This is a genomic window from Rahnella sp. P4_A8, assembly GCF_056402435.1.
Window position 1 is genome coordinate 1 of the sequence record NZ_JBFUHK010000026.1, and the last position, 56,207, is coordinate 56,207.

Consider the following 56,207-nt stretch of genomic DNA (forward strand, 5'->3'; position numbering starts at 1 on the left):
ACCCTGTCATAAGACAGCGTTATGGAGGTATTTATTGCCGCTTCTGCCGTTTCCCGTGCATTACCTCATCGCTTTCATCATATAAACACTCAGCGGATCCGGGGACAACGCATAGTCGCCAAACGCTTCTGTCCGGCAATAACCCAGTTTTTCATACAGCGTGATGGCTTTTTCCTGAAACACACCCGTTTCCAGAAACAGGTCTTTGTACCCCAACGCTTTCAGTTTCTTTTCCATTGCGGCAATCAGTAATGAGGCAATGCCCTGACCGCGATACAGCGGGCTCACGTAAACACGTTTCATTTCCGCGAGGCCGTGTTTTGTGATAAACAGACAGGCGCAACCGGCCCAGTCATCATCAACCCTCGCCATAAAACACGTGATCTCACCTTCATCAAGTTCAGTGATGTTAATTCCCTGAAACGATTCCGGCGGGTAGAGCGGATATTGATAGGCATCCAGCTCAGCAATCAGTCGTGTCAGATGCGGATGAGTCGCATCGGTTTCAAAAATCTGGGCACTCACAGCGCAGGCTCTCAATGTAACAAAGTGGATTTATATTTTTAACTTAAATCACCCCGAAAACAAGGGACTGGCAGGCAGAAGTGTGGCGGAAAACCGCCTTTGCGTAAGAAGAGTGTAAAATTTAATTATGTTCCTGATACGTCTGTCAGAGTTATCCGATTTTAAGTGCCTCCGCTTCATTTTATACATGTTCTTTATTTCTTTTATGTAACATTCATCCCGAGTGATTAATGTATGCGATGAAATAACCTGGAGTGATTAATGATTTGCGTGTTATCGCGCTGGGGGAAAGGAAGTATATTATAAGAGGTTGATTGAAAGGATAAAATTATGGCTGTCTATCCTGTTGGCGTTTTTGTCACGCTTACTTTTACACCAGGTTTATTTGAAATTGTCGCTGTTCTGGATGAGGTTAAACCAGTGCAATATCAGGTCATTAACGTTGAAACGGGCAATGTGATCAGGGTGAATGAACACTTTATCCGCGGCATCGTGAAGCCTTAGTGATTTGTATTAAATGACGATGAACTCAGGAGGCCGGGCAATACTGTTTGCCCGGCCTTTCGTTTTTAGTCCGGCATCAGGTTGTTAAAATCCTCTTCATACAGGCTGCGGCATTCTTCCATAAACTCCGGGTATCCCAGTTCTGAGGTCTGAACTTCACGGCCAAGTCGCTTTTCCAAATCTTCGTGAAACCACTCAAATTCGCCATGCAGGATGCCGGTAAATCCGGTCAGTATGATGCATTGCTGTGGCGTCAGTTTTTTCACAGGGGTTCCTCATGATTTTCGGGGGGCAAAAGACGGTTACGCCAGCTCTTGCGCAATATAAATGTTGAAAGAGAGAAGTGCTTCACGCCGGTATCCGGCAGGACGCGGCAATATATTCTATCCTCTAATTAATTCCACTGGAAAACAAGGAGTCACATATGGATCAGGATCTGTTTGAACAGGCACCGCTGCCGCTGCTTACCCGGTTTGAGATCGGTGACAGGGTCAAGTTGCTGACGTTTCCGGTAGGCGTACATCCGGCCAGCTATCAGCTTGATGTGGCGATCACCAGAATTCATGATGGTGAATTTGAAGGTGAAATTGTGCGCATTGCGCCACTTGGCCGTCTGGGGCATCACGAGGCGCATTTTACGGTGGGCGGGCATGTTGAATTTTTCGCCCGCAACATTCAGGGGATGGCGGCCTGAAAGTCAGGTGGCTCCTGAAAACAAAACCCCGCGTTAATGGCGGGGTTTATGGCTTTCAAAAAACAATTTTTACATCAGGGGTTTCACGTGCTTGGTGAGCGCCTGGGTGGTTAATTCGTCGGCTTTAATTTTCGAACAATTTCCACAATAGCCCACAAGATACCAGTTCCCGTCTGCGCCTTTTTCCGGATTAACTTTGTAGCGTTCGTTACGTTTACCGTAAAACTCGCGTTCCGCGTTCTGTGCTGCGTCTTCCCAAAAGCACAACGAAAACTGATGTTGTTTATCAACATGCCGTTGTCCGTTGCGGCTTCCGCCAACCAGTAAATAATGATATTCAGACATGCATCCTCCTTTTCCCAATACGGGCAATTATCCTGACAACAAGTGTAAAACTCGTTTCACCTGGAAAAGCTCATCCGAAAGACTGCAAAAACTTCAAAGGGCGTGCTGAAGACAACCCGTCGCACAATTCTTATTCCTCTAAAATTATAGAGCACGATCTTACTTGGGTATGGAAAAGCGGGAAAAATGTGACCATTATCACTTTTTATTTTTTAACGAGTGTGATGCGCCTCTTACAACAAATTCATCTGTTGTGCGTTGTTCGGTGTGTCTGAGATTTTTTTGTTAGATTTTCGTTCTTTAGCGACCGGAGCAGGGCGCTGCATTTCCTGATGAAGCCAGTGCAAAATCACCGTCACGGCATAGTGCTGCTGTGCGGGTGTCATAGCCGTATGTGCGGGGATGTGATGCCACTTTTCCAGACAGCCGCGACAGCAGGTGGCCGTTGCGTGCTGGGCAATGAATACCGGGTGACCGCGCATCGGCGTCTGTTTTCCATCCTGCTCTGGCTCTGTCGGGGCAAGGCGCTTAGCAATGAAATCCGCCGCGTGCTGGCTGACCGTCTCCGGCCCTTTATCCTGGCAATACCGGTACTCTTTGGCACCGAGATGGAAACGCTGACGGAAAGGTGAAGCGGCCAGGCGCTTAAAAACATGATCGATGGAAAACATAATCTGGATGTCCGGGTCAATTCTAGGCGCAGAAATAGCGGCGTTAATCACATCATCAGTCGCCATCAGCGGCTGCCAGACCATGTTAGTCTGGCCTGACTATTCCACTCCCGCAGGAACCTGCAATGGCAGAAAAACATGTTATAGATTTGGTCATGTCGGTCAACAAGCAAGCTGAAGAAACTGCCATGCAACAGATAATGCTGCGAAACTTTATCATTGTGATGTGTCGCAGTATGACCGACGAACAAAAGAATCAGGTGAGATGGCAGATGCGCCAGATCCACCAGGTGTCGGATGCTGAACACCGCAACGGCGATACCGACATGCTGGAAAAAACACGGCGGGATGTTGAAATTATGCTGGAGCTGATCAATTAGGTTTCATCTGATGCCCGTTTCATTTCTCATGCGCTATCGTTAACACAATGATAACCAAAGGGAGAGTAAGATGGGATTCTGGAGAGTATTGATCACAATTCTTGTGCCGCCATTGGGCGTATTGATTGGCAACGGTTTCGGCGGTGCGTTTCTGCTGAACATTATCCTGACACTTTGCGGTTACCTGCCGGGTCTAATCCACGGATTTTGGGTGCAGACTCGCAAATAACACTTTGTCTTGCAATAACACTGGCTTGCAATAACACAGTCTTGCCGTTATCTGATCCCGGTCAGCAGGCCGGGTTCAGGATATTAAGAGGACATTCAGTGCAGGCAAACTCAAAACAGAGAGAAGAGAAGGACGACCGGCAGACTCATCGGCCAGGTAAATCCGATAATGCCGGAAGTTAACAGTCTTATTTTTATCGTATCGCGGCTCACCAGCAAAGTGAACAGCACCGCAATGCCCAATCCGCCCCAGTAAATTGTTTTAATCACTTCCCACCAAACGTGCACAACTCACTCCTGCCCATGAATAAAATAACGGCGTGTATGATATTCCGTTAACATCTGGTAATCAAATATTGTGTGATGTTACTCAAGGTTTTGTATTGTGTCTGTTTGGCGCGAGTTGTTATATGTTGTCGATTGTGAGCAGCGCAGGGGTAGAAAGGGGGCGTAAATGACCACGGATGGCGGTAGGGGCGAATCCAAAACGTTTCCGGAAACGCTCGGCAAAACGCGAGCCGCTTTCATAACCTACCTGATGTGCAATATGTGAAATGGCCAGATCGGTGCATTGCAACAACCGCAGTGCGTGGGTCATGCGTACATCGATCATCAGATTTCGCAGCACACAATTTTCGCCCGCAAGACGTCTGCGCAACATCACTTCATTCATCATCAGCTTTTCTGCCACTTCGGCGGCGGTAAATGATTTATGCAGATTATTGACTAATAATTCACGTACGTTATCTGTCACGCTTTCACTGTGCTGTACGGAATACCGCACACCCAGTTGCGACAGCCAGAGTAACTGTTCGAGCATGCGGTGGCGGGTTATCGGTGCGGGCAGACCATGGTGCCAGAGAATGGCTGAGTGAGTGTCGGTAAAACTTTGTTTGAACGCACCGGGGATGTGCGGAATGACTTGCAGGGTATTAACAGCAAGAAGTGGCGGGCTGAAGCCGGTTGCGTGCAGGCCTGCATCACTGAGTAACTGATGATCCCATGCCATGATGGCGCAGCTGAAAGGGCCATTTCCGGATAAATGGTGAGTCATGCTCAACGTTTGTCCACTGTTAAGCACCAGCATTTCGCCAGCCTGCAGTGTGACTTGCTGTGCCTGATCCGTAATTGAGAGGCTTCCGTTCTGAATGAGAACCAATTGTGGCTTATCAATATAAACATCATGAATAAAAAGTTCACTATGCTGAATAAGCAGAGAAATGGTTCCTATCCCTGGAGTCACTTTTATTTTACGAACCATGATGATGATGCCCGAAAATGACGACGGCAACCTGTAGTGTGCTGCCTGATAAATAATTCCCGCTTTGCTAATACAAACAGGCTGCCGGTTAATATGTGTAAGTTATGGGAGCAGACAGAGAGAACTAGCCCTGGCAGCCAGGCGCTCTCTGCCTCTGAAACCTTATTTTTGCACAAGAAATATTGGAAAGAAAACAAACAAATATTTAATAATTATTGGCGATCGCCGAAGGCAATCGAACGGAGGTCAATTTTTCCGTAAGTCGTATTCACTTGTTGTTGTCGGGACGACTGACCAATCAGCTCGGTGAGTTTATTCATCCGGGCTTGTAACAATGTTTTAATCGTATTTTCGTTATCAAGAATAATGCGCAAATAGCGGCGGACATCATTCTGAATCATTACCGATGTCTGTTCTGACATCGGTAACCGGGTCGTGGCTTCGACTGCTTTGACGTAACTGACTTCGAGCTCAACCAGCTCATCCCATTTCTCTTCTCTCGCCAGCCGCAACATCTGCTCGCTTAAAGACAGGATCAGTTGATATTCATTAACCAGATACTGATGTTGATCCATTATATTGGTCCTGCGACGGGTGGTAGTTTGGGCCGATTTGCCGCCAGGCATCGGCGATATTTTCAAGCAAGGTCAGCACCTCAGCGATGGCCTCTTGATCGTTGTGTAAATTTGCATGCAATAAACGACGGACCATATAGGAATAAAGCGCTTCGAGGTTATCCACTAATTCAGGATCGCCTTTTTCACGACTTAATCCGGCTTTCAGTCCGCTGTCGATAATGTTAATTGCCATAGACAGTGATTTGCCTTTTTCGGCAATGCTGCCCTGCTGGATAAAAATACGAGCACGGATCAGGGCGCTGCGCGCCCCGTCGAATAACATCGTCACCAGCTGATACGGAGTGGCGCTCATGACGCCACTTTCAAGGCCTACCTGTGCGTAGGCCTGAGTTCCTTTTGCATTATACATATTCAGTTTCCTTACTAGCTTGAACTTGATGAGGACATAGCTTCGAACTGCTGCGTCAGATAATCCGCTGTGCTGTTGAGCTTCTGGATCGAGACATCAAGTGCCGTGAATTGCGTTTTATAACGGGCGATGGTGTCGTTAATGCTGGTGTTCACCTTGTTGTACTGCTCGGTGAGGCTTTTCAGCGTGGTGTTCACAGCCGTCTGGGCATTAGCAATCGTACCGGTGCTGGTGTTCAGGAACCCGCTGTTCAGGTTGCTGATGTTGGTCATCACGCCGGTGGTTTTGCCGTCACCTACCATCATGGTCTGCACAGCATTCGGGTTACTGGTTAACGCGGCACTCAGCTTGGTGCTGTCAACTTCCAGCTTACCGGTGTCCGGGTCAGTGGTAATACCGATACTCTGCAATGAACTTACTGAACCAGAACCCGAGACGCCGGTGATCGCTGACTTCAGACGTGTCTGGATGGTACGCAGTGCGCTGTCACCCAGTAATGCGCCGTTGGTACTGTCAGCCGTATCGGTGTTCGTCGCGGTGGCTGTGAACTTGGTCAGGCTGGAGAACGTATCCTGCAACTTGTTATACGCATCAACAAAAGTCTGGATAGCAGTTGTTGCTGTGGAGGTATCTTTCGCCACTGTCAGCGTTGCTGCGGTTGTGGTCGTGCCGGTCAGATTTAACGTAATCCCGTCCTGCGCATCACTGATGGTGTTGCTTTGACGTTCCAGATCGATGCCATTAAAGGTCAGCTTGGCATTGCCTGCTGTGGCATTTTCGGTCATCGCACCGGTGCCGGTGGATGAGTTATATCCGATAATATTATTCAGCTGGTCATCACCGGTGACGCTGACGGTCATTTCTGAATTGGTACCGGTATTGTTCGCGCTCAGTACCAGCTTGTAGCTGCTGTCATCCACTTTGACGATACTGGCCGTGACACCGCCACCGGCTTTATTGATCGCATCACGAACACCGGTCAGTGAAGTCTGATCATCGGTCAGTTTGATGCTCAGTGGTTTACTGCCGTCGCCCTGGCTGATGGTCAGGGTACGGGTATTATCAGTGGTCGTGGCGCCCAGTGCGGTTTTATTGCTCGACTGCGTGGCAGAAACCAAAGACTGCGCAGAGGCCAGCTGTGTCACGGAAACGGAATATTTACCCGCCGCGGCGCCGGTGCCGGTTGTCACACTGAACGCAGACGTGTTGCTCGACGAAGCCGTGGTCGCCCCGTAAGTATTGGTCGATGACAATGCGGTCGCAGCGTCAGAAAAAGTTTGTAATGCGCTTTGGAGCGTGCCATAGGCCGTCAGTTTGGCGCTATAGCTGGTTTGTGCCGCGGTGATCGGGGTTAAACGTTTTTTTTCTGCAGTCGTCAGGTTATCCAGCAGGTCTGAAAGTTGTAAACCTGAACCGATACCTAATGAAGAGATAGTGCCTGAAGTGGCCATAATTATCCTTTACAGTTTGATTGCCCTGAGTACGTGAATTTACAGTCGCCTTCGCTTCGTTCACCGGTTTTCCTGACGGATGTCAGGTAACGGGTTCACTCCCTCGCCGCTTACTGCAACTCCAATGACTTTAGGTATAAAAGAGTCTTTAAGCCCTATCGGCACGACGGAGAAAAAGTTTAATAGATCACAACAAAAAGTAATGGCGTGAATAGGCGGTATAAGGAAGGGTAATTCTCAAAGTAAGAAAACCGGATTTTTTGAGAAATAATTCTAAAGGTTACCGCAGTACCGCCGATACAAGTTTGGACGGTGATGAACGCCGTGGGCAATAAGCCCGAACCCTTAACCAGATTTGAAGGAATACACTCATGGCTCAAGTTATCAATACCAACACGCTGTCTCTGATGACTCAGAACAACCTGAACAAATCCCAGTCCGCTCTGAGCACCGCTATCGAGCGTCTGTCCTCCGGTCTGCGTATCAACAGCGCAAAAGACGATGCTGCTGGTCAGGCGATTGCTAACCGCTTCACTTCTAACATCAACGGTCTGACTCAGGCTTCACGTAACGCCAACGACGGTATCTCTGTTGCGCAGACCACTGAAGGTTCACTGAGCGAAATCAACAACAACTTACAACGTATTCGTGAGCTGTCTGTTCAGGCTGCTAACGGCACCAACTCCGATTCCGACCTGACCTCAATCCAGGACGAAATCACTTCCCGTCTGTCTGAAATCGACCGTGTATCTGGTCAGACTCAGTTCAACGGCGTGAACGTACTGGCCTCTAACCAGACGATGAAAATCCAGGTTGGCGCTAACGATGGTCAGACTATCGACATCGACCTGCAGAAAATCGACTCTACCACTCTGGGTCTGAACGGTTTCTCAGTAGCAAGCAACGCACTGAAAACCAGCGATGCAATCACTCAGGTTGGCGCAAGCGGCTCCCTGAAAAACGTTGACCTGTCTGCAGCGGCAACTTCTCTGGGCCTGGACGCAAGCAAACTGTCTCTGAAAAACGTTCAGACAGCAGCTGGCGCAGCGACTGCAACTTACGTTGTTTCTGATGGTACCAGCAACTACGCTGCATCTGTAGATGACGCAACTGGCGCTGTAACACTGAACACCACTGACGTTTCTTACACTGACACTGACAACGGTGTTACTGCAGGTACTCAGACTGGCAAACTGGTTAAAGTTGGCGCAGACGCCACTGGCGCAGCGGTAGGTTACGTTACCGTTCAGGGTAAAGACTACAAAACTGCAGCTGGCGCTATCGTTGACGGCGGCGCTACCGGTACTGCGAACGTTGCAAGCACCATCGGCGACATCGCCAGTGCTGCTAACACCAACGCTTACACTGGCGTTGCGACTTCTGACCCACTGAAAGCAATCGACGCTGCTATCGCTAAAGTTGACACCTTCCGTTCTTCACTGGGTGCGGTTCAGAACCGTTTCGATTCTGCCATCACCAACCTGGACAACACCACGACTAACCTGTCTTCTGCACAGAGCCGTATTCAGGATGCTGACTACGCAACAGAAGTTTCAGCAATGTCTAAAGCACAGATCCTGCAGCAGGCTGGTACTTCAGTATTGTCTAAAGCTAACCAGGTTCCTCAGTCTGTACTGTCCCTGCTGCAATAATTGTCTTAGTCGACAAATTACGCAGTTCGGTTACAAACAGAACAAACCCCGCTCCGGCGGGGTTTTTTTTAACTAAAATTTACCATTCTTAAGGATTAATGCGGGGCATTCGCTGGTATAATTTAAGATAATCTTTATGTTGTGATTGTTTTTTAGTCAATCGTTTACGGTGTTACCGGCGGACGTCTGCAAACAGAATCTGCGAGACATAATCAAAATAACCGCGTTTTTCAGGCCTTATTCAGCCGATTGATTAGCGATTATCACTGGCACAATGATACTGACCCTAAATTTGCCAGGTTACGACAGTGAGCGATCTGTATACCGCCGACGGCGTGATAGACAAAAATTCTTTGTGGCAGCGCTATGTTCCGCTTGTGCGCCATGAAGCCCTGCGTTTGCAGGTGCGGCTTCCCGCCAGCGTAGAGCTTGATGATCTACTGCAAGCGGGCGGGATCGGCCTGTTAAATGCGGTTGAGCGTTTTGATGCGATGCAGGGGACGGCGTTTACGACGTATGCCGTTCAGCGTATTCGCGGCGCCATGCTCGATGAGTTGCGTAGCCGCGACTGGGTGCCGCGTAGTGTCAGACGTAATGCGCGTGAAGTGTCCCAGGCGATGCATAGCGCAGAACAGAAATTAGGGCGACCGCCGAGTGAAGGAGAGGTGGCGCAGGTGCTGGATATTCCCATTGAGGAATACCGGCAGATATTAATGGATACGAACAGTAGCCAGTTGTTTTCTTATGACGAATGGCGCGAAGAGCACGGCGATACTGCCGAGGCATTGATGGAAGGGCACGAAGAGGCCAACCCGTTACATCATCTGTTGGAGGGTAATTTACGCCACCGGGTGATGGAAGCTATCGATGCGTTACCTGAACGGGAGAAGTTGGTACTTACGCTTTACTACCAGGAAGAGTTGAATTTAAAAGAGATCGGGGCGGTGCTGGACGTCGGGGAATCCCGTGTAAGCCAGCTCCACAGTCAGGCGATTAAGCGTTTGCGAACACGCCTGGCCAACGACCACTGATCCGCTTTTTCCTGGCCGGTTATACATTTTATATCCCTTATCAGGAATAAATTTATGCCAGCGGGAATCAAAACAAGGCCTTTAAGCCGTTATCTTAAAGATTTTAAACACAGTCAGACTCATTGCTCACAGTGTGCAAAAGAACTCGACAGGATGGCACTGGTGTTTCGCGGGCAAATCATCAATAAAGAGGCCATCGCCAAGATGGACCAGCCTATTGATGATGACGTGTGGCACAACCTGTCGCAGGAACTGACCGCACTGTGTCGTTTTTGCAGTGAGATAAGCTGTAACAGCCATTCGTCCTATTTTGACATTATGGCGTTTAAGCAATATCTGTTTGAGCAGACTGAGATGAATCACAGCACGGTGCGCGAGTATGTTGTCCGCCTCCGCCGTCTGGATGAAATCCTCTCTGCAAACAACTATCCTCTGGATAAACTTTCAGGGGACAGTATCCACCAGCGGATCATCAATGATTTGCCGGTGGCGGGTCATGACAACTACCGTATTGCCCTGCGCAAATACGACCAGTATCTGGCCTGGCAGAAATCCGCGTAATCGGATCTCAGACAGACTGACACGCAATGCACAAACAGGCTCCTCCGGGAGCCTGTTTTTTTGTCTTGAATCTGTCCGCAGTTTCTATAAATTCTTTATATACTTACTCAATAACCTGTCTCTAAACTCAAACCAACTTCGACTATAACGACTTCGTGCGGCACCGTGCTGTGCGTCAGGGGAACATCGTGCCTGCTAAAATTTCTTTGCTTAAAACCCGGCTGGAAGCCTTCGATCGGATCGATTTACTGGGCAGCGCCACGCCGCTGGAAAAACTGCATCGTCTTTCCGAATACGCCGGACGTGACATTTACATTAAACGCGATGACATCACGCCGCTGGCGATGGGCGGTAACAAGCTGCGCAAACTGGAATATCTGGCCGCCGCAGCGCTGGCAGAAGGTGCGGATACGCTGGTGACCGCTGGTGCCATTCAGTCAAATCATGTACGCCAGACCGCCGCCGTGGCCGCCAAACTGGGCCTGAAATGCGTTGCGTTGCTGGAAAACCCGATCGGCACCACCGAAGTCAATTATCTGAGCAACGGCAACCGTCTGCTGCTGGATCTGTTCAATGTGGAAGTGGTGATGTGCGATGCGCTTGATGACCCGATGGCGCAGCTTGCAGAACAAGCCGAACGTCTGGAAGCACAAGGTTTTCGTCCCTACGTCGTGCCGGTTGGCGGTTCCAATGCGCTTGGTGCACTCGGCTACGTGCAGTGCGCGCTGGAAATCGCCGAGCAGTCTTCGGCCAGTTTTGTGGATTTCAGTGCCGTGGTGGTGGCATCGGGCAGCGCCGGTACGCACGCTGGTCTGGCCGTCGCTTTGCAACATTTAATGCCAGACACGCAGTTGATTGGTGTGACAGTGTCGCGCAGTGCCGATGCCCAGCGTCCCAAAGTTGAAGCCATTGCCCGGGAAGTGACAACACAATTACAACTGGGTGAGAAAACGCCGTCAATTACCTTGTGGGACGAATATTTTGCGCCACGCTACGGTGAGCCGAATGAAGCCGGAACCGCCGCCGTGAAATTGCTGGCAGAGCAGGAAGCCATGCTGCTGGATCCGGTGTATACCGGCAAAGCGATGGCCGGATTGCTCGACGGTATAGCGCGTGGTTTGTTCCCGGATGAAGGCCCGATCCTGTTCATTCACACCGGCGGTGCACCGGCACTGTTTGCGTATCATCCGCAGGTTTAATACTCTAAAATCCGCTTATGCTTTTTTGAGCTAAGATTATAGAATTATATTCCTGATAACTGACGCAGCGGGTGCTACTGTGCGCAAATTCGTAGGGGATATAGCGTTCTATAACTAACTATAACTGAGGTGAATATGGGTTTTTCTACACTGCGTCGTCGTTTACTTCTGGGTGCTGTTGCGGTCACGCTGACAGCAGGCATGGTCAGCAATACTTTTGCTGACGAAGGGTTACTGAAGAAAGTCAAAGATCGCGGCACCTTGATTGTCGGGCTGGAAGGGACTTACCCTCCGTTCAGTTTCCAGGGTGAAGACGGCAAACTGACCGGCTTTGAAGTCGAGTTCGCCGATGCACTGGCGCAGCACATGGGCGTTAAAGCGAAACTGCAACCGACCAAATGGGACGGCATGCTGGCTTCGCTGGAATCCAAACGTATTGATGTGGTGATCAATCAGGTGACCATTTCGCCTGAGCGTGAGAAAAAATATGACTTCTCTACGCCATACACCGTTTCCGGTATTCAGGCGCTGACTAAAAAAGGTCAGGAAGGCACCATCACTAAACCTGAAGATCTGAAAGGCAAAAAAGTCGGCGTGGGTCTGGGCAGTAACTACGAGCAATGGTTGCGCGAGAATGTGCAGGGCGTGGACATCCGTACTTATGATGATGACCCGACTAAATATCAGGATCTGCGCGTAGGCCGTATCAACGCCATTCTGGTTGACCGTCTGGCAGCACTGGATCTGGTGAAGAAAACCGGTGATACCTTAGCCGTTGCAGGTGCACCGTTCTCCCGTCTGGAATCTGGCGTGGCCATTCGCAAAGACAACCCGGAACTGCTGGCTGCTATCAACAAAGCGATTGCTGAAATGCAGAAAGATGGCTCGCTCGCCAAAATCTCTGAAAAGTGGTTTGGTGCTGACGTCACAAAATAATACCCGTAAAACCGGAGCGTCAGACTGGCGCTCCGGCTCATTACGAACTGATCCATAAGGTTCTTATCGGATGCAAGAAAGTATTCAACTGGTGCTGGATTCAGCACCATTTTTATTGAAAGGAACACTGTTTACGCTCCAGCTCAGTCTGGGCGGAATGGTGTTCGGTCTTATCCTGGGCTTCGTGCTGGCGCTGATGCGCCTTTCGCATTTCTGGCCGCTGTCATGGTTATCGCGTTTTTACGTCTCCGTTTTCCGTGGCACGCCGCTGATCGCCCAATTGTTTATGATCTACTACGGTCTGCCACAGTTTGGCATCGAGCTGGATCCTATCCCGGCAGCCATGATTGGCCTGTCGCTCAATACCGCGGCCTACACCTCCGAAACCCTGCGTGCGGCGATTTCGTCCATCGAAAAAGGGCAGTGGGAAGCGGCGGCCAGTATTGGTATGAATCCGTGGCAGACCATGCGCCGCGTGATTTTGCCGCAGGCCGCCCGCACCGCGCTGCCGCCGCTCGGTAACAGCTTTATCGGCCTGGTAAAAGATACCTCGCTGGCCGCGACCATCCAGGTGCCGGAACTGTTCCGTCAGGCACAGCTTGTGACATCGCGCACGCTGGAAGTGTTCACCATGTATCTGGCCGCATCGGTTATCTACTGGGTGCTGGCGACTGTTTTATCCTTCCTGCAAAACCGTCTGGAAGACCGCGTTAACCGTCAGGATCAGGAGCCTTCATGAGTACCATTGACGTAAAGCAACTGACAAAAAAATTCCACGGACAAACGGTGTTGCACGGTATCGATTTACAGGTCAACGCCGGCGAAGTGGTAGCGATCATCGGGCCAAGCGGTTCGGGTAAAACCACCTTGCTGCGCAGCATTAACCTGCTGGAAGAGCCGGACGGCGGTACCATAAAAGTCGGCAATATCGAAATTGATGCCAGCAAACCGCTCAGTAAACAGAAGAATAACGTTCGTGAGCTGCGCAAGCAGGTGGGGTTTGTTTTCCAGAACTTCAACCTGTTCCCGCACCGTTCAGTACTGGAAAATATCATCGAAGGACCGGTGATTGTGAAGGGCGAGTCAAAAGAAAAAGCCATCGCCACAGCACGTCAGCTTCTGGAAAAAGTCGGGTTAAGCGGCAAAGAAAATGCCTATCCGCGACGTCTCTCCGGTGGCCAGCAGCAACGCGTTGCCATCGCCCGCGCACTGGCGATGAGCCCGGAAGTGATTTTGTTTGATGAACCGACCTCCGCGCTCGATCCGGAACTGGTGGGTGAAGTGCTCAACACTATCCGCGCACTGGCACTTGAGCACCGCACCATGGTGATTGTGACCCACGAAATGAGTTTCGCCCGTGACGTGGCAGACCGCGCTATTTTTATGGATCAGGGGAAAATCGTGGAGCAGGGGCCAGCGAAAGAGCTGTTTTCGAATCCGCAACATGCCAGGACGAAACAGTTCCTGGAGAAGTTCCTGGCCCACTGAGATCAAAACCGTGGGCGTCGGCCCACACCGACTTGGGGGGCGGCTTATCTCCGCCGTCCCCCAAGACCCCCCCGGCTCTTTCACTGCGCGCTTCGCTGGAGGCTATGTTTCAGCGAGCGAGGTGACAGCCGCAAAATCCCGCCGCTGCGCGGTGCCCTGCACTCGGGTTACAACCCGCGCAAAAAGACTCGCGGTTTTTCACCTCTCGTTACGGCAGGATTTTGGAACCGGCCTCCGGCTTTTAGTTCGCAACCTCACTCATTTTGATATCAAAACCGATTGGTTTTGAATTTAAGATCGTGCGGGCGATTCAGAAATCTTGCTGAACGGAGCGGCCTGGAGACCCGAGGCTCCGGGACCGAGAGAAGGCACCGCGTAGCGGCAAGATTTCCAGCCTGTCGCAGTGTTTCCTGAAACATAGCTTGCGTGCGGATCACTTGTTTGAAAAAGCGAGGGGAGTTCAGAGGGGAAAAGCTTTTCCCCTCTGGTCGGTTTCGGCGCGAAAGGCCACATGATAACCGTTATTGAGAAACCGAAATTTTCTCGATTCAGCCCTTAATGTAACGGGAAATTTTTTCAGGCTTTTTAAAAGCCGCCCACTTGCAGCGGCTCTCCTGCAACCCCTGCTTTATCCGATCGTCATCAGACTCGCATTGCCCCCGGCGGCTGCCGTATTCACACTCAGTGAACGTTCATGCAACAGGCGTTCCAGCAGAATATTATCCTCGCCGCGTGCAAAGCCCTGTACCGATATAATGGCGCCCGGACGCTGCGCAATGGTCTGACAAAGTTCGCGCAACTGATCCGCATCACCGTGATAAATCACTGCATCAAATACCTGCGCATCGTTCTGCCAGTCTTTGGCGAAATCGACTCGCGCCTGCACTGCTTTTGGCAGGATGTTGAACAAATCACGTTGCAATGGCGCTTCCGGCCAGAGAATGCGGCAACCTGTCGCTGTGACAGCCGCAAGCTGGATCAGTGCATCTTCCTGATTATCCGCCAGTGCCAGAACGCGCTCACGCGGTAACAGTGCGTAAGTGTTACGCTCGCCGGTTGGTCCCGGCAGTGTGCGCAAGGTGCCGCCCTGACTGGTTTGGGCGAAACGTTCGCAAACTGCGACAAACTCCTCACGGTGTTTCTGCTCCGTTGCCCATTGTTGCAGCGCCCGGTGCGGTGCCAGCAAGGCTTCGCGCACGGAGGTATCGAGCGGCAGTTCGCGATCCTGACGTAACAGGGTTTGCTGGACGGCGTCTTGCGGACGGCTGCTCAGCAGACGATAAAGATACAGCGGGCCACCGGCTTTCGGACCGGTGCCGGACAAGCCTTCGCCGCCAAAAGGTTGCACACCCACGACAGCACCCACCATATTGCGGTTCACGTACATATTGCCGACGTGTGCCTGCTGCGTAACGCGATGAATGGTTTCGTCGATGCGGGTATGAATACCCAGCGTCAGGCCATAACCGGCGGCATTAATCTGACCGATCAGCTTATCCAGATCCTGGCGGGCATAACGCACCACGTGCAGCACCGGCCCGAAGATTTCTTTCTTCATCTCATCGAAGCTTTCCAGCTCGATCAGCGTCGGTTTAACAAAGGTACCGCGGCTCCATTCCTGCTGGTCAGCCGTAAATTCCTGCGCAGCCTGATACACGGTGCGGCCTTTGGTGCGCATCGCATCGATGTGTTTTTCGATACCGGCTTTGGCTTCGGCGTCGATCACCGGCCCGATGTCGGTAGACAAGCGCTCCGGATTGCCCATCCGGCATTCCGCCATCGCACCGCGCAGCATTTGCAGCGTGTGGTCGGCGACGTCGTCCTGAATACACAACACGCGCAGGGCGGAGCAGCGCTGACCGGCGCTGTCGAAAGCCGACGCGACCACATCCGTCACTACCTGTTCGGTCAGGGCGGAGGAATCGACAATCATGGCGTTCAGCCCGCCGGTTTCGGCGATAAGCGGCGTCGGACGGCCCTGCAGATCCAGACGACCGGCGATGTTGCGTTGCAGAATACCCGCGACATCCGTCGAACCGGTAAACAGCACGCCGCGTACACGTTCGTCATTGACCAGTTGCGAACCGACCGTTTCACCCCGGCCCGGCAGCAACTGCAATACGCCTGCCGGAACTCCGGCTTCATGCAAAATGCTGACGGCCAGCGCAGCGACCAGTGGCGTTTGTTCAGCGGGTTTTGCCAGCACGCTGTTCCCGGCGGCCAGCGCGGCAGCAATCTGACCGGTAAAGATCGCCAGCGGGAAGTTCCACGGGCTGATACAGACCACCGGCCCCAGCGGACGGTGCGTGTCATTGGCGAAATCTTCGCGGATCTGACCGGCGTAGTAATGCAGGAAATCCACGGCTTCACGTACTTCGGCAATGGCGTTATTAAAGGTTTTTCCCGCCTCGCGCACCAGCACGCCAAGCAGGTTTTGCAACTGCGCTTCCATCAGTTCTGCAGCGCGTTGCAGGATGGCGGCACGTTCTTCGGGAGGTGTCGCAAACCAGATTGACCCGGCAGCGGTTGAGGCATCCAGCGCGCGGCTGATTTCAGCTTCTGTCGCTTCGCGAACATACCCGACAATATCGGTATTTTCAGACGGGTTGATCACCGGCAGGAATTCGCCGTCGTCCGTTTGCGCATCAATTATCGGCTGCGCTTTGACCGGGTGGCTGGCGCTTTGCAGCAGGGCGCTGGAAAGGGAGGCCAGACGGTGCTCGCTGGACATATCCAGACCGGCAGAATTCACACGTTTGTCGCCATAAAGATTGCGCGGCAGGGCGATTCGCGGATGGGGTAATCCGACCTGACCTTCGCTGGCGGCCAGCGCTTCGACCGCCAGAACCGGATCGGCAACCAGTTCATCGATCGGTAACGTGGCATCGGCAATACGGTTAACAAAGGAGGTATTCGCGCCGTTTTCCAGCAGACGACGTACCAGGTACGCCAACAGTGTTTCGTGTGTACCGACCGGGGCATAAATGCGGCACGGGCGGTTCAGTTTGCCGTCAGAAATTTTCCCCACCACCTGCTCGTACAGCGGTTCACCCATACCGTGCAGGCACTGGAATTCGTACTGACCGGGATAATAGTTATTACCGGCCAGTTGATAAATCGCCGCCACGGTGTGGGCGTTATGCGTCGCGAACTGCGGATAAATCAGGTTCGGCACGGCCAGCAGTTTACGGGCGCAGGCCAGATAGGAGACATCGGTGTAAACCTTGCGGGTATAAACCGGATAATCTTCCAGACCGTCCATTTGTGCGCGCTTAATTTCGCTGTCCCAGTACGCACCTTTCACCAGACGGACCATCAGACGGCGGCGGCTGCGCTGTGCCAGACTGGTCAGGTAATCAATCACCATCGGGCAGCGTTTCTGATACGCCTGAATCACGAAGCCGATGCCGTTCCAGCCCGCCAGTTCGGGTTCGAAGCAGAGTTTTTCCAGCAAATCAAGAGAGATTTCCAGGCGGTCAGCTTCTTCGGCATCGATGTTGATACCGATGTCGTAACTGCGTGCCAGCAAGGTCAGTGAAAGCAGGCGCGGATACAACTCTTCCATTACACGTTCATATTGCGCACGGCTGTAACGCGGATGCAGGGCGGAAAGCTTGATGGAAATGCCGGGGCCTTCATAAATGCCGCGACCATTGGAGGCTTTGCCGATGGCATTGATCGCCTGCTGATAGGACTGCAAATAGGCCTGCGCGTCTTTCGCGGTGAGCGCGGCTTCACCCAGCATGTCGTAGGAATAGCGGAAGCCTTTTTCTTCATGTTTGCGGGCATTGGCCAGCGCTTCGGCGATGGTTTCGCCGGTCACGAATTGCTCTCCCATCAGGCGCATTGCCATGTCCACACCTTTGCGGATTAGCGGTTCGCCGCTTTTGCCGATAATGCGGTTCAGCGATTTTGACAGGCTGGCTTCATTATGCGTCGCCACCAGCTTGCCGGTGAACAGCAAACCCCAGGTCGCGGCGTTAACGAACAGCGACGGGCTGCGGCCCAGATGCGAATGCCAGTTACCGTTGCTGATTTTGTCGCGGATTAACGCATCGCGGGTTGGTTTGTCGGGAATACGCAGCAGCGCTTCCGCCAGACACATCAGCGCCACGCCTTCCTGAGAAGACAGAGAGAACTCCTGCAGCAGGCTTTGCACCATACCGGCGCGGCCGTTTGCACTCTTTTGGTTCCTGAGTCTGGTGGCAATGTCAGCAGCCAGTTTCAGCGCAGCATCATTGAGCGGGGCAGGCAAACGCGCCTGTTCAAGCAGCATCGACACGGCTTCAGGTTCAGGGCGGCGATAGGCGGCAGTGATGGCAGAACGGCTGACTGACTGTGGCAGGATCTGCTCGGCGAAATCAAGGAACGGCTGATGGGCTTCCTGAACCAGTTGCACAGCGACATCTTCCATACCTTCAGGCGCAGCGCCATTCAGCGCCGGAATTTCCGGCAGCGTATCGCCATTTTCCAGTCGTTCCAGATAGGAAAATATCGCTTGTTTGATCAGCCAGTGCGGCGTGCGGTCAATTTTGTGAGCCGCTTCTTTAAGCCTGTCGCGTGTACCTTCATCCAGCTTCACGCCCATCGTCGTCATACCCATGCGCAAACACTCCATATAAAAAATTTCAGGTGAATTCGTTATTTTATGCTGAGCAATATCTTCTATGTTGCAACCTTGTGCAACCCTGTTAATGCATGAAGTATGCCTGTTGTGATTTGTCTGGCATTTTTAACAATAAAATAACGGCATGGATCTTGCCTGCATTCACCTGAGGAGAATGTCAAAGGTTGCATCAGGTGCAACTTTTGTCAGTGCAAAGTACAACCGGTATTGCGGATAACTGTGATGGAGGGTGAATTTTGTGTATTTGAAATGTTAAAAATATTGAAAAGTGGATCAGGCTAAACCAGTATCCGGCCCGACAGTAATTTTGAACAAAAACCACACAGAGTCAGTGACTACGTAAAAAATATGGAGAGTCTTGCTGCAACCTTACAGGGTTTCAGCCATCATCTCGCCCCGGCAGGTTTTTAGCGGCACTTCTGGTGGAGTGCTTCAGGACAGACAGCTGCCGGACAACATCGCAAAAAATAAGAAGTGGAGAATGGAATGACAATGAACACACCGATGCTGGTGACGTTTTGTGTTTATATTTTCGGGATGATTTTTATTGGGCTCATCGCGTATCTACGAACCAAAAACTTTGATGATTATATTCTGGGCGGACGCAGTTTAGGCAGCGTGGTGACGGCGCTTTCAGCCGGTGCTTCTGACATGAGCGGCTGGCTGTYAATGGGATTACCGGGGGCGATTTTTATTTCCGGGATTTCGGAAAGCTGGATCGCCATTGGCCTGACCATCGGCGCGTACCTGAACTGGAAACTGGTGGCAGGACGGCTGCGTGTGCACACTGAAGCCAACAATAATGCGCTGACACTGCCGGATTACTTTACCCATCGTTTTGAAGATTCCAGCAAGCTGCTGCGCATTATCTCCGCGATTGTGATTTTGGTGTTCTTCACCATTTATTGTGCCTCCGGCATCGTGGCCGGTGCGCGTCTGTTTGAAAGCACCTTCGGCATGACGTACCAGACTGCACTTTGGGCTGGTGCAGCGGCGACCATCATTTATACCTTTATCGGCGGTTTTCTGGCAGTCAGCTGGACTGATACCGTGCAGGCCAGCCTGATGATTTTCGCGCTGATCCTGACACCGGTTATCGTCATCCTCGCAGTGGGCGGTATTGATACCTCGATGATGGTAATCAATGCCAAAAACCCTGAATACACCGATATGTTCAAGGGCATGAATCTGGTGGCGATTTTGTCATTGCTGGGCTGGGGGCTGGGCTATTTTGGTCAGCCGCATATTCTGGCGCGCTTCATGGCGGCTGATTCTCACCGAACTATCCGCAGCGCGCGCCGTATCAGCATGACATGGATGATTTTGTGTCTGGCGGGCACCATCGCCGTAGGATTCTTCGGGATTGCGTACTTCAGCAATAATCCGGGCGAAGCGGGCAACGTGACGCAAAACGGTGAGCGCGTGTTCATCGAGCTGACGAAAATTCTGTTTAATCCCTGGATTGCCGGTATTTTGCTGTCCGCTATTCTGGCGGCGGTGATGAGTACCCTGAGCTGTCAGTTGCTGGTGTGTTCAAGCGCCATTACCGAAGATTTGTATAAAGCTTTCCTGCGCAAAGGCGCAAGCCAGCGCGAACTGGTGTGGGTAGGGCGTGCGATGGTGCTGGTTGTGGCGCTGGTCGCGATTGCGCTGGCCGCCAATCCGGAAAACCGTGTTCTCGGTTTAGTCAGTTATGCATGGGCCGGTTTTGGCGCAGCATTCGGACCGGTGATCCTGATTTCCGTGATGTGGAAACGTATGACGCGTAACGGTGCACTGGCAGGCATGATCGTCGGTGCCGTGACAGTGATCCTGTGGAAACAATACGGCTGGGCCGAACTGTATGAAATCATTCCCGGCTTTATTTTCGCGTCACTGGCTATCTGGATTGTCAGCCTGGCGGGGCGTAAACCTTCCGCCGCCGTGGAACAGCGCTTCACTGTTGCGGAAGCGGAATATAATACTATTTAACGGTTTTTTACTTTTATGACACTCAGACCGGGGGCATTCAGCCCCCGGTTTTCAGCATTTTCCGCCAGATAAACCCCCTGACCTGATTTTTCCTGTCTATTTACCGATCACGCTTCAAAAAAAGGATCGGTTACCTCTTGTATTTCTTTTGGCAAGAATGATAATCACTATCGTTTCTTTTTACTTTTCTTTACAGAGACCTTACACATTCTGTTGTTCGTCAGAATTCAGGGCTCGGGAGCTCGTCATGTTCGTTCCGTTTCTCATTATGTTTCGCGAAGGGCTGGAAGCTGCACTGATCGTCAGCCTGATTGCCAGCTATCTCAAACGGACGCAACGCGGGCAGTGGCTCGGTGTGGTCTGGATTGGCGTTTTCATCGCTGCCGCACTCTGTCTGGCGCTCGGTCTTTTCATCAATGCCACGACCGGTGAGTTTCCACAAAAACAGCAGGAGCTGTTTGAAGGTATCGTCGCCGTCGTTGCGGTGTGCATCCTGACTTATATGGTGTTCTGGATGCGCAAAGTGTCGCGTTCTATCAAAGTGCATCTGGAAGGGGCGATTGATCATGCGCTGAATTCCGGCCGCGGTCAGGGCTGGGCACTGGTCGCGATGGTGTTTTTTGCGGTAGCGCGTGAAGGTCTGGAATCGGTGTTTTTCCTGCTGGCGGCCTTCCAGCAGGACGTCGGCATCGAAGCGCCGATCGGCGCAGTGCTCGGGCTTGGCGCGGCCATCGTGTTGGGTTTCCTGATTTATTACGGCGGGGTGAAGCTGCATCTGGCGAAGTTCTTCAAATGGACCAGCCTGTTCATTCTGTTTGTCGCCGCCGGGCTGGCTGCGGGGGCTATTCGCGCTTTCCACGAAGCCGGATTGTGGAACCGTATGCAGGATATTGCTTTTGATCTGAGCGGCACATTATCCACGCACTCTTTATTCGGCACGTTGCTGGAAGGGATGTTTGGCTATCAGGAAGCCCCGACGGTCAGTGAGGTCGCGGTGTACTTCCTGTATCTGATCCCTGCGCTGTTCCTGTTCTTTATGCCACAAGGTAAATCGCCTGTGGCCGCGCCGGCCTCTGCCGGGCAAAAAACACGACGTTGATCCTTAAACCTTTCCATCATCTTGCCTTTGTCACGGAGTTGTACATGACACATTTTCGCCGTAAAGCTTTACAGATTGCACTGTTATCCCTGCCGGCTTTTGCGCTGAGCGCCAACGTGCTGGCTGCTGATGTTCGTCAGGTCAAAATTGCTGTTAACGACAAACAATGTGAACCGATGGCGCTGACCGTGCCCGCCGGTAAAACCCAGTTTGTTATCCATAACAACAGTCAGAAAAACCTGGAATGGGAAATTTTGAAAGGCGTGATGGTGGTGGAAGAACGTGAAAACGTGGCACCGGGTTTCACGCAAAAAATGACGGCTAACCTTGAACCGGGCGAATACGACATGACCTGTGGCTTGCTGAGCAATCCGAAAGGCAAACTGACTGTCACCGCCGAGGGGACAGCCGCTTCCGGTAAGCCTGACGCCATGGCGCTGGTTGGCCCGATTGCGGAATACAAAGTCTATGTGACGCAGCAGGTCGCTGAACTGGTGGCGCATACCAAAGCCTTTACCGACGCAGTGAAGAAGGGTGATCTGGCGAAAGCACAATCCCTTTACGCGTCAACCCGTGTTTACTATGAGCGCATCGAACCGATTGCCGAACTGTTCTCTGATCTGGACGGCAGCATCGACGCCCGTGAAGATGATTTCGAGAAAAAAGCCGAAGATCCTAACTTCACCGGTTTCCACCGTCTGGAGAAAATTCTCTTCGCGGACAAAACCACCAAAGGCACCGAACCCTTTGCTGACAAGCTTTATACCGATACCGTTGATTTGCAAAAACGTATCGCAGACCTGACTTTCCCGCCTAGCAAAGTGGTCGGCGGCGCGGCGGGCCTGATTGAAGAAGTGGCCGCCAGTAAAATCAGCGGCGAAGAAGACCGTTACAGCCGCACTGACCTGTGGGATTTCCGTGCCAACCTTGATGGCGCACAAAAAATCGTCAATCTGCTGCGTCCGTTACTGGTCAAAGCCGATAAACCGTTGCTGGATAAAATCGACGCTAACTTCAAAACCGTCGATGCGCTGCTGGATAAATACAAAACCAAAGACGGTTACGAGAATTATGAAAAACTGTCTGATGCAGACCGTAACGCAATGAAAGGGCCGATCACCACGCTGGCAGAAGACTTGTCCAAACTGCGCGGTGTGCTTGGTTTAGATTAAACTCCTTAGCACCCTCCCCTGCGAAGGGGAGGGTGGGGTGGGGTATTAAAGAAAAATCCAGCAGCCGAAGTATGCATAACCCCCTGTTTTATCATTAAAACCCCCTCCCAACCTCCCCCTTCGCAGGGGGAGGAGCGTTATAACGAGGCATAGCAATGAGTCACAAAAACGATAATCAGAACGACGTTTCTTCTTCCCGCCGTAGTTTACTGAAAGGTGTGGGATTGTTAGGCGGGGCATTTGCCCTGGGCGGCGCTGCCACGGCGCAGGCTGAGAAAACACCCGGCGCAAAAAAAAAGTACACGCCAGGCACGGTTTCCCCGGACGAACGCTGGGGCAGGCAACCTTATTACGGCGAGCATCAGGCAGGGATTTTAACGCCACAACAGGCGTCGATGATGCTGGTTTCCTTTGACGTGCTGGCCACCAACAAAGCCGATCTGGAGCGTCTTTTCCGTCTCCTTGATTCACGGTTTGCCTTCCTGACCAAGGGTGGCACCGCACCTTCAATGGATCCGAAATTCCCGCCGATGGATTCCGGCGTGATGGGGGCAGAAATCTACCCGGATAACCTGACCATGACGCTGTCGGTGGGGGATTCCCTGTTCGATGAACGCTTTGGATTAGCGCCGCATAAGCCGCTGAAATTGCAGCGCATGACGCGTTTCCCGAATGATTCACTGGATGCCACACTCTGTCACGGTGACCTGTCACTGCAAATCTGTGCCAACAACAACGATACGGTGGTGCATGCGTTGCGTGACATCATCAAGTACACACCGGATTTACTCAGTGTGCGCTGGCGTCGTGACGGCTTTATTTCGTCCCACGCAGCGCGCAGTCAGGGCAAAGAAACGCCGATTAACCTGCTGGGCTTTAAAGACGGCACGGCGAATCCTGACTCGAAAGACACACCACTGATGGATAAAACCGTCTGGGTCACCGCCGGTCAGGGCGAACCGGCGTGGACGCTTGGCGGCAGTTATCAGGCCACACGTCTGATCCCGTTCAAGGTGGAATCCTGGGACCGCACGCCGTTGCAGGAGCAGCAGTCTATTTTCGGGCGTAACAAAGCCACCGGCGCACCTTTGGGGATGGAAAAAGAGCACGATGTGCCGGATTACGAAAAAGACCCGGAAGGTAAGACCATCCGCCTTGATTCGCATATCCGTCTGGCGAATCCGCGTACCAAAGCCACCGATGAAAACCTGATGCTGCGCCGTGGCTACAGCTATTCGCTTGGCGTGACCCATTCCGGGCAACTGGAAATGGGGCTGATTTTTGTCTGTTATCAGCATGACCTGGAAAAAGGTTTCCTGACCGTGCAGAAACGCCTGAACGGCGAAGCGCTTGAAGAGTATATCCGTCCGAATGGCGGCGGCTTTTTCTTCACGCTGCCGGGGAATAAAGATGAAAGCCACTATCTCGGTCAATCGTTAATCGAAGCGTAATTTAATGCCTCCCCCTGCGAAGGGGGAGAAGCTCAATCCAGAAATCCTTTTTACGCTTCGTTACGCAATTCACCGCCTGTTAATACTCCGCTGTATCCCAAAAAATCTCAGCAATGTCATGATGATAAATCGTCAAACTGATTTATTACGATGCCTGCTCCGAGACTGTTATGACCATCAACCATGCCCGCAGAAAATTACTGATCTTTGGCATCGGACTTTCCCTGACGGCACCACGCCTGTATGCCGCCCAAAAAGCCGTGCGCATTACCATGACATCAGACGCCAGTCAGATTTACCTGACGTTACCGGCAGCGGATAAATACAGCCGGGTGTTTATGCTCAGTGCGCCGGAAAGAGTGGTGATTGATATGCCGATGGCGTCATTTCCACCGGAACTGGAGCATGCGCTGACGGTGGTCAGGCAGAAATTTTCGTGGATAAAAGAGGGGAGGATTGCTCACTTCAGCCCGCAAGTGGCGCGCATTGTGTTGCAGGTAAACGGTAAACCGAAGATTACGCGCAGCACGGAAAACGGTGTGCTGAACGTGACGATATCCGGAGAAAGCCCTGACGCCGAGATTTTGCCCGTCACCACCGCTGCACCTCGGGCAGAGAAACCGCTGCTGGTGATGATTGATCCGGGGCATGGCGGAAAGGATCCGGGCGCGATCGGCAACGAAGGCACCTATGAAAAACACGTGGTGCTGCACATCGCCAAACGACTGCAAACCTTGCTTGATCAACAGCACGGTATTCAGGCGGTGCTGACGCGCCAGGATGACGTATTTATTCCGCTGTATCACCGCGTCAGCCTGGCGCATCAGCATGAGGCAGATCTGTTTATCTCAATTCATGCCGACGGTTTTACCAACGATCAGGTCTCCGGTGCGTCGGTTTTCGCGCTGTCTGAACACGGCGCGGGCAGTGCGATGGCGCGCTATTTGTCGCAAAGCGAAAACAGCGCAGATGTGTTGTATGACGACGATTTTAAAACCGACGATCAATACCTTAAAGAAACGCTGTTTGATCTCGACCAGCACGAAACCATTCATCGCAGCCTGAATTTTGGCCATCATCTGACGGCAACTATTAGTAAAGTGCATCACATGCACAGTCCGCATCCTGAACAGGCGGGATTTGCGGTACTGAAATCCCCGCGAATTCCTTCCGCGCTGGTGGAGACATCCTTCATCACCAATAAACAGGAAGAAAAATTACTGGGTGAGCCGGTGTTTCAGGAGAAAATGGCGCATGCGCTGGCGGAAGGCATTAACAGTTACTTCATCAATGAAAAGAAAAATAATCTGCTGGGCTGAGAGAAATTCAGCACGATTAAAGAGGATCTGAAAAAGATCCTCATGATCCTATTGACGTCAGCCACAAACTTTTTTACATTTTGGTAACGCAAATGTTTCAGCTGTCATTATACTGACATTTATAAGCGGTAGTTTTCACGAGGTGTACGGCAGGTGCCGTTAATAACACTGCGGGGAGCGCGAATGGTAAAGTCCATGTTTGGGCTGTTGATCGAAAATAACACACTTCTCTCATTCACTCGTTGTTGTCGCTTAAATGCAAACGAGGGCCAGGCTTCCGACTCTCTAATATTTCAACCTTTACTTTCAGCTTTTTCCTGCCGCTTGCTGCAAAAAATATCATCCACTCAACCTCAACCCTGTTCTTTAACTGACCCCGTAAATGTTTACCAAAATGATGTGAATATCACTGGCTTTTATTCTGGAATTTTCATTGTATGGGTCAGCGGTTTGTCATTATTGACACTTTTGACAATGCCTCCTCGTGAACAGAAAACAACCAAAAGACTTTCCGTTAATCCCTTTGGTTTCTTTTCCTCTTCACGTTATTCATTGGCTCCACTTGGTCTAAAAGGAGACCAAAACCTCATTTGTTAGTGAAACATAACCGTGCGGGCAATTATGCCTTAGCGTTAAGTGAATCAAACTGTAAGGTGCCACTATGGGAAGACAGAAAGCAGTGATCAAAGCTCGTCGTGAAGCAAAACGTGTTATTCGTAGTGATTCACGTAGTCACCGCCAGCGCGAGGAAGAATCTGTGACGTCATTAGTACAGATGGGCGGTTTGGAATCGATCGGCATGGCTCGCGACTCCCGCGATACGTCCGTCATCGAAGCGCGTACTGAAGCTCAAGGTCATTACTTATCAGCCATAGAGAATAAGCAGTTAATTTTTGCCACCGGTGAAGCCGGTTGCGGCAAAACATTTATCAGCGCTGCGAAAGCGGCAGAGGCATTAATTCACAAAGAAATCGACAGGATTATTGTGACGCGCCCGGTATTGCAAGCCGATGAAGATCTCGGTTTCCTGCCCGGTGATATTTCTGAGAAGTTCGCGCCTTATTTCCGTCCGGTCTACGACATTCTATTACGTCGTCTGGGTTCATCATTCCTGCAATATTGTTTGCGACCGGAAATAGGGAAGGTTGAAATTGCGCCATTCGCTTATATGCGCGGGCGTACTTTCGAAAATGCGGTGGTTATTCTGGACGAAGCGCAGAATGTCACGGCCAGCCAGATGAAAATGTTCCTGACCCGTCTCGGTGAAAATGTGACGGTGATTGTTAACGGTGATATTACCCAGTGCGATTTACCACGCGGCGTAGTATCGGGGCTCAGCGATGCAATGTCTCGCTTCGAAGAAGACGAGATGATTGGCATCATTGAATTTGGCAAAGAGGACTGCGTGCGTTCAGAGCTGTGTAAACGCACTCTCCACGCCTACTCTTAATTCTCCCATCCCTCCCATGAAAAAGGCCGCTCAGTTGAGCGGCCTTTCTTTTGTCATTCTTCATTCAATCAAAATCATTTGGGTTGTATCAGGGCGGCAACCCGAAGGATGAAGATTTAAAGCATAATTAGCATCATGTAGGCGCAGAAGAGGGCCAGATGCGCAGTACCGTTTAATACATTGGTACGGCCGGTGGAGAATGAAATCTGGCACAAGATCAGCACCGCCAGCATCACCACAATATTCGCCGGATCCAGGCCGAAAATCAGATCCTGACCTGTCAGGGTGGCGATGACGGTCACCGCCGGTACGGTCAGTGAAATCGTCGCCAGCACGGAGCCGAAGAACAAATTCATGGCGCGCTGTACCTGATTTTTCAGTACCGCTTTCAGTGCGCCCAGACCTTCCGGTGAAAGGATCAGTAACGCGACCAGGAAGCCGGTGAACTGCGCAGGAGCATTCAGTTCGGTCAGCAGGCTTTCCAGCGGATTGGCGTTGAACTTGGTCACTGCGATAACCAGCACCAGATGGACAATCAGCCAGAGCGTATGCGTCAGGTTACTTTTCGAAGACGGTTTTCCGTGTCCGTCTTCTTCGCCTTCATCTTCATGCTCGTAAATAAACAGGCTCTGGTGGGTTTTGGTCTGGATAAGCAAAAATACGCCGTACATGGCGGCTGAAATCATCGCGACAAACAACGCCTGTAGCGTCGAGAAATTGCCCGCCGGCAACGCGGCAGGCAGCACCAGCACAATCACCGCCAGCGGGAATATCGCCATCAGGTACTGTTTGATACCACCGAGATTCACATATTGTGTCGCAAATTTGCGCCCGCCCAACAGCAGGGCAACGCCAACCAGACCGGCGGTAACAATCATGATGATCGAGAACAACGTGTCACGCATCAGCGCGGGCGCGGCGTCGCCGGTCGCCATCAGGGCCGAAATCAGGCTGACTTCGAGGATGACCACTGAAAGGCTGAGGATCAACGACCCGTAAGGTTCGCCAAGACGATGTGCCAGTACGTCGGCATGACGCACCACGCTGAAGGCGCTGGCGAGGATACCGACCAGCGCGATTAAATTGATACCGACAACCGAGGCAAAGTTACTGCTGTTGCCCCAGAGGATGAGAACGATAAGTGCAGCGATGGGAAAAACCAGGGAGTATTCCTGATGGCGGGTTTTGATTTTTGGATGTTCCTGTGAAGACACCATGATGATTATTCTCCTTATAAACGCTCACGTAATAACAACCGCCTGTCTGTCAGTTGTCAGAAAAATGCCTGGCAGCATAAAGGTCTAACCTGTTAAGTATAGTAGATAAATTAATCTATTAACAGGGTAAAGTCATTGTTAATGCATAAAAAATGACATACCAATTGTTTATCAGGGAATAATCTGAATTAACCAGCAATAAACACCCTAATAATTTGTTTTGTTAAAATATTAAGTCATTTAAAAACAATGTATTATATTGCTATTGTAGTAATATGGCGATTATGCGTCAGTTTATGTAAATCATCAGGATACCCACACAATCTCATGGAGGAAATGTGCAGTCAGCGGCCCGATAACGAGAATAATCTGGCAGCGTCCTTTGAGGGTAGCAGCTAGACTTTATCCTGTGCGCAGACGCCGCACATAAAAAATATCAATGCGATGAACGCTATGAAAAAGGAGACGACTATGCCTTATCAGAACCGCTCAGCGTTGCCTGAATCCGTGCGCAATGTGCTTCCTGCCCATGCGCAGGATATCTATAAGGAAGCGTTTAACAGCGCCTGGGATGAGTATAAAAAACCTAAAGACCGGCAGGGCGATGACTCGCGTGAGGAAACGGCGCATAAAGTTGCCTGGGCCGCTGTGAAACATGGGTATAAAAAAGGAGATGACGATAAGTGGCATCCTAAGAAATCCTGATATGAATGGCAGGTGAGGGCGATCCCGCGCCTGCCAGAAGGTCTGCCCGGCCTCCGGGTTCCCGCTGTTTTTGTTTTATTCCCCCCCTAAATATCAACATTCATGCAATGTTCATAAAATAATCACTTTATTTTCGTTTTGTGATCGCTCTCAACCTTGATTGCAACGAAAGAAACGAATAAGGTTTCATTCAGCAGGGGTATACGAAACTTCCTAATAAATTTGCCCTGCGGCCTGAAGCTCAGGCGAAACTGTCCGATAGCGTTATTAAATGAAACTCACGATAACGGAGAACACAGCGTTAACAGCATGGCATGTTCAAAAGTAAGTCGTACCGAAGGGGGAATGAATGTTAACTCGAGATTTCCTGCGTAACGCAGATTGCAAAACAGCATTCGGCAGCATTGATGAGTCGATGCTACTGACCCCTGAACAGCGCGCAGCCTCTCTGAGCTGCACGCTGGCGCGTCGCCCCGACAACAGCCCGGTCTGGATTTTTGGTTACGGTTCACTGATGTGGAACCCGGTTTTTGACTCGGAAGAGGCGCGACCCGCCACATTGCACGGTTATCATCGTGCCTTCTGTTTACGCCTCACCTCCGGGCGTGGCACCCATGCGCAACCTGGCCGCATGCTGGCGCTGCGGGATGGCGGAAAAACCACCGGTCTGGCGTTCCGTCTGCCGGAAGACACACTTCTCGATGAACTCGAATTGCTGTGGAAGCGTGAAATGCTGACCGGCTGTTATCGTCCGACCTGGTGCGAACTGAATCTCGACGATGGCCGCAAGGTGACGGCGCTGGTGTTCATTATGGATCCCTCGCACCCGCAATATGAGGCCGATACCGATTATCAGGTTATCGCGCCACTGATTGCGCAGGCCAGCGGCCCGCTCGGAACCAATGCACAATATCTGTTTGCCCTGGAAAAAGAGCTGAACAACTACGGCATGCGTGATGACTGCATGAGTGAGCTGGTCAAACAGGTACGGATGCTGTTGTCCGTTTCTCCCGGTTTTGATGTGCCGGGGCTGAGCTAAGCCTCGCATCTCCGGGCTGTGCGTGTCCTTCCGTACAGCCCGCTTCCCTTAACACCCCCCGGTTTACGTGCTATTCATTCCCACATCCCTTCAGCGGGTATTTCCCTGTGGTTTGTACAGTAACAATCCCCCGCCAGACCGCATTCCGACGCTTTAATAACCAATCAGATAACGTTATGCAAAATTCGCATAACGATAGTATTTATCAGACTTTCTGGTAGGTTGAAGAAACTTTACACTCAACAAAACTTTAGCAATTTCGCTACCTTGGAGAGTCTGACCTGATGAAAGCTTTATTACCGTCCGTCCTGTTTACGGCTATTGCGGCTACTTTCTCTGCGCAGGCTGCCACGCCGCCGGATACTTTGGTTATCGCGCAATCCATTGATGACACCTCCAGTTTTGATCCGGCGCAGGGCTTCGAACTGACCACGGTTCAGGCTTTCAATAATATTTATCAGCGTCTGGTGCAGTCTGACCCGAACAACCCGATCGATTTAAAACCGACGCTGGCGGCCTCCTGGGAAACAGGTAAAGATAACCGCAGCCTGACCTTCACGCTGTCACCGAAAGCCACCTTTGCCAGCGGCAATCCGCTGACAGCCGATGATGTGATTTTCTCGTTATCGCGTGTGGTGAAGCTGAATCTCGAACCTTCGTTCATTCTGACGCAACTGGGCTGGACCGATAAAAACGTCGATACCTTCCTGACTAAAATCGATGACCAGCACGTAAAAGTCAGCTGGACCGCCGATGTCAGCCCGTCATTCGTGTTGAGCCTGCTGTCGGCGCCGGTATCTTCTATCGTTGACAGCAAACTGGTGAAAGCTAACGCCACTGCTGACGACCTGGGTCATCAGTGGCTGAGCAACCATTCTGCCGGTTCCGGCCCGTATCAGATCCGCAACTACATTCCGCATGAAGTGGTGATTCTGTCTGCGAATCCGACTTCGCCGGAAGGCGCGCCGAAGCTGAAAACCATTCTGATCAAAAACGTACCGGATCCTGCCGCACGCCGCTTGCTGATCGAGCAGGGGGATGCCGATATGGCGCGTAATCTCGGTTCTGACCAGATGGCCGCACTCGCCGGCAAAAAAGGCGTTAAGCCTCTGGCGATCCCGTATGCCTCGCTGTACTTCATGCAGTTCAACGCCAAAGCTTCTCCGGCGTTGGGTAATCCTGCGTTCTGGGAAGCGGCCCGTTACCTGTTCGATTACAACCACATTGCGCACGATCTGATGAAAGATCAGTTCCAGGTGCATCAGGCCTTCCTGCCGGAAGGTTATCTGGGCGCGCTGAATGACACGCCATACACCTATGATCCGGCGAAAGCCAAAGCGATTCTGGCAAAAGCCGGGCTGACCAACGTCAGCTTCACGCTGTCTACCGCCAATCAGCCGCCGTACCTGGACATCGCCCAGGCGTTGCAGGCCAGCTTCGCGCAGGGCGGCGTAACGGTGAAACTGGATCCGGGTTTAAGCTCGCAGATCTCCACCAAAGTGAAATCACACAATTACGATGCGTATATGTCTTCGTGGGGACCGGATTACTTTGACCCGAACACTAACGCTTCGGCGTTTGCTTTCAACCCGGAAGATGGCAGCAAAACGCTGGCATGGCGGGCGAACTGGTCCATTCCGGCGCTCAATAAACTGACGCTGGCCGCGATTGCGGAACCGGATCAGGCCAAACGCGTGGCGGATTACCGTCAGTTGCAACTGGAAGTACAGAAAAACTCACCGTTCGTGATTGGCCTGCAAGCGAAAAGCCTGATTGCCGTACGCGACAACATCAAAGGTTACGTGCAGGGCATCAACCCTGACATGGTCTTCTACAGCAAGGTCACTAAGTAATGACAGACAGTTCAACACCCGCCGGATTCGTCCGGCAGGGTTGGCGCTGGTCAGGCCGTTTGCTGACTGGCGTGATTTCGCTGGCGCTGACGTTACTCGGCCTGCTGGCGTTTACTTTTACGCTTTCCCATCTTGCTCCGATTGACCCGACACTTCAGGTGGCGGGTGATCACGCCAGTGAAGCCACCTATGCGCAGGTGCGTCGTGATTTAGGTCTCGATCAGTCGGTGCCGGTGCAGTTCACCCGTTATCTGGAAAGACTGGCGCACGGCGATATGGGTATCTCCCGCATCACCGCGCAGCCGGTCGCCAGCGATTTGATGCGCACCTTCCCGGCAACGGTCGAACTGGCGACCTGTGCGATCCTGCTTGGCGGCACACTCGGCATTCTGCTGGCGCTGCTGGCGGTGTGGAAACCGGGAAGCTGGCTGGATAACGTTGCGAGAATGGTGTCGCTGCTCGGTTATTCTGTACCGATTTTCTGGCTGAGCCTGCTCGGCCTTTTGCTGTTTTACGCGGTACTGCACTGGGCGGGCGGGCCGGGACGGCTTGATGACCTGTATATGTACACTATGACGCCGCGCACCGGTTTTGTGCTGATTGATACCTGGCTTTCCGGCGACCGTGAAATGTTCTACAACGCCATCAGCCACTTATGGTTGCCGGTAACGGTGCTGGCGATGTTGTCGATGGCGGGCATTACGCGCCTTCTGCGTGCGTCGATGCTCGGCGAAATGAACAAAGAATATGTGATTCTGGCGCGCTCGAAAGGCGCGGGCAGGGTACGTGTATTGCTGTGTCACGTTTTCCCGAATGTGCTCGGCACGCTGATCACCGTGCTGACGCTTTCCTACGCCAGTTTGCTGGAAGGGGCGGTTCTGACGGAAACGGTATTTGCCTGGCCGGGCGTTGGACGTTATCTGACCACCGCGCTGTTCGCCGCGGATACTCCGGCAATTCTTGGCGCTACGCTGCTGATCGGCACCTGCTTTGTGCTGCTTAATGCGCTGGCTGACGCCCTTACTTATCTGCTCGATCCGCGGACCCGGTAGTTTCTATGACTCAAATGATCCCTGAACAACCCACGCAGGTTGAGGCGGAAGCCGAAACATCCGTCTGGAAACCGGCCCGGCGCATCACCACGTTTTCTGTGGGGCTGGTGCTGGTCGCTATTCTGGTACTGACCGCGCTGCTCGCACCGTGGCTGGCGCCGTTTGACCCGAACATTCAACACATCGAGCTGCGTCTGCTGCCGCCATCGGAAACCCACTGGCTGGGCACCGACGGTTTTGGCCGTGATTTGCTCTCGCGTGTGGTATATGGCGCGCGCCCGACGCTGTTGCTGGTGTCACTGATCCTGGTACTGACCATTCCGGTTGGCCTGCTGATCGGTATCAGCGCCGGTTACATTGGCGGCTGGTATGAACGCATTGTGATGCGACTGACCGATATTGTGATGTCCTTGCCCAGTCTGGTCATGGCGCTGGCGCTGGTGGCGATCCTGGGCCCCGGTCTGATGAACGGTGCACTGGCTCTGGCTTTCACCAGCTGGCCGCCGTTTGCGCGACAGGCGAGGGCCGAGACACTGGCACTTCGCCGCAGCGATTATCTGGCGGCGGCACGCATGCAGGGCATCGGCGGGTTGCGACTGATGTTCGGCCACATTTTGCCGCTGTGCCTGCCCAGCGCCGTGGTGCGTGCGGCGCTCAGCCTCGGCGGCATCATTCTGGCCTCTGCCGGTCTGGGCTTTCTCGGCATGGGCATTCAGCCACCGACGGCTGAATGGGGCTCGATGGTTGCCGAAGGCAGCAAAGTCATTTTCGATCAGTGGTGGGTCGCCGCTGCACCGGGCGGAGCGATTCTTTTCGCCAGCCTGGCTTTCAATCTGCTGGGCGATGGCCTGCGTGACAAAATGGATCCACGACATGGCAACTGACTTTTTACATAAAGACAAATCAAATAGCGACAAGCTGGTCGCGAAAGATATGACCATTTACCTGCCGGGTGAACGTCCGCTGGAACTGGTGAAATCCCTGTCATTCAGCGTCGGACAGGAACGTGTGGCGCTGGTCGGCGAGTCCGGATCCGGCAAATCCCTGACTGCCCGCGCGCTGATGGGGTTGCTGCCACATCCGTGCAAGCTGCGCGCGTCACAGCTGACGCTGGGTGATAACGATCTGACCACACTCAAAGAACGTGAGTGGAGCACGCTTCGCGGTAACCGCGTATCGATGGTCATGCAGGATCCGAAACATGCGCTGAATCCGACGCAGAAAATCGGCAAACAGGTGGAAGAACCGCTGCGTTTGCACACCCGTCTTGGCCGCAAGGAGCGTCAGGAAAAGGTCACCGAGATGCTGAATGCGGTCGGTCTGCCGAATCCGGCTTTTCTGCAACAGCAGTATCCGCATCAACTTTCCGGCGGGATGGGGCAGCGCGTGATGCTGGCGATTGCACTGATCAACGACCCGCAATGGCTGATTGCCGACGAACCCACTTCCGCGCTGGATTTCGACATGCGTGAGCAGGTTCTGGGGCTGATTGAGCGTTTAGTCGAACAGCGAAATATGGGGCTGATCCTCATCAGTCACGACCTGCAACAGGTCGCCCGCTATTGTGAACGTGTGCTGGTGATGTACAAAGGCGAACTGCTCGATGAGCTTGCAGCCGATCAACTGGCGAACGCTACACATCCTTATACGCATACACTCTGGTCATGCCGTCCGAGCAAATTTACCCACGGTGAACGCCTGCCGGTGCTGGATCGCGCGCTGCTGGCCTCTTTAAAACAGGAACCGCGCCATGAGTGAGATTATTGCTGAACTGCATCAGCTGAGCGTGTCGCATCGTCAGGGTTACGAAACCCGCACGGTGGTACATAACGTCAACCTGACTATCAACAAAGGCGAATGCTTCGGGCTGGTCGGGCCGTCCGGTTGCGGTAAATCCTCGCTGCTGTGGGTGCTGGCGGGCCTGAACGGACACTGGGACGGCAGCCTGACGTTGCTTGATCATCAGGTGAAACCCGGTAAACCTTTTACCGGTAGCCTGCGCCGCGACGTGCAGATGGTTTTTCAGGACCCTTATGCCTCGCTGCACCCGAAACACAAGCTGCTGCGCACGCTGGCAGAGCCGCTGAAAATCCTCAAAGAACAGGATATTGAACAGAAAATTGCCGAAGGTTTTCGCCAGGTCGGGCTGGATCCGGCGCTGATGAACCGTTATCCGCATCAGCTTTCCGGTGGCCAGCGTCAGCGCGTGGCAATTGTCCGCGCACTCCTGCTTAAACCGAAACTGCTGCTGCTTGATGAACCGACGTCTGCCCTCGATATGTCTGTACAGGCGGAAATTCTCAATTTACTCAACGACCTGAAAGCCAGCAGCGACCTGACCATGATTCTGGTCAGCCACGATGCGGATGTGATTGACCATATGTGTGATCGTGCGGTGCATATGGCCAAGGGTTACGTCTTGACGTAGTCCTTCCCCTTCGCGGGGGAGGGAGCTGGAAAATGCTTAATCTAATTTATTAAATAACAAAGCTTTATTTCATTGTTCGGGCCTTGCCGTTGCACCTCTACACTCGGAAAAACTGTCTTTTCACCTGTGGAGATCGACCTCAATGAAAGTACGTGTTCCTTCCCTGTTATTTCTGCTCATGATGGCGGCAACCCGTGTGGATGCGGCGACACCTGCGGATACGCTGGTGGTAGCCGGTTCGCTCGAAGGTATTATCAGCCTGGATCCGGCGGAGAGTTTTGAAACCGTCAGTTCCGGCAATCTGGTTAACCTGTATCAGCAGCTGGTGGTTTCAAACCGTCAGCATCCCGATCAACTCGACCCGGACGCCGCCGCCAGCTGGCAGCCAGGGCCTGACGCGCACAGCCTGATTTTCACCCTTAAGCCGGGGCAGAAGTTTGCCAGCGGCAATCCGCTGACCGCTGACGACGTGATTTATTCCTTTAGTCGCGTGGTCAAACTCAATAAAAGCCCGTCGTTTATTCTCGGCGAACTGGGCTGGACACCAGAAAATGTCGACGGCAATCTGAAAAAACTGTCGGACGATAAAGTGCAGCTGAGCTGGCCTGCGGATATCGGCAGTGGTCTGGTGCTGAGCATTTTATCCGCGCCGGTGGCAGGCATTGTTGACAGCAAGCTGTTGAAAGAACATGTCGATCAGAACGATTTCGGCAACAGCTGGCTGCGTTCACGTTCAGCAGGCAGCGGTGCCTTTGAAGTGCGTAACTATGTGCCTCACGAAGCGCTAATCTTCAAACGTAACCCGAATGCCAAACCGCTGGCGAAGCTGGAAAACGTACTCTTTAAAAATGTCGGTGATCCTTCTACCCGCCGTCTGCTGGTACTTAATGGTGATGCTGACGTGGCATACGATTTAGGCGCGGATCAGTTCAGCTCGCTGCAAAAAGAAAAGGGTGTACATGTCGCCCAGTTCCCGGCGGCGAAAGTGTTCTATCTGGCGTTTAACGTCGGCGATACCACCCAACCGGCGCTGGCGAATCCCGCACTCTGGGAGGCTGCCCGCTGGCTGGTAGATTACCAGGGTATTTCAACCGATCTGCTCAAAGGCCAGTACGGCATTCATCAGACTTTCCTGCCGGACGGTTTAGCCGGTGCCATTGACGATCAGCCGTTCAAATACGACGTCGCGAAAGCCAAAGCCATTCTCAACAAAGGCGGCATTGCACCGGGGACTAAAATCGATTTAATCGTGATTAACCAGCCACCTTATTCCGATATCGCGCAGGCGTTGCAGGCCAGCTTTGCCAAAGCCGATATCAATTTAGTGGTGCATCCGTTGGTGGAAAGCGATGTGCTGACCCGCATGCGCGCGCATAAATTCCAGTCGATCTTCACTTACTGGGGTGCGGATTACCTCGACCCGAACACCAACGCCAGTACCTTTGCCTATAACGTGCCGAACGGGCCGAAAACACTGGCACAGCGTATTCAGTGGGTGATCCCGGAAATCAGCAAACAAACCCGCGCAGCGGCGGCGGAATCTGACCCGACCAAACGCAAGGCGCTGTATGCAGATTTGCAGCGTGAATTGCAGAAAAACTCACCCTTTGTGGTGGCGTTGCAAAGCAAGTTGCTGGTGGCCATCCGCGATAACGTGAAAGGTGCGAGCCAGAATGTGGCGGGGAGCCAGTTGTATCTGGATACGGTGAGTAAGGAATAAGAGGGGTTTCATCGTCCCTTATTCTCAAGTCATGACCCCGGGCCACAGGTCTCGGGGTCGCTCCTGTCAGCAGGTTCCAGAACGCGCCATTGAGGCTTGTCTGCTGCGGAGTTTTCATGACTTTTTCATAAAATCTTTCAGATGGGCGACTTTGTTAATGTCATCCATCAGGCGCGGGTTATTGCGCACTTCCCAAATATCGACATTGGTTTGCAGGTTTAACCAAAACTCGACAGAGGTCTCAAATGTCTTTGCCAGCCGGAAGGCAATATCAACGGTCAGTTTGCGGTTGTTATTCACCAGCGCGCTGATGGTATTGCGGTGAACATTCAGCATGTCGGCGAGATCGTTGATCCGCAGGCCTGCAGGCTCGAGAAATTCGTAAAGTAAAATATCACCAACGGTAGCGGGTTTACGTGTGGTCACAGCCATACGATGTTCCTTCTGGTATGTCTTCATTAACATCAAAGCGAATATGCTCATAATTACCGGTAACTCCTGTAACCGTGGGGATCTAAATACAGGCCATGTGCTTTTCCTTCCCGCCAGTAAAAAATCAGACGGTACTGCTCATTCACCCTGATCGATGAAAATCCCTTTAACGGGGGGGCCAGATCTTCATAGCGATTGCCCGGGGGCCAGAGTAAATCGCGATAATCCATTGCGGCATTGATCATATCCAGCTTCCTTTCCAGAGCAGTTGCCAGCGTCCAGGGTATTTTGCGATGGGGAGTGGCGAAGTGGAAAAAGTCTTCCAGCCATTGATCGCGGAAACTGCTTATCCTGAGCATATCGTTCATGAGATGAACCCATCCTGATTTTTAAGGTGGGGCACCGAAGCCTTGTTGCACTGTGCTTCGGTGCATAAATTAACAGAGTCTTTTGCCGTTGTATAGGGATTGTTCTCCCGGGAACGAACGTGACTTTAATGCTTCATGCATTTAGCGAAAGCGGTTGTTTAGGATTTTGCAGGATGTTTTCCAGAGAATTTGCATCGTCCGACAGAGGGGACGGCATAAGTGCGGCAAAGCGCGCAGAATGTTTACGCTGCATTGGCGGCGTAGTGACCGCACTTTATCAGCGTGGCGGCGGAACAGGCGGGGGACAACAATTTTCGATTTTAAGCCACGCCCCGGGTTGCGTCGGGCTGATGAGCATGATAATGATTTCCATCGGTATTCTGCCTGTCACTGTTTTCGACCACTGAGATCTTATGAGCCTGAAAGCTTTCAACCCTGACGTCCTGCAAAAGAGTGATCTGATTAACCTGCTGATCGCCATTCCCGCCGGGATTATTGCCGCGCTGGTGACAATCGCTTTTCGCGGGGCGATTTCGGGCATTAACGGCCTGATGTTCACCGATGGCAGCGACATCACCAAAGCTTTCAATGAATATCCCAAAATTGTCTGGCCGCTGATCACCACAGCCGGCGGCGTCATTGCCGGTTTTATCCTGATCCTGGCGCTGCGCTACGAAAACAAGCACGGCAAAATGCCTGATTATCTGGATGTTATCGATCAGCGTCTGCCGGGCATTCCGGTGGTCAGTACCGTGCTGCGCGGGCTGTCGTCGCTAGCCAGTATTGCCAGCGGTGGTTCAATCGGTCGCGAAGGGGCAATGGTGCAGTTATCCGCGCTGAGCGGCAGTCTGCTCGGGCGTTTTTCGCGTTTCAAAGGTGTACATCAGTCAGATATTATCGCCATGGCCGCCGCGGGCGGACTGGCGGCGGTGTATCACGCCCCGTTTGCCGGCGCGCTGTTTGTGGCGGAAATCGCCTTTGGTGTGACCGCAGTTCAGCGACTGATCCCGTTGTTTATCTCGGCGTCGGTCGCGGTGCTTACTGTCCGTTCTCTGACCGATTACGCGCCACTGTATCTGTATTCTTCCGCCTCTTTCAGCCCGTCTTTCGGCGCGATTTTCACCGTGCTGATTATCGGCATGGCGACGGGGATTCTCGGGCCGCTATTCATCTCATCAATCGATAAAGTCCGTCAGTGGATGAAACCCATCTCGCATCCCGCGCTGCGCCTGGGGCTCGGCGGGCTGGGCGTCGGGTTGATCGCGATGATGTCGCCGCTGGTGCTGGGTAACGGTTTTGAGGTGATTGATTTAATCCTCAATAACGGCGATTTACAGACGTCGTTACTGGTGCTGCTGATCCTGAAAATTGTCGCCACAGCGATCACCATCGGGTCCGGTGCGGTCGGCGGGTTGTTTACGCCGTCGTTACTGATTGGTGCGGCAGGCGGGGCGCTGGTGTGTACTTTCCTGCAATGGCTGGGGTTCGATCCCGGTCCGGTCGGTTTATATGCCGCGATCGGCATGAGCGCATTGCTGGCGGCGACCAGTCATGCGCCGCTGATGTCGATCATGATGGCGTTTGAAATGACCCTCAACAGTTCGCTGCTGTTCCCGCTGATGCTGGCGACGGCGATTTCTTATGTCGTGGCCTCACGCCTGAAAGTCGGTGGCACGTATCCGGTGCTGACACGTCATAACGCGCGGTTTGCGGCGAAAAATGCCTTTGAATACAGTACGGTGGCGTCACTGATTTCGCCATGTTCGAAAATGTATGTTGATGCCTCGCTGTCTGAAGTGGTCAGCGAAGGGCTGAAACAGCGCACGCGATATGTGTACGTGGTGGACAGGGAGGAGCGTTTTCTCGGCGTAGTGCCGACCAATGTGGTGGCAGCAGGGCTTATCGATGGCAGCGTGAAATCCGGCAGCCCGATTGGCCCGTTTATCGAGCAGGAATTCACGACGATTTTCCAGCAGGCCAGTTACGAACAGGCGTGGGCGATGTTCAGCAATTCGCCGCTTGAACGTTTACCGGTGCTGGAAAACGCTGAATCCCGCCGTCTGCTGGGGGTGATCACCAAAGCCTCGCTGCTGAATAAAGCCAAAGATTTCCTGTAGTTGTTGTGCGGTTCGCGGCCATCAGCCGTCGTCGCGATGCCTTAATGCATACCAGCCCGCCAGCAGGGTAAACACGCCGACAATCATCACCAGCAAAATAAAACCGTGATGATTGCTGGCAAGCGGAATGCCCCCGACGTTCATGCCAAAGAAACCGGCCACAATATTGATCGGCAGCGCCAGCACGGTGATCACGGTCAGCACATACAGCGTGCGGTTGCTTTGCTCCATCTGGCGTGAGGTGATTTCTTCCTGCAATAACCGGATGCGTTCGGTCAGCGCGATAAGGTCATTGAGCACCACAGAAAATTCCTCGGCAAACTGCCGTAAATCCTGGACCACAGCGGGAGCTATCCAGATAGGAGGGCGGTTCAGCAGGCGGAAAAGCGCAGTCGGTTCCGGTGCCAGTAAACGCTGAAACCGCAGCAGCATCCGGCGCAGACGCCCCAGATCGGCGCGGTTCTTTTTCACGTGATGGCTCAGGAGTCGCTCTTCGATGGTGTCCACGTACTGATTGGCCCGACGCACAATGTGTTCCAGTAAATCTTCCTGTTCTTCTAAAAGATGCACCAGCAGCGCGGTGGGCGTGCTGATGTTCAGGTGCTCCAGTCGTTTGAATAATTGCTCGATCAGCCTGACCGGTTTATGGCGTGCCGTGACCACCAGTTGCTGATGGCAACTGAGCCACAGCGTCGAAGCTTCATCACTGGTTTCATCTGGGCGAAAAATCACATCGTTGAGCACCGCCAGCAGCGTATCATCGAGCCGTTCAATGCGCGTGCTGCGCGAGCCTTCGCGGATTTCCTCGAAAAACACCTCACCGACGCCAAAATGCTTTTTCAGCCATTTTTCTGACATGGCATGATTGAGATTGACGTGGATCCAGACGAATCCTTTGTCGTGGCAAATCTGCTGCCAGGCTTCCTGAACCTGTTGTGAAGAAACACGTTCGGCAGGGCGGTTTGGACGAAAAACGAAGCCGTAAATCATTCCGGTGACTTCATCGTTGAAATTGAGTACGGCGGGTTTTTCTGTCGGCATGTCGGATTTCTGGTGACCAAAGCAGGTGGCACCATTACGCCAGACATCGGCGTAAATACAATAACCTCCCGTCTAATTTCACAATACTGTCACATTCAAACAGCCTTACCCCCAATTTTCCGTCAGATGACGTCACTCCCGCCTTTTTGCTTTCTTTCCGAAATTATGACCAATAAATCATAAAGTTAACCCCGTTTAAATTTGTACCTCTTTGGGAGTATCTGGCGTTATGTAAATAAATACATGACGCGAAGGCGTTGATCGCAATCAAGTAGACGGCTCCCGCGCGTGCATACCCTGAGCCCATATTGAGCAATGTAGTTGTATTCCCCGCCATTCACATAATGACAAAGCGCAAATAAGCCTTTGCACAGGAGAGTTCCGGATGAGCAAGTTTCTTGACCGGTTTCGCTATTTCAAACAGCTAGCTGAACCTTTTGCTGACGGCCACGGCCAGACGCTGAATACCAATCGCGACTGGGAAGACGGTTACCGCAGCCGCTGGCAGCATGACAAAGTGGTCCGTTCCACGCATGGTGTGAACTGCACCGGTTCATGTAGCTGGAAGATTTACGTCAAAAATGGTCTGGTGACCTGGGAAACTCAGCAAACTGATTATCCGCGCACCCGTCCGGACTTGCCAAACCACGAGCCGCGCGGCTGTCCGCGTGGTGCCAGTTATTCCTGGTATCTCTACAGTGCTAACCGCCTGAAATATCCGCTGATGCGCAAAAAGCTGATCCAGTTATGGCGCGAGGCCAAACTGAATTACAGCGATCCGGTCGATGCCTGGGGCTCGATTGTGAATCAACCGGAAAAAGCCAAAGAATACAAAGCGGCACGTGGTCGCGGTGGTTTTGTGCGTTCAAGCTGGCAGGAAGTGAATGAGCTGATCGCCGCTTCCAACGTGTATACCGCCAAAACCTTCGGCCCGGACCGTATTATCGGTTTCTCGCCAATTCCGGCGATGTCGATGGTGTCTTACGCTTCCGGCGCGCGTTATCTTTCTTTGATCGGCGGCGTTTGTCTGAGTTTCTACGACTGGTATTGCGATTTGCCACCGGCTTCTCCGCAGACGTGGGGCGAGCAGACGGATGTCCCTGAATCCGCTGACTGGTACAACTCTTCGTATATTATCGCCTGGGGCTCCAACGTCCCGCAGACCCGTACGCCGGATGCCCACTTCTTTACCGAAGTGCGTTACAAAGGCACCAAAACCGTCGCGATTACGCCGGATTACGCTGAAATCGCCAAGATTTGTGACCAGTGGCTGGCACCGAAACAAGGTACCGACAGCGCGCTGGCGCTGGCAATGGGCCATGTGATCCTCAAATCCTTCCACATCGACAATCCAAGTCAGTATTTCACTGACTACGTGCGCCGCTACACCGATATGCCGATGCTGGTGATGCTTGAACCGCGTGAAGACGGTTCTTATGCTGCAGGCCGTATGTTGCGTGCCTCTGATCTGGTGGACAATTTGGGTCAGGAAAATAACCCGCAGTGGAAAACCATCGCCTTCGACGAAAACACCGGCGAACTGGTCTCGCCGTTAGGTTCGATCGGTTACCGCTGGGGTGAAAAAGGCAAGTGGAATCTGGAATCCCGCGAGGGGCAAGACGGTAAAGACGTCAGCCTGAAGCTGAGCCTGCTTGATGATCATGATGAGGTCGTGAATGTTGGCTATCCGTATTTTGGCGGCGCGGTCAGTGAGCATTTCAACAGCGTGGCGCTGGATGAAATTCTGATGCACAAATTGCCGGTCAAACGCCTGCAACTGGCAGATGGCAGTACCGGTCTGGTGGCCAGTGTTTACGACCTGACACTGGCGAACTACGGCATTGAGCGCGGTCTGAATGACGAAAACTGCGCGCAAGGCTACGACGAAATCAAAGCCTACACGCCAGCCTGGGCAGAAAAAATCACGGGTGTTTCTCAGCAGAACATCGAGCGCATCGCGCACGAATTTGCCGATAACGCCAACAAAACCCATGGCCGTTCGATGATTATCGTCGGTGCCGGGATGAACCACTGGTATCACCTCGACATGAACTACCGCGGCCTGATCAACATGCTGATCTTCTGCGGTTGCGTCGGTCAGAGCGGTGGCGGCTGGGCACACTATGTCGGGCAGGAAAAACTGCGTCCGCAAACCGGCTGGCAGCCGCTGGCGTTTGGTCTGGACTGGCAGCGTCCGCCGCGCCAGATGAACAGCACCTCGTTCTTCTACAACCATTCCAGCCAGTGGCGTTACGAAACCGTCGCGCCGCAGGAGTTGTTGTCGCCGCTGGCGGATAAATCCAAATTCACGGGCAGCATGATCGACTACAACGTGCGCGCCGAGCGTATGGGCTGGCTGCCGTCTGCGCCGCAGCTCAACGTTAACCCGCTGCACATTGCACAACAGGCAAAGGCCGCCGGTTTATCGCCGGCAGATTTTACCGTGGCAGCCCTGAAAGACGGCAGCGTGCGTTTCGCGGCTGAACAGCCGGACAATCCGCAAAACTTCCCGCGCAACCTGTTCGTCTGGCGCTCCAACCTGCTGGGCTCTTCCGGTAAAGGCCACGAGTACATGCTGAAGTATCTGCTGGGCACCGAACACGGTATTCAGGGTGATGATTTAGGCATTCAGGGCGGCGTGATGCCGGAAGAAGTCGAATGGCAGGCGCAGGGCGGCGAAGGCAAACTGGATCTGGTGGTGACGCTTGATTTCCGTATGTCCAGCACCTGTCTGTATTCCGACATCGTGCTGCCAACCGCCACCTGGTACGAAAAAGACGACATGAATACCTCGGATATGCATCCGTTTATTCATCCGCTGTCCGCGGCTGTTGATCCGGCCTGGGATTCAAAAAGTGACTGGGAAATCTACAAAGGTATCGCCAAAGAATTCTCCCGCGTATGCGTCGGCCATCTGGGTGTCGAAACCGATATGGTGACGTTGCCTATCCAGCACGATTCCGCCGCTGAACTGGCGCAGCCGTTTGGTGTGGAAGACTGGAAAAAAGGCGAATGTGAGCTGATCCCGGGGCGCACCGCCCCGCATCTGATGGCCGTTGAACGCGATTATCCGAACACTTATGAGCGTTTCACTTCCGTCGGTCCGTTGCTGGAAAAACTCGGTAACGGCGGTAAAGGCATTAGCTGGAATACCGACAGCGAAGTCGATTTGCTGAAAAAACTGAACTACACCAAAGCGGATGGCGCGGCGAAAGGCCAGCCGATGATCAACACCGCGATTGATGCAGCCGAAGTCATCCTGACGCTGGCACCGGAAACCAACGGTCAGGTGGCGGTGAAAGCCTGGGCAGCGCTGAGCCAGAATACCGGCCGCGACCACACGCATCTGGCGCTGAATAAAGAAGACGAGAAAATCCGCTTCCGCGATATTCAGGCGCAGCCGCGCAAAATTATCTCCAGCCCGACATGGTCTGGTCTGGAAGATGAACACGTTTCTTACAACGCCTGTTACACCAACGTGCACGAGTTGATTCCCTGGCGCACGCTGTCCGGCCGTCAGCAGATTTATCAGGATCACGCGTGGATGCGCGCCTTCGGTGAAAGCCTGCTGGTGTACCGTCCGCCAATCGACACCCGCGCGGCGCAACCGTTGCTGAATGCGAAGCCGAATGGTAATCCGGAAATGGCACTGAACTTCCTGACGCCGCACCAGAAATGGGGTATTCACTCCACCTACAGCGACAACCTGCTGATGCTGACCTTAGGTCGCGGCGGTCCGATTGTCTGGCTGAGTGAAGACGATGCGAAACAGTTAGGTATCGAGGACAACGACTGGATCGAAGCGTTTAACGCCAACGGCTCACTGAGCGCCCGTGCGGTGGTCAGCCAGCGTGTACCGGCGGGGATGACCATGATGTATCACGCGCAGGAACGCATCGTGAATATTCCGGGATCCGAAATCAGCCAGCAGCGCGGTGGTATTCACAATTCCGTCACCCGCGTTTGCCCGAAACCGACCCATATGATCGGCGGTTATGCGCAACTGGCCTACGGCTTCAACTACTACGGCACGGTCGGTTCTAACCGCGATGAATTTGTGATTGTGCGCAAAATGAACCGCATCGACTGGTTAGACGATGAAGGCAATGACTACGTGCAGGACGCCGTGCAACAGGAGAAAGCCAAATGAAAATTCGTTCACAAGTCGGCATGGTGCTGAATCTCGACAAATGCATTGGCTGCCACACCTGTTCCGTAACCTGTAAAAACGTCTGGACCAGTCGCGAAGGGATGGAATACGYGTGGTTCAATAACGTGGAAACCAAACCGGGTCTGGGTTATCCGCACGACTGGGAAAACCAGGAAAAATGGAAGGGCGGCTGGATCCGCAAAATCAACGGCAAACTGCAGCCGCGCATGGGCAATAAAGCCAACCTGTTGCATAAAATCTTTGCCAACCCGCATATGCCGGAAATCGATGATTATTACGAGCCGTTTGATTTTGATTATCAGCATCTGCATACCGCGAAAGACGGTAAACATCAGCCGGTGGCGCGTCCGCGTTCGCTGCTGACCGGCAAACGCATGAAGAAAATTACCGGCGGCCCGAACTGGGAAGACGATCTGGGCACTGAGTTCAGCAAACGTTCTGCCGATCAGAACTTCGCCAACATGCAGAAAGAGATGTACGGCGAGTTCGAAAACACCTTTATGGCCTACCTGCCACGTCTGTGCGAACACTGTCTGAATCCGGCGTGTGTGGCGACCTGTCCGAGCGGGGCGATCTACAAACGTGGCGAAGACGGCATCGTACTGATCGACCAGGACAAATGCCGCGGATGGCGCATGTGCCTGACCGGTTGCCCGTACAAAAAAATCTATTTCAACTGGAAAAGCGGCAAGTCAGAAAAATGTATTTTCTGTTATCCGCGCATCGAAGCGGGCCAGCCAACGGTGTGTTCCGAAACCTGCGTCGGCCGCATCCGCTATCTCGGCGTGGTGTTATATGACGCCGACCGTATCGGCGAAGCCGCGTCAGTTGAGAACGAGAAAGATCTGTACGAAAGCCAGATGAGTATCTTCCTCGATCCGAACGATCCTGAGGTGATGGCGCAGGCCGAAAAAGACGGCATTCCGCTGTCGGTAATGGACGCCGCGCGTCAGTCGCCGGTCTACAAAATGGCGATCGAATGGAAGCTGGCGCTGCCGCTGCATCCTGAATACCGCACGCTGCCGATGGTCTGGTACGTGCCGCCGCTGTCTCCGATTCAGTCTGCCGCCGATGCCGGTGCTTTACCGCACAGCGGCGTGCTGCCGGACGTCGAAAGCCTGCGTATTCCGGTGGAATATCTGGCGAACCTGCTGACCGCAGGGGACACCGCACCGGTGCTGCGTGCCCTGAAACGTATGCTGGCGATGCGTCATTTCAAACGTGCTGAAACGGTTGATGGCGTAACGGACACCAGCGCGCTGGAACAGGTCGGATTGTCTGCGGCACAGGCGGAAGAAATGTACCGCTATCTGGCGATTGCCAACTACGAAGATCGTTTCGTGGTGCCATCCAGCCATCGTGAACAGGCGCGTGAAGCCTTCCCGGAAGCCAAAGGTTGTGGTTTCAGCTTCGGCGACGGCTGCCACGGCAGCGACAGCAAATTCAACCTGTTCAACAGTAAACGCATCGATGCCATCGACATCGGCGCGAAAACCGAAAGGAACCGCTGATGAACAGTTTACGACTGACAGGCTTACTGCTTGATTACCCGTCCGAAGAATTGTGGCAACACCAGCCTGAACTGCTGGAAGCGGTGGCAGAATCCCCGGAACTGACTCAGGAGCAGCGCCTTGATCTGGCGCTGTATATCACGGCGTTCTGTAAGCAGGATTTGCTGGATGCACAATCGGCGTATACCGGTTTGTTCGATCGTGGTCGCGCCACCTCGCTGCTGTTGTTTGAACATGTGCACGGCGAATCCCGTGACCGTGGTCAGGCGATGGTCGATCTGATGGGGCAATACCGTGAAGCCGGGCTGGAAATCGACAGCCGCGAGCTGCCGGATTACCTGCCACTGTATCTGGAATACCTGACCACGCGTGATGAAAATCAGGCGCGGGAAGGGCTGCGTGATATCGCACCGATTCTGGCGTTACTCAGCGCCCGTATGCAGGAGCGGGACAGTCATTACGCTGAATTGTTTGATCTGCTGCTGGCGCTGTCTGGCAGTGATATCGCGACCGAAACGGTGCGCGAAGGCATCAGACAGGAAGCCCGTGATGACACACCCGCCGCGCTGGATGCGGTATGGGAAGAGGAGCAAATCAAGTTCCTCGGCGAGCAAAGTTGTGCGTCGGGCGATGAGACTGCGCACCAGAAACGCTTCGCTGGTGCGGTCGCACCACAGTATCTGAACCTTGATGAAATGCCTGCGGGGGAACCACGCAAATGACCGACTTCCTCAACAACTTCTTTTTCAATATCTATCCCTACCTGTGCGGCACGGTATTTCTGGTCGGCAGCTGGTTGCGTTACGACTATGGCCAGTACAGCTGGCGCGCCGGTTCCAGCCAGTTGCTGGAGAAAAAAACGCTGCGTATCGCCTCGCCTTTGTTCCACGTCGGTATTCTCGGTATTTTCGCAGGACATGCCTTCGGTATGCTGACGCCGCACTGGATGTATGAATCCTTTCTGCCGGTGCCGGTGAAACAGCAGATGGCAATGTGGGCGGGGGGGGCCTGTGGCCTGATGACCCTGATCGGCGGCGGCATGCTGGTGTGGCGTCGTCTGAGCAACGAGCGCGTGCGGGCGACCTCCAGTTTTGGTGACATCATGATCATCATTTTGCTGGTGGTTCAATGTGCCCTCGGGCTGAGTACCATTCCGTTCTCCGCGCAGCATATGGACGGCAGTGAAATGATGAAACTGGTCGGCTGGGCGCAGTCCGTGGTGACCTTCCGTGGCGGTGCGGCAGCGCATCTGGATGGCGTGGCGTTTATCTTCCGCGTGCATCTGGTGCTGGGGATGACGCTATTCCTGTTGTTCCCGTTCTGCCGCCTGGTGCATATCTGGAGCGCGCCGGTGGAATATCTCACCCGCCGTTATCAGCTGGTGCGTAATCGTCGCTGATTGACCTGTATGATTGTGATCTGGCAATTTTGACATAAAAACGAAGGGCGCTATTATGCGCCCTTATCTTTATTTTATTGCTCAAGGACGCATCTGATGGCCACCCCAAGACAACCTATGACCGTAGCCCGCCGTTTACTTCRCAACAGCCTGATCTTGCTGGTTATCGGCATTGTTGCCACTATCCACGGTTTAGTGGTCGGCAGCCCTGAAACTCCGCCAGGAGAAATGGCACCGCAACTGATGCTCGGCATCTGGTTTATCTTTATCGGCTGCGTGATGGCGCTGATCAGCTGGTTAGTTATCCGTAACAAAAAGAAAAAAGGCGAACTCTGATCTTTCGCTCCATACCGCATCAGCGCTCATCAGGGCGCTTTTTTTATCTCTGGTGTGCCGGAAACCTGCGTTGCATCAACATCTGCTGCTCAGTTTTCACGCAATTTATGCTTTCAGTCGTCTTACAGCTAATAAAAATCCTAATCAACGTTGGCCAGGAAAAATAACATGACCAGAACGGTATACCTTAACGGGGAGTTTGTTGCCGAGCATGACGCGAAGGTGTCGGTATTTGATCGCGGTTTCTTATTTGCTGATGCCGTCTATGAAGTCAGCGCCGTACTGAATGGCCGTCTGCTCGACAACGCGGCACATCTGGCGCGGCTTGCACGTTCCTGTCAGGCGCTGAATCTGCGTCTGCCTTGCGCGCTCAGCGATATTGAGACCCTGCAAAAGCGTCTGATTGCTGAAAACCATCTGGTGGAAGGGGCGGTATATCTGCAAATCAGCCGCGGCAACAGCGGTGACCGTGATTTTGATTTCCCCGGCGAAAGCGTAACGCCAACTTTTCTGATGTTTACCCAGGCGCGGCCGCTGATAGATCACCCCAAATCGAAAAGCGGTATTCGCATGGTCTCCGTTGAGGATATCCGCTGGCAGCGTCGTGACATCAAAACCGTGGGTCTGCTGGCTCCGTGTCTGGCGAAAGAGTATGCCCATCAGCATAATGCCGATGACGCCTTACTGATCGAAAACGGCCTGATCACCGAAGCCAGTTCCAGCAATGCCTGGATCGTAGATGCTGATGGCACGCTGATCACCCGCCCGCTGAGCACGCACATTCTGCATGGCATCACCCGTCAGGCGCTGCTGGAACTGGCGAAGCAGTACGGTATCCGTTTCGAGGAACGTCCGTTCACGCTCGATGAAGCACAAAATGCGCGGGAGATCTTTATCAGCTCGGCAACGACCTTTATCTGGCCGGTGATCGCACTGGACGGTAAGCCGGTCGGGGACGGAAAACCAGGTGCCGTCGCCGCAAAATTGCGGGCGATTTATGTGAACATGGCGGTGGAAGCGACGAGCCGGTAATTAACGTCAACGGAAGACGGCTCCTCCCCCTGCGAAGGGGGAGGATGGGAGGGAGCGTTACGGTTGTCGCTGTGTACAGACGCGAACGTTTTTAACCTGGAAATAATCTCTCATCGCTTATTTATTTTAATGATAAAAATGACGCCATCATTTATTGAAAATGATTTACCGGTTGATTGCGCCGTTTCTCTCTTGTGACTAATTTTTTGAAGGCAGGGGCAATGGAATAATGCCCACCTTCGGAATTCATCACAGGAGAGGCATTTTGAAATCAATCATTAAATTCAGCGTCGCGATGTTTATTGTCGTGATGACAATGACCGCGTGTTCCACACATCAGTACGACCTGACGTTAGATAATCAAATTACCGAATTCGAAATTAAAGCTGACCGGCAATTTGTGACCTGGACTGCGCAGGCAATGGCTGACAATACGCAACCCGCCGTGCCGGTGGTTGCATGCCAGGCTGCGCCCGTGGTGGCAGGGCAAACACTTTCACTGATTTCTCCCCTTTCTGAACCCGACAGTCAGTTCTTCAATTCCGCGGAAACCGATCTGGCGTTGATTGAATCCCGCACCAAAGCCTTAAATAACAATCCTGCGATTGATCAGCAGATATTCGGCCTGAGAAATATCTTCTATCAGATCAAATATAAAAAGCAGCATTGTTCGCAACAGGATTCTCCGGCGTATATCGCTATTCAGCGTAAACAGGTTTCCGTGATTATGCAGTCAATGCTGACGTATGAGCGGGTATTAAAAAATGGCTCAGGCACATCGCAAAAATAATAAAGGTGAACAGGATGAGTGATATTTTTGATTTAAGAGACCGCGCAATCAATGCGGCAAAAGCTTCACTGGGCGCAAACTGGAATACGGTGGCAAGCAGTGCCGTCCCGCAGATTGAAGCCTTACTTCAGCTGACATGGGAGATTGAAAAGGGCAAAGGCAGTTTCCGTTCGGGGGAGTATGAATCTTTGCTGGCGACTCAAAAATCCACTTTCGTGGCAGTGCTGACCACCTATGAAGCGATCAGCGCAGAGATAGCCTGGCAGGCGCTGAATGCGGTCTTTGACGTGATTTTGAGCGGCGTGCGCAACGTCCTGTAAAAACGATATTGCGGCGGGCGAGTCTAAAATTATCTTTATCGATAACCATTTTCATTTAGACTGACGGACTTGCCCGCCTCCGGGTCGTTTCTATGAGGATGTCTGATGCTCCGCCGTTTCTTCTCTTATTACGCGCCCTATAAAAAACTGTTCTTCCTCGACTTCGGGTGCGCCATTCTGGCCGGATTGCTGGAACTGGGCTTTCCGATGGCGATCAAAACCTTCATCGATAAGTTGCTGCCCGCACACGACTGGGTGCTGATTATCGGCGCGACGGTCGGTCTGTTGCTGATTTATCTGTTCAATACTGCGCTGATGGCGATCGTCAACTACTGGGGACATGCGCTGGGCGTCGGGATTGAAACCGACATGCGTCGCGAAGCGTTCAGCCATCTGCAGAAACTGTCATTCCGTTATTACGACAATACCAAAACCGGTCACATCATTACCCATGTCACCAAGGATCTGGAGGAAGTGGGCGAAGTGGCACACCACGGGCCGGAGGATGTATTTATCGCGGTGATGACCTTTATCGGCGCGTTCATTCTGATGGCGACGGTGCATGTCAAGCTGGCGCTGATGACCATCATTATTGTGCCCGCGATGACCTGGATGGTCAGCCGCTACGGTGCGCAGATGACTGAAACCTGGCGGCGCCTGTTCGGCCAGGTGGGTAATTTCAACGCACGTATAGAAGAAAGCATCGGCGGCATTCGTGTGGTGAAAGCCTTCGCTAACGAAGCGCATGAGCAAAAACTGTTTGCTTCTGACAACGATAATTACCGCACGACGAAACTGAAAGCCTATCAGATCATGACTGCCAGCCTGACGCTGAGCTATCTGAGTACGCGTCTGGTTCAGTTGATCGTGATGGTCGCCGGAACCTGGTACGTGATTAATGATCAGCTGACTTACGGCGGATTCGTGGGGTTCCTGCTGCTGGTGGAAGTGTTTTTCCGTCCGGTGGCAAAAATCAGTTCGGTACTGGAAAGCTATCCGAAAGGGATTGCTGGTTTCAAACGCTTCACGCAGCTTATTGATACCGCGCCGGATATCACGGACCGGCCGGGCGCTCAGGTGGTCAGCCATCTGCGCGGCGATATTCATTATGACAACGTGGTGTTCGGCTATACGTCAGTCAGCAAGATTCTCAATGGCATCACGCTTTCTATCAATGCCGGAGAAACACTGGCATTCGTCGGGCCTTCCGGTGCGGGAAAAACCACCTTGTGTTCGCTGCTGCCCCGTTTTTATGAGCTGGACAGCGGCAGTATCACCATCGATGGCATTGATATCCGCGACATGACGCAGACCTCGTTGCGTCATAACATCGGCATCGTGCAGCAGGATGTGTTCCTGTTTGGCGGGACGATCCGTGAGAACATTGCTTACGGTAAGCTCGGTGCCAGCGAAGCAGAAATCCGCCTGGCTGCCAGCCGCGCACGCCTTGATGACGTCATTGACGCACTGCCGCTGGGCATGGACACGGTGATTGGCGAGCGGGGCGTGAAGCTTTCCGGCGGGCAGAAGCAACGCCTGTCGATTGCGCGGATTTTCCTGAAAAACCCGCCAATCCTGATCCTCGACGAAGCCACGTCTGCACTGGATACTGCCACCGAGCAGGCTATCCAGCAGTCGCTGGCGGAGCTTTCTGAGGGACGGACCACGCTGGTGATTGCCCATCGTCTGGCGACKATTCAGAACGCTGACCGTATTATCGTGGTCGATAAAGAAGGCATTGTTGAGCAGGGTACGCATGAATCACTGCTGGCTCATCAGGGGCGTTATGCACAACTCCACGCCGCACAGTTCCGTTAATTTTTGTACCCTCTCCTGCAAAGGAGAGGGTTGGAACGGCGAAATAATCGCCACTCAAAAGTAAAGTCTCCCCAAAAAATTCCCTATCCTTCTCAAGTCTGCCCTCTCTTTTTATATTTTCTTTTTAGTAAAAGCCCGTTTTGAATAAAAATGATGCGATTCGGGCAGGTAAAAATATTCACTTTCGTTCAATTCAATCACGCAGGTCATTATTATTTCCTTTAATTTGACTTTATTTTGCTCAATATCTTTAGCGAAAATCCTAATTCGAAAAAAATTGCGTAGTACAAAAATCTTATGGCTGCTTTTTCTATTAATGTGATAATGAACTTACCCTTGTGATAATTACCCTGCTATGCACCATTTAAATGCAACGCGTCTAAATTCCTCCTTAATTCATTAACGATTGTTAACAGATAAAAACCTTTTGATAAAGGTGATCTCGGTTGCAATAACTTTACAAAGCGAGACCTGTTCTGCACCAAAAAAATGCATCGCACCGTTGTGGTGCAAAACGTTATGCTAAAAGCGCATATAATCAGGGGGTTAGCGGCTTATAACAGAAATATTATGTTACAACTCTTAACGAAAAAAAGACTTAATGAGGCGAACTTTTCCATTTTAACTTTTCGTGCTCAGTGTTAAGGTTCGAATCGTTTTACAGACAGACGTATTTCAAAACATGTACAAATACTCACAGCCCGATATTCCAGATATATAAAAGAAAGCGGGCATGAGAACTCCTTTATAAAAAATCAAGGAAACTTAAATAATGATGAAGCGCAGTGTGTTGGCCTTAGCGGTCTCTTTAATTGCAGTGGGATCTACCGCAAACGCGAGTGAAATCTATAATAAAGACGGTAACAAACTGGACCTGTATGGTCGTGTAACTGCTAAGCATTATTTCTCCGATGATAAAAGTTCTGACGGCGACATGACTTATGCGCGTCTGGGCTTTAAAGGCGAAACTCAAATTAACGACACACTGACCGGTTATGGCCAGTGGGAATATAACATTCAGGCTAACCACGCAGAATCTCAGGGCGACCTGGGCAATAAAACCCGTCTGGGCTTTGCGGGTCTGAAAGTGAAAGATTTCGGTTCTATCGATTTCGGTCGTAACTACGGTGTGGTTTACGACGCACTGGGCTTCACCGATATGCTGCCTGAGTTTGGTGGTGATACTGCTAACAATGACAACTTCATGGTGGGTCGTTCAAGTGGTCTGGCAACTTACCGTAACCAGGACTTCTTCGGTCTGGTTACCGGCCTGAACATCGCCCTGCAATACCAAGGTAAAAACGAAAACGACGGTCGTTCAGCGTCTAAAGGCAACGGCGACGGTTACGGCGCATCCATCGATTATGAAGATATCGCAGGTTCCGGCATCGGTGCAGTTATTGCGGGTTCTTCTTCTGACCGTACTAACGCACAAACCAACGCCACAATCGGTGCTGGCGACAAAGCTTCTGCATGGGCAACTGGCCTGAAATATGACGCTCACCAGATTTATCTGGCAGCGATGTACAACGAAACCCGTAACCAGGCGCCAGTCACCGTGGGCTCCACGAGCGGCTACGCTAACAAAACTCAGGGTTATGAGTTAGTTGCGCAGTATCAGTTCGAAAACGGTCTGCGTCCTTCAATCGGTTACGTGCAGTCTAAAGCGAAAGATGTTGAAGGTGTGGGTGATGCGGACCTGGTTAAATACTTCGAAATCGGTGCGACTTACTACTTCAACAAAAACATGTACACCTATGTTGACTACATGATCAACCAGATCGATGACAACAACAAACTGGGCGTAAGCTCTGACGACATCGTTGCTGTAGCACTGACTTACCGCTTCTAAGTTAGTGAACTAAATTATTACCCCATTCTGTGTCTGAAAAAGGTAATCGCAAAGGCAGAGTTCATTGGCTCTGCCTTTTTTTATACCTGTGATTTCGTGTAATGCCTCCCAGGCCGCCCCCGTTTCTCTTCTCAAATAACCACAATAAATTCATATATCTAAATCTATAGCCTAAGGTTATACCCCAGACCCAAACAAGTATTCGTCAGCCGCTTTCTCGCGTGGAATATTCTCTGCAGTCTGATTAAAACCCCATTCAAAAAAATAGACCCCGGAGAAACTGACATGCAGCAAATTCCAAAGCCGTATCTTTTATTTCTTGGTGATGTGATGGATCCGCTGGCGGCGAAAACAGCGCGCGGTATTCACGTCTGGCGTCCTGAAGCTTGTGTCGGACAAATTCGTCTGGCAACGGATTCTGTGTCCTTAGGGTTGCCGGATCTGGATATCGCCACGGCGAAAGCGCAGGGCGCGAAAACCATGGTGCTGGGCACCGCAAATTCAGGCGGTAAATTACCGGCACACTGGATTGATTCGATCAAAGCGGCCATCAGTGCCGGTCTGAATGTGGCGAACGGTCTGCATCAGGGGCTGAACGACATCCCTGAGCTGGTTGCGCTGGCCGCTGAAAATAATGTGCAACTGTTCGATGTGCGCCACATGCAACCGGCGCTGGATACCGGCACCGGCATGAAACGTAGCGGCAAACGCATTCTGACTGTCGGCACAGATTGCTCGGTCGGCAAAATGTACACCTCGCTGGCGCTTGAAGCGGCCATGCGTGAGCTGGATTTGAACGCTGATTTCCGCGCTACCGGTCAGACCGGCGTACTGGTGGCCGGTGCCGGTATTGCCATTGATGCGGTGATTGCCGACTTCATTTCCGGTGCTGTCGAAGCGCTTTCCCCGGCGAACGATGACGATCACTGGGACATCATTGAAGGTCAGGGCTCGCTGTATCATCCGTCTTTTGCCGGTGTCAGCATGGGATTGATTCATGGCGCGCAGGCACATTTATTAGTGATGTGTCACGAGCTTGGTCGTCCGCACATGCGCCATCTGCCACATCAGTTTATGCCCACGCTGCGCCAGTGTCTCTATACCAATCTGGCGGCAGCCAGCCTGACCAGCCCTGGCGTAAGACTCGCCGGTTTCTCGCTTAACACCTCCTCCGTCAGTGAAGAAGAAGCCAAAATCGCGCTGGCGGAAATCAGCGAAGAATTCGGCGTACCGGCCACCGATCCGGTGCGTTTCGGTATCAAAAATATCGCGCAATGGATCAAGGAAAACGCCTGATGATCCAGATGACTTTCCAGTCCGTCGAACTGCCGCTGGCAAAACCATTTGCGATTTCCCGTGGTATCCGCACCGCCGTCACGGTGGTACGTGTTTACCTGACGGACGGTGAATTTACCGCCGTCGGGGAATGCACACCGACCGCACATTATCAGGAATCCCCGCACAGCGTTTGCGAGCAACTGGAACTTATCCGTCCGCAGGTGGAACAGGGACTGAGCCGCGAGGCGCTGCAACAGGCGTTGCCGGTTGGCTCAGCGCGCAATGCCCTCGATTGTGCAATGTGGCGTCTCGATGCGGCAAAACAGGGCAAAGACCTGTGGCAACTGCTTGATATGCCTAAGCCTGTTTCGGTGATTACCGCCGAAACCCTGAGTCTGGATTCGCTGGAAAATATGGCCAATGCCGCCGCCGTGGCAGTTGCCGGTGGCGCGAAGTTGCTGAAAATCAAACTCGACCGCGAGCAGATTATCGAGAAAGTGGCCGCTATCCGCGCCGCTGCCCCGCAGGTCACGCTGGTGGTGGATGCGAACGAATCCTGGCTGGGTTTGGATCTCGGCAGCCTGTTTCAGGCACTGCATGAGTTCAACGTGGCGATGATCGAACAACCCCTTCCTGCCGGTAATGACAAAGATCTGGTGCGTTGTTTGCATCCTGTTCCTGTCTGCGCCGACGAAAGCTGTCATGAGCGTGCGGATATTGCAGGGC

Annotated in this window: 54 protein-coding genes; 40 read left to right on the plus strand and 14 right to left on the minus strand. The window is 52.5% G+C overall.

From position 1 onward, the window contains the following. Positions 1 to 60: 60 nt before the first annotated feature. A complete protein-coding gene (locus AC1DUO_RS14215; RefSeq protein ID WP_013575791.1) occupies positions 61 to 525 on the minus strand; it encodes a GNAT family N-acetyltransferase in 465 nt (154 codons plus the stop codon). 330 nt (positions 526 to 855) lie between these two features. Between AC1DUO_RS14215 and AC1DUO_RS14220 the strand changes: the two genes are divergently transcribed. After that, positions 856 to 1,029 (plus strand): hypothetical protein, encoded by a 174-nt coding sequence (locus AC1DUO_RS14220; RefSeq protein WP_013575790.1) that lies wholly within the window; start codon positions 856 to 858, stop codon positions 1,027 to 1,029. Between the two features lie 65 nt (positions 1,030 to 1,094). Here the strand turns inward: AC1DUO_RS14220 and AC1DUO_RS14225 are convergent, their stop codons facing one another. Beyond that, complete coding sequence (locus tag AC1DUO_RS14225; protein WP_013575789.1) at positions 1,095 to 1,295, minus strand: DUF7736 domain-containing protein; 201 nt, start codon at positions 1,293 to 1,295, stop codon at positions 1,095 to 1,097. Between the two features lie 158 nt (positions 1,296 to 1,453). Here AC1DUO_RS14225 and AC1DUO_RS14230 point away from each other — a divergent pair, with 158 nt between their 5' ends. Beyond that, positions 1,454 to 1,723, plus strand: coding sequence for a hypothetical protein (locus tag AC1DUO_RS14230; protein WP_013575788.1), 270 nt, complete (start codon positions 1,454 to 1,456; stop codon positions 1,721 to 1,723). 69 nt (positions 1,724 to 1,792) lie between these two features. On the opposite strand, the gene AC1DUO_RS14235 is transcribed toward AC1DUO_RS14230, so the two are convergent. Beyond that, the gene (locus tag AC1DUO_RS14235) at positions 1,793 to 2,068 is read right to left on the minus strand and encodes a hypothetical protein (RefSeq protein ID WP_013575787.1); all 276 of its coding nucleotides are present in this window, start codon (positions 2,066 to 2,068) and stop codon (positions 1,793 to 1,795) included. 233 nt (positions 2,069 to 2,301) lie between these two features. Next, positions 2,302 to 2,823, minus strand: a complete 522-nt coding sequence (locus AC1DUO_RS14240) for a DUF4186 domain-containing protein (protein ID WP_119261719.1) — start codon at positions 2,821 to 2,823, stop codon at positions 2,302 to 2,304. A gap of 41 nt (positions 2,824 to 2,864) precedes the next feature. On the opposite strand from AC1DUO_RS14240, the gene AC1DUO_RS14245 reads away from it, so the two are divergent. Then, entirely contained in the window at positions 2,865 to 3,119 is a 255-nt protein-coding gene (locus AC1DUO_RS14245; RefSeq protein WP_013575785.1) for a hypothetical protein, read from the plus strand. Positions 3,120 to 3,189: 70 nt separating this feature from the next. After that, on the plus strand, positions 3,190 to 3,348 hold the full coding sequence (locus AC1DUO_RS14250) for a YqaE/Pmp3 family membrane protein (RefSeq protein WP_015690040.1): 159 nt from the start codon (positions 3,190 to 3,192) through the stop codon (positions 3,346 to 3,348). Between the two features lie 110 nt (positions 3,349 to 3,458). On the opposite strand, the gene AC1DUO_RS14255 is transcribed toward AC1DUO_RS14250, so the two are convergent. The 5 genes from AC1DUO_RS14255 to fliD form a co-directional block, all read right to left on the minus strand. After that, complete coding sequence (locus AC1DUO_RS14255; protein WP_013575783.1) at positions 3,459 to 3,635, minus strand: GhoT/OrtT family toxin; 177 nt, start codon at positions 3,633 to 3,635, stop codon at positions 3,459 to 3,461. A gap of 118 nt (positions 3,636 to 3,753) precedes the next feature. Next, entirely contained in the window at positions 3,754 to 4,434 is a 681-nt protein-coding gene (locus AC1DUO_RS14260) for a helix-turn-helix transcriptional regulator (protein ID WP_231576043.1), read from the minus strand. 386 nt (positions 4,435 to 4,820) lie between these two features. Beyond that, positions 4,821 to 5,183: a flagella biosynthesis regulatory protein FliT gene (fliT, locus tag AC1DUO_RS14265; protein ID WP_013575781.1), complete on the minus strand. Its 363-nt coding sequence runs from the start codon at positions 5,181 to 5,183 to the stop codon at positions 4,821 to 4,823. Further along, positions 5,158 to 5,595, minus strand: a complete 438-nt coding sequence (gene fliS / locus AC1DUO_RS14270; RefSeq protein WP_013575780.1) for a flagellar export chaperone FliS — start codon at positions 5,593 to 5,595, stop codon at positions 5,158 to 5,160. The genes fliT and fliS overlap by 26 nt, the downstream gene beginning before the upstream one ends. Positions 5,596 to 5,609: 14 nt before the next feature. Continuing rightward, entirely contained in the window at positions 5,610 to 7,046 is a 1,437-nt protein-coding gene (fliD, locus tag AC1DUO_RS14275) for a flagellar filament capping protein FliD (protein ID WP_112152541.1), read from the minus strand. Positions 7,047 to 7,417: 371 nt separating this feature from the next. Here fliD and AC1DUO_RS14280 point away from each other — a divergent pair, with 371 nt between their 5' ends. From AC1DUO_RS14280 to tcyN, 7 genes are all read left to right on the plus strand, one after another. Next, positions 7,418 to 8,698 (plus strand): FliC/FljB family flagellin, encoded by a 1,281-nt coding sequence (locus AC1DUO_RS14280; RefSeq protein ID WP_013575778.1) that lies wholly within the window; start codon positions 7,418 to 7,420, stop codon positions 8,696 to 8,698. A 308-nt stretch (positions 8,699 to 9,006) separates the two neighbouring features. Next, entirely contained in the window at positions 9,007 to 9,729 is a 723-nt protein-coding gene (locus tag AC1DUO_RS14285; RefSeq protein ID WP_013575777.1) for an RNA polymerase sigma factor FliA, read from the plus strand. A 54-nt stretch (positions 9,730 to 9,783) separates the two neighbouring features. Then, positions 9,784 to 10,290: a flagella biosynthesis regulatory protein FliZ gene (gene fliZ, locus AC1DUO_RS14290; protein WP_013575776.1), complete on the plus strand. Its 507-nt coding sequence runs from the start codon at positions 9,784 to 9,786 to the stop codon at positions 10,288 to 10,290. 188 nt (positions 10,291 to 10,478) lie between these two features. Next, positions 10,479 to 11,489: a D-cysteine desulfhydrase gene (locus tag AC1DUO_RS14295; RefSeq protein ID WP_013575775.1), complete on the plus strand. Its 1,011-nt coding sequence runs from the start codon at positions 10,479 to 10,481 to the stop codon at positions 11,487 to 11,489. A 135-nt stretch (positions 11,490 to 11,624) separates the two neighbouring features. After that, the gene (tcyJ, locus tag AC1DUO_RS14300) at positions 11,625 to 12,425 is read left to right on the plus strand and encodes a cystine ABC transporter substrate-binding protein (protein WP_015690037.1); all 801 of its coding nucleotides are present in this window, start codon (positions 11,625 to 11,627) and stop codon (positions 12,423 to 12,425) included. 70 nt (positions 12,426 to 12,495) lie between these two features. Continuing rightward, positions 12,496 to 13,164 carry a cystine ABC transporter permease gene (tcyL, locus tag AC1DUO_RS14305; RefSeq protein WP_013575773.1) on the plus strand — a complete coding sequence of 223 codons (669 nt, stop codon included), beginning with the start codon at positions 12,496 to 12,498 and terminating at the stop codon, positions 13,162 to 13,164. Further along, on the plus strand, positions 13,161 to 13,913 hold the full coding sequence (gene tcyN, locus AC1DUO_RS14310) for an L-cystine ABC transporter ATP-binding protein TcyN (RefSeq protein ID WP_013575772.1): 753 nt from the start codon (positions 13,161 to 13,163) through the stop codon (positions 13,911 to 13,913). The genes tcyL and tcyN overlap by 4 nt, the downstream gene beginning before the upstream one ends. Positions 13,914 to 14,541: 628 nt before the next feature. Here tcyN and putA read toward each other — a convergent pair. After that, positions 14,542 to 18,516: a trifunctional transcriptional regulator/proline dehydrogenase/L-glutamate gamma-semialdehyde dehydrogenase gene (gene putA / locus AC1DUO_RS14315; protein WP_119261718.1), complete on the minus strand. Its 3,975-nt coding sequence runs from the start codon at positions 18,514 to 18,516 to the stop codon at positions 14,542 to 14,544. Positions 18,517 to 19,026: 510 nt separating this feature from the next. Here putA and putP point away from each other — a divergent pair. The 7 genes from putP (at position 19,027) to phoH (ending at position 27,002) form a co-directional block, all read left to right on the plus strand. Beyond that, the gene (gene putP / locus AC1DUO_RS14320) at positions 19,027 to 20,511 is read left to right on the plus strand and encodes a sodium/proline symporter PutP (RefSeq protein WP_477987708.1); all 1,485 of its coding nucleotides are present in this window, start codon (positions 19,027 to 19,029) and stop codon (positions 20,509 to 20,511) included. A 247-nt stretch (positions 20,512 to 20,758) separates the two neighbouring features. After that, a complete protein-coding gene (efeU, locus tag AC1DUO_RS14325) occupies positions 20,759 to 21,610 on the plus strand; it encodes an iron uptake transporter permease EfeU (RefSeq protein WP_037034423.1) in 852 nt (283 codons plus the stop codon). A gap of 44 nt (positions 21,611 to 21,654) precedes the next feature. Further along, positions 21,655 to 22,782 (plus strand): iron uptake system protein EfeO, encoded by a 1,128-nt coding sequence (efeO, locus tag AC1DUO_RS14330; protein WP_013575768.1) that lies wholly within the window; start codon positions 21,655 to 21,657, stop codon positions 22,780 to 22,782. Between the two features lie 155 nt (positions 22,783 to 22,937). Further along, positions 22,938 to 24,233 carry an iron uptake transporter deferrochelatase/peroxidase subunit gene (gene efeB / locus AC1DUO_RS14335; RefSeq protein ID WP_119261717.1) on the plus strand — a complete coding sequence of 432 codons (1,296 nt, stop codon included), beginning with the start codon at positions 22,938 to 22,940 and terminating at the stop codon, positions 24,231 to 24,233. A gap of 170 nt (positions 24,234 to 24,403) precedes the next feature. Next, entirely contained in the window at positions 24,404 to 25,552 is a 1,149-nt protein-coding gene (locus AC1DUO_RS14340; RefSeq protein WP_119261716.1) for an N-acetylmuramoyl-L-alanine amidase, read from the plus strand. 183 nt (positions 25,553 to 25,735) lie between these two features. Further along, the gene (locus AC1DUO_RS14345) at positions 25,736 to 26,149 is read left to right on the plus strand and encodes a hypothetical protein (protein ID WP_071823627.1); all 414 of its coding nucleotides are present in this window, start codon (positions 25,736 to 25,738) and stop codon (positions 26,147 to 26,149) included. 64 nt (positions 26,150 to 26,213) lie between these two features. After that, positions 26,214 to 27,002 (plus strand): phosphate starvation-inducible protein PhoH, encoded by a 789-nt coding sequence (phoH, locus tag AC1DUO_RS14350; RefSeq protein ID WP_013575764.1) that lies wholly within the window; start codon positions 26,214 to 26,216, stop codon positions 27,000 to 27,002. A gap of 116 nt (positions 27,003 to 27,118) precedes the next feature. Here the strand turns inward: phoH and chaA are convergent, their stop codons facing one another. Further along, entirely contained in the window at positions 27,119 to 28,219 is a 1,101-nt protein-coding gene (gene chaA / locus AC1DUO_RS14355; protein ID WP_013575763.1) for a sodium-potassium/proton antiporter ChaA, read from the minus strand. Positions 28,220 to 28,690: 471 nt separating this feature from the next. Here chaA and chaB point away from each other — a divergent pair, with 471 nt between their 5' ends. From chaB to AC1DUO_RS14395, 8 genes are all read left to right on the plus strand, one after another. Continuing rightward, complete coding sequence (chaB, locus tag AC1DUO_RS14360) at positions 28,691 to 28,924, plus strand: putative cation transport regulator ChaB (RefSeq protein ID WP_013575762.1); 234 nt, start codon at positions 28,691 to 28,693, stop codon at positions 28,922 to 28,924. A gap of 349 nt (positions 28,925 to 29,273) precedes the next feature. After that, complete coding sequence (locus AC1DUO_RS14365; protein WP_013575761.1) at positions 29,274 to 29,963, plus strand: gamma-glutamylcyclotransferase; 690 nt, start codon at positions 29,274 to 29,276, stop codon at positions 29,961 to 29,963. Between the two features lie 284 nt (positions 29,964 to 30,247). Next, on the plus strand, positions 30,248 to 31,816 hold the full coding sequence (locus AC1DUO_RS14370) for an ABC transporter substrate-binding protein (protein ID WP_013575760.1): 1,569 nt from the start codon (positions 30,248 to 30,250) through the stop codon (positions 31,814 to 31,816). Further along, entirely contained in the window at positions 31,816 to 32,868 is a 1,053-nt protein-coding gene (locus AC1DUO_RS14375) for an ABC transporter permease (RefSeq protein WP_013575759.1), read from the plus strand. The genes AC1DUO_RS14370 and AC1DUO_RS14375 overlap by 1 nt, the downstream gene beginning before the upstream one ends. Positions 32,869 to 32,873: 5 nt before the next feature. Then, positions 32,874 to 33,752 carry an ABC transporter permease gene (locus AC1DUO_RS14380; protein ID WP_013575758.1) on the plus strand — a complete coding sequence of 293 codons (879 nt, stop codon included), beginning with the start codon at positions 32,874 to 32,876 and terminating at the stop codon, positions 33,750 to 33,752. Positions 33,753 to 33,801: 49 nt separating this feature from the next. After that, positions 33,802 to 34,626 (plus strand): ABC transporter ATP-binding protein, encoded by an 825-nt coding sequence (locus AC1DUO_RS14385; protein ID WP_223509804.1) that lies wholly within the window; start codon positions 33,802 to 33,804, stop codon positions 34,624 to 34,626. Beyond that, complete coding sequence (locus AC1DUO_RS14390) at positions 34,619 to 35,296, plus strand: ABC transporter ATP-binding protein (protein WP_015690031.1); 678 nt, start codon at positions 34,619 to 34,621, stop codon at positions 35,294 to 35,296. Before AC1DUO_RS14385 ends, AC1DUO_RS14390 begins: the two co-directional genes overlap by 8 nt. A gap of 142 nt (positions 35,297 to 35,438) precedes the next feature. After that, positions 35,439 to 37,016: an ABC transporter substrate-binding protein gene (locus AC1DUO_RS14395; protein ID WP_015690030.1), complete on the plus strand. Its 1,578-nt coding sequence runs from the start codon at positions 35,439 to 35,441 to the stop codon at positions 37,014 to 37,016. A 114-nt stretch (positions 37,017 to 37,130) separates the two neighbouring features. Here AC1DUO_RS14395 and AC1DUO_RS14400 read toward each other — a convergent pair whose 3' ends face one another. After that, on the minus strand, positions 37,131 to 37,448 hold the full coding sequence (locus tag AC1DUO_RS14400) for a HigA family addiction module antitoxin (protein WP_015690029.1): 318 nt from the start codon (positions 37,446 to 37,448) through the stop codon (positions 37,131 to 37,133). 53 nt (positions 37,449 to 37,501) lie between these two features. Continuing rightward, positions 37,502 to 37,816: a type II toxin-antitoxin system RelE/ParE family toxin gene (locus AC1DUO_RS14405; protein ID WP_013575753.1), complete on the minus strand. Its 315-nt coding sequence runs from the start codon at positions 37,814 to 37,816 to the stop codon at positions 37,502 to 37,504. A 173-nt stretch (positions 37,817 to 37,989) separates the two neighbouring features. On the opposite strand from AC1DUO_RS14405, the gene AC1DUO_RS14410 reads away from it, so the two are divergent. Together AC1DUO_RS14410 and AC1DUO_RS14415 are read left to right on the plus strand one after the other, a co-directional pair. After that, positions 37,990 to 38,223 carry a hypothetical protein gene (locus AC1DUO_RS14410; protein WP_013575752.1) on the plus strand — a complete coding sequence of 78 codons (234 nt, stop codon included), beginning with the start codon at positions 37,990 to 37,992 and terminating at the stop codon, positions 38,221 to 38,223. A 6-nt stretch (positions 38,224 to 38,229) separates the two neighbouring features. Continuing rightward, on the plus strand, positions 38,230 to 39,933 hold the full coding sequence (locus AC1DUO_RS14415; protein ID WP_013575751.1) for a chloride channel protein: 1,704 nt from the start codon (positions 38,230 to 38,232) through the stop codon (positions 39,931 to 39,933). A 21-nt stretch (positions 39,934 to 39,954) separates the two neighbouring features. Here the strand turns inward: AC1DUO_RS14415 and AC1DUO_RS14420 are convergent, their stop codons facing one another. Beyond that, entirely contained in the window at positions 39,955 to 40,974 is a 1,020-nt protein-coding gene (locus AC1DUO_RS14420; RefSeq protein WP_119261714.1) for a transporter, read from the minus strand. A gap of 385 nt (positions 40,975 to 41,359) precedes the next feature. On the opposite strand from AC1DUO_RS14420, the gene AC1DUO_RS14425 reads away from it, so the two are divergent. The 12 genes from AC1DUO_RS14425 to AC1DUO_RS14480 all read left to right on the plus strand — a co-directional run. Then, positions 41,360 to 45,124, plus strand: coding sequence for a nitrate reductase subunit alpha (locus AC1DUO_RS14425; protein ID WP_112152550.1), 3,765 nt, complete (start codon positions 41,360 to 41,362; stop codon positions 45,122 to 45,124). After that, positions 45,121 to 46,656 (plus strand): nitrate reductase subunit beta, encoded by a 1,536-nt coding sequence (narH, locus tag AC1DUO_RS14430; protein ID WP_477987717.1) that lies wholly within the window; start codon positions 45,121 to 45,123, stop codon positions 46,654 to 46,656. The genes AC1DUO_RS14425 and narH overlap by 4 nt, the downstream gene beginning before the upstream one ends. Continuing rightward, positions 46,656 to 47,378, plus strand: a complete 723-nt coding sequence (gene narJ, locus AC1DUO_RS14435; RefSeq protein WP_013575747.1) for a nitrate reductase molybdenum cofactor assembly chaperone — start codon at positions 46,656 to 46,658, stop codon at positions 47,376 to 47,378. Before narH ends, narJ begins: the two co-directional genes overlap by 1 nt. Beyond that, positions 47,375 to 48,055, plus strand: a complete 681-nt coding sequence (gene narI / locus AC1DUO_RS14440) for a respiratory nitrate reductase subunit gamma (RefSeq protein ID WP_013575746.1) — start codon at positions 47,375 to 47,377, stop codon at positions 48,053 to 48,055. The genes narJ and narI overlap by 4 nt, the downstream gene beginning before the upstream one ends. A 96-nt stretch (positions 48,056 to 48,151) precedes the next feature. Continuing rightward, positions 48,152 to 48,391: an LPXTG cell wall anchor domain-containing protein gene (locus AC1DUO_RS14445; protein WP_477987720.1), complete on the plus strand. Its 240-nt coding sequence runs from the start codon at positions 48,152 to 48,154 to the stop codon at positions 48,389 to 48,391. 168 nt (positions 48,392 to 48,559) lie between these two features. Then, on the plus strand, positions 48,560 to 49,423 hold the full coding sequence (locus AC1DUO_RS14450) for a D-amino-acid transaminase (RefSeq protein ID WP_119261712.1): 864 nt from the start codon (positions 48,560 to 48,562) through the stop codon (positions 49,421 to 49,423). A gap of 265 nt (positions 49,424 to 49,688) precedes the next feature. Continuing rightward, positions 49,689 to 50,213: a hypothetical protein gene (locus AC1DUO_RS14455; protein ID WP_225444886.1), complete on the plus strand. Its 525-nt coding sequence runs from the start codon at positions 49,689 to 49,691 to the stop codon at positions 50,211 to 50,213. Positions 50,214 to 50,227: 14 nt separating this feature from the next. Next, positions 50,228 to 50,533, plus strand: coding sequence for a hypothetical protein (locus AC1DUO_RS14460; RefSeq protein ID WP_013575742.1), 306 nt, complete (start codon positions 50,228 to 50,230; stop codon positions 50,531 to 50,533). A 105-nt stretch (positions 50,534 to 50,638) separates the two neighbouring features. Further along, positions 50,639 to 52,351, plus strand: a complete 1,713-nt coding sequence (locus tag AC1DUO_RS14465) for an ABC transporter ATP-binding protein (protein ID WP_119261710.1) — start codon at positions 50,639 to 50,641, stop codon at positions 52,349 to 52,351. A gap of 772 nt (positions 52,352 to 53,123) precedes the next feature. Further along, positions 53,124 to 54,203: a porin gene (locus AC1DUO_RS14470; RefSeq protein ID WP_013575739.1), complete on the plus strand. Its 1,080-nt coding sequence runs from the start codon at positions 53,124 to 53,126 to the stop codon at positions 54,201 to 54,203. 285 nt (positions 54,204 to 54,488) lie between these two features. Then, positions 54,489 to 55,499 (plus strand): N-acetyltransferase DgcN, encoded by a 1,011-nt coding sequence (gene dgcN / locus AC1DUO_RS14475; RefSeq protein ID WP_477987724.1) that lies wholly within the window; start codon positions 54,489 to 54,491, stop codon positions 55,497 to 55,499. After that, on the plus strand, positions 55,499 to 56,207 hold a 709-nt coding region (locus tag AC1DUO_RS14480), incomplete at its 3' end, for an enolase C-terminal domain-like protein (protein ID WP_477987726.1). The genes dgcN and AC1DUO_RS14480, both read left to right, overlap by 1 nt.

What these genes read in the sequence shown, in the direction of transcription:
- AC1DUO_RS14385 (WP_223509804.1), top strand. Translation starts at nt 33,802, where the DNA reads ATGACCATTTACCTGCCGGGTGAACGTCCGCTGGAACTGGTGAAATCC.
- putA (WP_119261718.1), bottom strand. Translation starts at nt 18,516, where the DNA reads ATGGGTATGACGACGATGGGCGTGAAGCTGGATGAAGGTACACGCGAC.
- AC1DUO_RS14415 (WP_013575751.1), top strand. Translation starts at nt 38,230, where the DNA reads ATGAGCCTGAAAGCTTTCAACCCTGACGTCCTGCAAAAGAGTGATCTG.
- tcyL (WP_013575773.1), top strand. Translation starts at nt 12,496, where the DNA reads ATGCAAGAAAGTATTCAACTGGTGCTGGATTCAGCACCATTTTTATTG.
- fliZ (WP_013575776.1), top strand. Translation starts at nt 9,784, where the DNA reads ATGCCAGCGGGAATCAAAACAAGGCCTTTAAGCCGTTATCTTAAAGAT.
- AC1DUO_RS14400 (WP_015690029.1), bottom strand. Translation starts at nt 37,448, where the DNA reads ATGGCTGTGACCACACGTAAACCCGCTACCGTTGGTGATATTTTACTT.
- tcyJ (WP_015690037.1), top strand. Translation starts at nt 11,625, where the DNA reads ATGGGTTTTTCTACACTGCGTCGTCGTTTACTTCTGGGTGCTGTTGCG.
- dgcN (WP_477987724.1), top strand. Translation starts at nt 54,489, where the DNA reads ATGCAGCAAATTCCAAAGCCGTATCTTTTATTTCTTGGTGATGTGATG.
- fliD (WP_112152541.1), bottom strand. Translation starts at nt 7,046, where the DNA reads ATGGCCACTTCAGGCACTATCTCTTCATTAGGTATCGGTTCAGGTTTA.
- efeB (WP_119261717.1), top strand. Translation starts at nt 22,938, where the DNA reads ATGAGTCACAAAAACGATAATCAGAACGACGTTTCTTCTTCCCGCCGT.
- efeO (WP_013575768.1), top strand. Translation starts at nt 21,655, where the DNA reads ATGACACATTTTCGCCGTAAAGCTTTACAGATTGCACTGTTATCCCTG.
- AC1DUO_RS14240 (WP_119261719.1), bottom strand. Translation starts at nt 2,823, where the DNA reads ATGGTCTGGCAGCCGCTGATGGCGACTGATGATGTGATTAACGCCGCT.
- fliS (WP_013575780.1), bottom strand. Translation starts at nt 5,595, where the DNA reads ATGTATAATGCAAAAGGAACTCAGGCCTACGCACAGGTAGGCCTTGAA.
- AC1DUO_RS14220 (WP_013575790.1), top strand. Translation starts at nt 856, where the DNA reads ATGGCTGTCTATCCTGTTGGCGTTTTTGTCACGCTTACTTTTACACCA.
- AC1DUO_RS14375 (WP_013575759.1), top strand. Translation starts at nt 31,816, where the DNA reads ATGACAGACAGTTCAACACCCGCCGGATTCGTCCGGCAGGGTTGGCGC.
- narJ (WP_013575747.1), top strand. Translation starts at nt 46,656, where the DNA reads ATGAACAGTTTACGACTGACAGGCTTACTGCTTGATTACCCGTCCGAA.
- AC1DUO_RS14450 (WP_119261712.1), top strand. Translation starts at nt 48,560, where the DNA reads ATGACCAGAACGGTATACCTTAACGGGGAGTTTGTTGCCGAGCATGAC.
- AC1DUO_RS14365 (WP_013575761.1), top strand. Translation starts at nt 29,274, where the DNA reads ATGTTAACTCGAGATTTCCTGCGTAACGCAGATTGCAAAACAGCATTC.
- AC1DUO_RS14380 (WP_013575758.1), top strand. Translation starts at nt 32,874, where the DNA reads ATGACTCAAATGATCCCTGAACAACCCACGCAGGTTGAGGCGGAAGCC.
- AC1DUO_RS14235 (WP_013575787.1), bottom strand. Translation starts at nt 2,068, where the DNA reads ATGTCTGAATATCATTATTTACTGGTTGGCGGAAGCCGCAACGGACAA.
- AC1DUO_RS14245 (WP_013575785.1), top strand. Translation starts at nt 2,865, where the DNA reads ATGGCAGAAAAACATGTTATAGATTTGGTCATGTCGGTCAACAAGCAA.
- AC1DUO_RS14420 (WP_119261714.1), bottom strand. Translation starts at nt 40,974, where the DNA reads ATGCCGACAGAAAAACCCGCCGTACTCAATTTCAACGATGAAGTCACC.
- AC1DUO_RS14460 (WP_013575742.1), top strand. Translation starts at nt 50,228, where the DNA reads ATGAGTGATATTTTTGATTTAAGAGACCGCGCAATCAATGCGGCAAAA.
- AC1DUO_RS14390 (WP_015690031.1), top strand. Translation starts at nt 34,619, where the DNA reads ATGAGTGAGATTATTGCTGAACTGCATCAGCTGAGCGTGTCGCATCGT.
- AC1DUO_RS14405 (WP_013575753.1), bottom strand. Translation starts at nt 37,816, where the DNA reads ATGAACGATATGCTCAGGATAAGCAGTTTCCGCGATCAATGGCTGGAA.
- AC1DUO_RS14395 (WP_015690030.1), top strand. Translation starts at nt 35,439, where the DNA reads ATGAAAGTACGTGTTCCTTCCCTGTTATTTCTGCTCATGATGGCGGCA.
- narI (WP_013575746.1), top strand. Translation starts at nt 47,375, where the DNA reads ATGACCGACTTCCTCAACAACTTCTTTTTCAATATCTATCCCTACCTG.
- AC1DUO_RS14425 (WP_112152550.1), top strand. Translation starts at nt 41,360, where the DNA reads ATGAGCAAGTTTCTTGACCGGTTTCGCTATTTCAAACAGCTAGCTGAA.
- AC1DUO_RS14470 (WP_013575739.1), top strand. Translation starts at nt 53,124, where the DNA reads ATGATGAAGCGCAGTGTGTTGGCCTTAGCGGTCTCTTTAATTGCAGTG.
- AC1DUO_RS14410 (WP_013575752.1), top strand. Translation starts at nt 37,990, where the DNA reads ATGTTTTCCAGAGAATTTGCATCGTCCGACAGAGGGGACGGCATAAGT.
- phoH (WP_013575764.1), top strand. Translation starts at nt 26,214, where the DNA reads ATGGGAAGACAGAAAGCAGTGATCAAAGCTCGTCGTGAAGCAAAACGT.
- efeU (WP_037034423.1), top strand. Translation starts at nt 20,759, where the DNA reads ATGTTCGTTCCGTTTCTCATTATGTTTCGCGAAGGGCTGGAAGCTGCA.
- AC1DUO_RS14340 (WP_119261716.1), top strand. Translation starts at nt 24,404, where the DNA reads ATGACCATCAACCATGCCCGCAGAAAATTACTGATCTTTGGCATCGGA.
- tcyN (WP_013575772.1), top strand. Translation starts at nt 13,161, where the DNA reads ATGAGTACCATTGACGTAAAGCAACTGACAAAAAAATTCCACGGACAA.
- AC1DUO_RS14230 (WP_013575788.1), top strand. Translation starts at nt 1,454, where the DNA reads ATGGATCAGGATCTGTTTGAACAGGCACCGCTGCCGCTGCTTACCCGG.
- fliT (WP_013575781.1), bottom strand. Translation starts at nt 5,183, where the DNA reads ATGGATCAACATCAGTATCTGGTTAATGAATATCAACTGATCCTGTCT.
- chaB (WP_013575762.1), top strand. Translation starts at nt 28,691, where the DNA reads ATGCCTTATCAGAACCGCTCAGCGTTGCCTGAATCCGTGCGCAATGTG.
- chaA (WP_013575763.1), bottom strand. Translation starts at nt 28,219, where the DNA reads ATGGTGTCTTCACAGGAACATCCAAAAATCAAAACCCGCCATCAGGAA.
- AC1DUO_RS14260 (WP_231576043.1), bottom strand. Translation starts at nt 4,434, where the DNA reads ATGCTGGTGCTTAACAGTGGACAAACGTTGAGCATGACTCACCATTTA.
- AC1DUO_RS14280 (WP_013575778.1), top strand. Translation starts at nt 7,418, where the DNA reads ATGGCTCAAGTTATCAATACCAACACGCTGTCTCTGATGACTCAGAAC.
- AC1DUO_RS14345 (WP_071823627.1), top strand. Translation starts at nt 25,736, where the DNA reads ATGGTAAAGTCCATGTTTGGGCTGTTGATCGAAAATAACACACTTCTC.
- AC1DUO_RS14250 (WP_015690040.1), top strand. Translation starts at nt 3,190, where the DNA reads ATGGGATTCTGGAGAGTATTGATCACAATTCTTGTGCCGCCATTGGGC.
- AC1DUO_RS14370 (WP_013575760.1), top strand. Translation starts at nt 30,248, where the DNA reads ATGAAAGCTTTATTACCGTCCGTCCTGTTTACGGCTATTGCGGCTACT.